Consider the following 57671-nt stretch of genomic DNA (forward strand, 5'->3'; position numbering starts at 1 on the left):
TGGTAAGAAAATTAAAGTGACGGGGGCAACTGAAAATAATTTAAAAAATGTTACAGTGGAGTTTCCTTTAGGAGAGTTTGTAGCCGTTAGTGGAGTTTCTGGGTCAGGAAAAAGTACTTTAGTGAACCAGATATTGAAAAAAGCTTTAGCACAAAAAATCAACCGTAATTCCAATAAACCAGGAAAACATAAAAGTATCACTGGATATAAAAATATTGAAAAAATCATCGATATTGATCAAAGTCCAATTGGACGCACTCCACGAAGTAATCCAGCAACATATACAAGTGTTTTTGATGATATTCGTGATTTATTTGCGAAAACAAATGAAGCTAAAGTGCGTGGATACAAAAAAGGACGATTTAGTTTTAATGTTAAAGGTGGCCGCTGTGAAGCTTGTCGTGGTGATGGAATCATTAAAATTGAAATGCACTTTTTACCTGATGTCTATGTGCCTTGTGAAGTTTGCCATGGCAAACGCTACAATTCTGAAACATTAGAAGTTCACTATAAAGGAAAGAATATTTCTGATATATTAGATTTAACTGTTGAAGATGCGGTAGAATTCTTCCAACATATTCCAAAAATCCATCGCAAATTGAAAACAATTGTTGATGTAGGCTTGGGTTATGTTACCTTAGGACAACCAGCAACCACATTATCTGGTGGAGAAGCACAGCGAATGAAATTGGCAAGTGAACTTCATAAAAATTCAAACGGTAAAAATTTCTATATTCTAGATGAGCCGACAACAGGATTGCATACAGATGATATCGCCCGTTTGCTTGTTGTATTAGAAAGACTTGTTGAAGCAGGGAATACAGTGCTTGTAATCGAACACAATCTAGACGTAATTAAATCAGCAGATCATGTAATTGATTTAGGTCCAGAAGGCGGAGACGGTGGTGGAACGATTGTTGCAACAGGAACACCTGAAGAAATAGCCAAAGTAAAAGCAAGCTATACTGGAAACTATCTGAAACGAGTTTTATAAATTGGTATACTCTATTTGGAAAGTGTTACACCACTTTTAAAGAAAGTTTGAAGGTTGAATAAAAAAATATGATTGCTATTGATTTCTCTGTGATTTTGAAGTAAAATCACAGTCAGATAGATATATTGTTCAACCTAATTGGTATATATCTATCCTTCTATAAATAATCCGTTCAAAAAAGAAAAGCACAGCCTTCATTAATTGAAAGGCTGTCTTTTTTTGTACATTTATTATATTTAATTAAAAAAATAATGAGAACTATTAAATGAATATAAATGAGAAAAAAATAATGAAATGAATGAAAATTTATATTTTTTAATCATTTAAATTTAAAAATAGTCAAAAAAAGAAAATATTTATACGCAAGTTGAACGATATTATTTTTAAAAACATGATATTCTATAGTTATGAAAACAGTATGAAAGGATGATTTTTTCTTGGAAAAGAAAGAAATACAGATTGGTGCACATTATGTTTGTCATGGATCGAATTTTTCTTGGTTTTTTGTAGGAGAGGCCATCTCCAAAAAAGAAAAAGATTTACAAGTTAGAGTGATTAAATGCCATCCAACGGATCGTATAGCTATAAATTGTGATGATCCGATTCTAAACTTGAATTATTTTAATGTAATTGAAGATGCTTGATTTTTAGAGATTCTAGCTGTGTGTTTATGAATATAAGAAGAAAAATGTTTAATAAATAGTAATATAAATTGTCAGATAAATGAACAAATAATAATAATAGACCAGAATAAACGATAAAATGTTTATTCTGTTTTTTTGTTTTCAGAAAAAAATGCACAGATGTAAACTCGAATTATTTTTTCATTATTTTTTTAAAATAATAAATATTAAAAAAATATATATGTGTTAAAATCTCGTGTAATTGAGAATAGCAGTAAATAATTTTAAATAAATCATTAAAGTCTAAGAAAGTATGAATGAATCACTAGAATTGTTTGAAAAGCTTTCTTTGATACACCCGGGATGCTATAATTAGTAAAATGATTTAAAAGGAGCGCTAAAAAATGGCTGATAATTTACAATTAGTTATAATCACTGGAATGAGCGGAGCAGGAAAGACTGTAGCTATTCAAAGTTTTGAAGATATGGGGTATTTTTGTATCGATAATATGCCGCCAAGCTTGATTCCTAAGTTTTGGGAATTGATCAAAGAATCTGGAAAAGTGACCAAGATAGCGCTAGTGATTGATTTACGCTCTCGTAATTTTTTTAGAGAAATTCAAGATATGTTAGTCGAACTTGAAAATACGAACTTGATTGATACAACAATTATGTTTTTGGATGCGACGGATGAAGAGCTTGTCTCTCGTTATAAAGAAACGCGTCGTGCTCATCCATTAGCGATGGATGGTTTGATCACAGAAGGAATTAGAAAAGAGCGAGCAATTCTTGAAGAAATCAGAGGTGATGCCCAAGTTGTGATCGATACAACTGATTTATCACCAAGACAACTGAGAGAACGAATCAATGAAGAGTTTAAAACTAGAGATACGCATGAATTTCGTGTTGAACTCGTTTCATTTGGTTTTAAATATGGTTTGCCAATTGATGCAGATATTGTTATGGATGTTCGTTTTTTACCAAATCCTCATTATATTCCAGAGCTAAAACCGTTGACAGGACAAGATCCATCTGTCTATGATTACGTGATGAGTTTCCCAGAAACTGAAAACTTTTATACTCGATTTATTGATTTGTTAAAAAATGTGATGCCTGGATATGAAAAAGAAGGGAAATCGAGTATTACGATCGCCATTGGTTGTACTGGTGGGCAGCATCGCTCCGTTGCATTGACAGAACGTGTAGGAAAAGAACTTGGACAAGATTATCATGTCAATATTACTCATCGAGATAAAGGTAAGAGGAAAGAGACGGTAAATCGATCATGAAGATGAAAACTTATCGAATTCGAAAACCCAAAATCGTTGTGGTCGGTGGAGGGACTGGCTTACCTGTTATTTTAAAAAGTTTACGGAATCAAAGTGCAGACATTACAGCGGTTGTGACTGTTGCAGATGATGGAGGAAGCAGTGGGGAGATTCGAGAATCGATGAATATGACGCCACCGGGTGATCTCCGCAATGTCTTAGTTGCGTTATCTGATATGCCGCAATTATATGAAGATATCTTTCAATATCGTTTTGACAAATCAGATAAATATTTTGCTAATCATGCCATCGGTAATTTGATTATTGCCGCCGTTTCAGAGATGCGAGGTAGTACGTATGAAGCGATTCAGTTACTTTCAAAAATGATGCATGTAGATGGACATGTTTTTCCTTCATCTGAAAGACCGTTGACTTTGCATGCTGTTTTTAAGGATGGTTCTATTGCTGTCGGTGAATCTAGTATAGCTGTAGATCGAAAAACGATTGATCATGTTTTTGTGACGAATACAAATGATGAAGAACAGCCGAAAGCTGCCCGAAAAGTAGTAAAAGCAATTGAAGAAGCCGATATGATCGTTTTAGGGCCTGGGAGTATGTTTACTAGTATTTTACCTAACCTAGTGATCAGTGAAATCGGAGATGCAATCATCAATGCCAAGGGCGAAGTGGTTTATATTTGTAATATTATGACTCAAAAAGGTGAAACCGAACATTTTACGGATGCAGACCATGTTTGCGTATTGCATGAACATCTTAAAAATAAATTCGTTGATACTGTTTTAGTTAATACGGAAAATGTACCTGAAGGTTATATGGATCCAGAAATTTATGATGAATATTTAGTTCAAGTGGAACATGACTTTAAGAAATTGAGAGACGAAGGCTGTCGTGTAATTTCCACAGACTTTTTAAAACTTCGAGATGGCGGCGTTTTTCATGATGGTGATAAGGTAGTGGATGAACTATTCCGAATTGTGTTTGGCGCAAGATATTAAAACCTATGAATAAGAGAGGGGGCGAGGAGATTGTCTTTTGCAGCAGATGTTAAAAAAGAATTAACGACGTTAGAGGTTCATCGGGAACATGCTAGAGCAGAATTAGCTGCTTTAATTCGAATGAACGGTTCACTAAGTATTGTGAATCAACAATTTGTATTGAATGTTCAAACAGAAAATGCAGCAATCGCCAGACGAATCTATTCTCTTTTAAAAGATCATTATGATGTTCGCTCAGAATTATTAGTCCGAAAAAAAATGAAATTAAAGAAGAATAACGTCTATATCGTAAGGTTAAAACAAGATACAAAAAGTGTGCTTGCTGATTTAGATATTCTAGACGGTATGATGTTTAATACTCATGTATCAGATGATATTATAGGGAATGCCCAAAAAATGAAATCTTATTTAAGGGGCGCATTTATGGCTTCTGGATCAGTCAACAATCCAGAAACAAGTCGCTATCATTTAGAAATATTTTCGATTTACGAAGAGCATAACGACGATATTTGTCAGATGCTGAATTATTATGATTTAAATGCACGAACATTGGAACGAAGGAATGGATATATTTCCTATTTAAAAGGTGCGGAACGAATCGCTGATTTTTTAACGCTGATTGGTGCGACGAATTCTATGTTGAAATTTGAAGACGTCAGAATCGTTCGTGATATGCGCAATTCTGTGAATCGTTTAGTCAACTGTGAAACGGCAAATCTTAATAAAACGATTGATGCGGCGTCAAAACAAATTGAAAATATTCAGTTCATCGAAAGTGTTGTAGGATTAACAGCTTTACCTGAAAAATTGCAAGAAATTGCTGAATTACGATTGGAATATCCAGAAGTGAGTTTAAAAGAATTAGGTGAGATGATCCCGTCAGGTGCTATTTCAAAATCAGGTATCAATCATCGCATTCGAAAAATAAATGAATTTGCAGATAAACTGAGAGAAAAAAGTGCATAACTTTTTATAGGGTGCTAATTATAAAATAACAGAGAGCTAGGTGGAAATGATGGGTGTAGAAGATAAAGATTTTATTATGAGGCAGATCAAACAACTTGGAGAAGGTCTTGGGACTTTTCTTGGAAAAGAAGATGTGGATAAGATTTTAAGTTTTGGAGAAGATGCTGAAAAAGAGATTGAAGATTCTTCAACAAACAAAAATCCGACCTCTGATGATAGTTCTAAAAAAGATGAGACAAAGCTAAAATAGCTTCGTCCCATCTTTTTTACTTACCTTCTATATAGCTGATCAATTCTTCTTTTGTAATGGATTCATCAAAAATATGTTCACCGATCACGATTGTTGGGACAAATTTAATATTTGCCGCAGCGGCTTCTTCAATCACAGCTTGGACAATCTCAGGCTCTTCTTTTTCAGGTAGTTGTAAATTATCTTCTGCAAATACTGCTACATCTTCTAAAGAAAGATTTCCCCATTGATCTTGCGTATCATACATTTGTTTCAGATCGGTCAAGCCTTTTTCAGGCAAATCATAATTGATATGGTGATGCATCACATTACCGCGTTGCAAACTTTCTTTTTCTTTATCTAAAAGTTTGATGATTCGTTGAACTTTGCCTTCTTTTACATATTCATTCAATAAATCAAATGATTCTTCAAACCACTTTTTACAATAGGGGCAGCGAACATTCATAAACTCGACCATTTTTATTGGAGCAGAATCTTTTCCAATAGCTAAACCATTTTTAGTTGTAACTTTTGTTGCATCAATAATTGAAATATCCATTTTCGTAACATCCTTTCATTCTACTATCTTTAGTGTAGCGCTTTTTGACTTTAGTTTAAATAAAAATGCCCAAAATTTTCAAAAGAAATTTTGGGCATAGGTTTTATTATGGCTCTATACTTTCTGATGTTGGTGAGAAATCACCGGCATCTTTTTTTAATGCAAAATAATAGAAAAGACATCTCGATATCCTTTAGAATTAAGTCGACTAAAACCAATTAAAAGGAGGAAATCAAGATGTCTTACACCAATCTTATCAAAAATACCTTAGATATTCTAGACTTAAACATTACTTTTACTGAAAATTCTTTAGAAAAAGAACGCATTAAGGGACGAATTTGTCAGGTATTTTCTGGTACATTAGACTATTTAGCCCACTCCTGTCTTCATTGTGGAGAGAAAGAAAAAGGAAAGATTATTCGTTGGGGCTATACGACTTGTCTTATTTTAATGAACGATGTGTCTGAGTATCAAACGTATTTACGCTTGAAGAAACGCCGTTTCTTCTGTTATTCCTGTGAAAGAACGTTCGTCGCTGAAACAAGTCTGATCCAAAAAGGGTGTTCGATTTCTAAGAAAGTGAAGCTATCTATTGCCGATCGATTAAGAAAGGTCACGTCTATGAGTGAGATTGCGCGTCAAAAGAAGGTCTCTGTTTCTTCTGTCTATCGCGTCTTGAAACAATTTTATGAACCGAAAAAAATCAATCGCCTGACCTTGCCTGAAGTCCTTTGTTTTGATGAATTTAAATCGGTTAAACAGGTCGCTGCTTCTATGAGTTTTATCATGATGGATGGTCAAACAAAGCAGTTAATTGATGTCATTGAAAACCGTCAATTGTCCTTTTTACAACGTTATTTTTCACGATTCTCTTTGTCTGTTCGTGAACGTGTAAAATATATCGTTTGTGATATGTACGCTCCTTATTTTTCTCTCGTCAAAAAATTGTTTCCTATGGCTCAGATTATTCTCGATCGCTTTCACATTGTCCAACACATTGGACGAACCTTTTTAAAACACCGCATTCAACGAATGAATCTGTTTCTCCAGAAAGGAACTGTAGAGGCAAAAAAATATCGACACTTGAAGAAGTACTGGAAACTTCTTCAAAAGAACCAATCGAAGCTCGATTTTGAAAAACGCCAATGGCGTCCTTCTTTCCGCACCTATTTAACAGAAACAGAACTCGTTGATCGACTCCTTGCATATGATGAGGAGTTAAAATCTGGTTACACCTGTTATCAGAACGTTCTTTATGCGGTACAAACACGAGACTACACAAGATTCCACTCGCTATTAGAACAAGATTGTTCTGGACTTCCCGTCTATTACCAAACAGTTTTTTCTACCTTTAAGAAAGTTCAAAATGAAATTAAGCATGCTCTAGAATTATCCTATTCCAATGGCCCATTGGAATGCTTGAACAACCATATCAAAGTGTTAAAGAGAAATGCGTATGGGTTTCGTAACTTTTATAACTTTAAATTGAGAATTGCTTTATGCTTTGGTAACGTTCTTTTTCAGCCGAATAGAAAAACCTAGAGGTATTTTCCTCTAGGCCTTACAATAATTGATTTAATTCTTTGGATTTTCTTCACCAACATTAGTTGACAAAGAGCCTTTATTATTTGCTTAAAGAACTGCTGTTTTCCATTACTTCATCAATCAAACCGTATTCTTTTGCTTGTTGAGCTGTCATAAAGTTATCACGATCTGTGTCACGTTCAATGACTTCAAGTGGTTGGCCAGTGCGTTCTGCTAAGATTTTATTCAAGCGATCACGTGTATCAAGAATGTGTTTAGCTGCAATCTCAATCTCAGTTGCTTGCCCTTGTGCGCCACCTAGTGGTTGGTGGATCATAATTTCGGCATTCGGTAATGCAAAACGTTTGCCTTTTGTACCAGCCGTTAATAAGAAACTTCCCATAGAAGCTGCCATACCAAGGACGATTGTTTGTACATCCGCTTTAACAAAATTCATTGTATCAAAAATTGCTAATCCAGCAGAAACACTTCCTCCTGGTGAGTTGATATAGATATAGATATCTTTTTCAGAGTCCTGTGCATCCAAAAATAGTAATTGGGCAATGACTGAGTTTGCTACATTATCATCGATCGGACCACTTAACATGATAATTCTATCTTTTAATAATCGTGAATAAATATCATATGCTCTTTCTCCACGAGATGATTGTTCAATGACTGTTGGTATTAAATTCATAGTATATTCCTCCTATATAAAAAACTCTTCAAATCATTTTATCACAAAGCATACCTTAATGCTTAAAAAAAGTATACTTTATTGGTCAACAAAGGTCAACTTTAATGCATTAAACTAAGCAAAAAAAAGTAATTAAAAAGCCTTAGAATATCCTAAGACTTTATTGACGATTTTTATGAAGTTACAACAATATTTCCATTTTGATCTGCAGGTTTAAGCAATGTAATAATCGTTGTGAAAAATGCTACTATTCCTGGGATTGCTGTCCAACTGAATACTAGGTACATAATTCCTTTTCCAATGAAATCAGAATAGAACTTATGTGCACCTAACCAGCCTAAGAAAAATGCTAATATAAAATAAACCCATTTATTAACGACTCTCCCATGTTGTACATAACCACCAACTGTTTGTGTATTATTATTTTCATTAACAATATTGATATTGATTTTATCTTGTAAATTTTCTGCTGCACTTACAGTCTTTTCTGTTTTATGGATGATTAATTCATCGCCATCTTCGAATACGTCAACGAGATCACCAATCTCTGGCTTAAAATTAAACCATTCATATAATGCATGTGTTGTGCTGCCATCTTCATTTGCAATGACTACATCATCAAAATCTAACTTAATAACCTTTTTCCCCATATTAAATTCTCCAACTCCCTATGTTATATTATATAATCAATTGAATGTGTAATATAGACATTTCAAGAAAGTAAATAATCAAAAAATAAAAAAAATTAAAAATAAGTAAGGACAATAAAATTTTTTCATATTTTTTTGTTCACTTGAAAGAATATGGTATACTGAAAAAACAAGAAAGAAAAGAGTGAGGGAATCCGAATGGTTGTTTTTATAGCAGGTATGACTGGTGTCTTGATTGGCGCAGTTATTGTATCGATTGGTGTTGCTTTACGCGTAACCTATGATGAACGCAAAGCGCTACGCTATCGAGAATTAGAAAATTTTGTCAAAGAGATAGAGACATTGAATCTTTTAAATAAAAAAATCAATGAGATTTTACAAAAAAGAGATATCTATGTAGACAAGTCTGTAAATTTCCTATCGATGGATGATTGTTATATCAGTATTGATGATTTTATTTATTTAGAATCATTTTCGGCACAAAATAATTTTTATTTGCCGACCTATTTGATTGAAGAATTTTTTAAGAAAATTGCCCATAGAAAAGTGATTTTAACACCAGATGAAGTGATCTCAATGGGTGGAAGTACTTACAAAGGCGGCCGAGTTATTTTAGAAAGCTTTTCTGAAGAGTTACTTTCTATTATTGAAGATAAAAAAAGACAAATGAAACGTTTAACCAATAAACCTTTGTATTATTTTCAAAGAAATTGAAAGAGGCTGGGACAGAAGCCTTTATTCGGATTTCTCAAGGCTAGGATATAACTCGTAGAGTTATGACCTAGCCTTTTTTTAGACTATTTTTATTCAGATATAAGGTTACATATGGACTATCTCTATTTGTTTGAACCTGAAAAAATGTGTCCAGTGACCAAATGTATGAAAATAGAGTAGACCAGATTGCTGATCCAGTTTATCATGATAATTTTTTGTCTTAGTTAAAATGAAAAGAAATTAAATTTTCAACTTTTTTACGTGCAATAAAAGTATCTACTTTTTCTTTGTTATCAATAGAAGAAAAATCAGCTATAAGATAAATTTTCAAAAATTATTCATTAAATTGATTTATTTTTCAAGAGAGCTCTTTTTTTTATAGTTATTTTTTGAATCAGTGTAGAAAATAGTTAGATTTTTTCAAAATTAAATAAGTTTTTATCTGTTTTTATTGAAAACTCATCTTTGTGTCTTCGAGATTGGTTTTGGCTTCATTACTTAGTAGGGTTGTCTTTTTCATTCGATTTCATTATACTTAAACATTAAGTAAGAAAGTAAAGACTAACGTTTTTAGAATTTTCTGAATCTTTTTATCAAATTATGTTGACATTCTCATTTATTAGGTTTATAGTTAACAAAAGCTTTTATTTATCACATGCTATTTTAATCTTTATAGATTTTTTAAAAGAGGAGACCATTGCCATGAACAAGACAAACAACAACCACGTATTAGTCATTATTTTATCGTGTAGGGCTTAGAACACTGAGAAATTTCGCAGTTGTTAGAGTCCTGTTTGTCTTTGGTAAATGGGGGTCTTACTAAAGCATCCCATTCAATTGATGGGATGTTTTTTTTGTCGAAAGTATTATAAAGAGGCAATCGTAATAAATAAGAAAATGAACCAGAAGAAATCAAAAATGGTGATCTTCTGTAAATAATTGAATTGGAGTGAATGAAAATGCGTAGTGATAAAATAAAAAAAGGAATCGAAGCAGCACCAGCTAGAAGCCTACTTTATGCGACCGGTCAGGTAAAAAATGCCAAAGATATGAACAAACCGTTTATCGCAATTTGCAATTCTTATATTGATATTGTTCCTGGTCATGTACATCTGAGAGAATTAGCAGATGTTGCTAAAGAAGCAATCCGCGAAGCAGGAGGAATCCCTTTCGAATTTAATACGATCGGTGTTGATGACGGGATAGCCATGGGACATATTGGTATGCGCTATTCATTGCCCAGTAGAGAAGTTATTGCAGATGCTGCCGAAACCGTGATCAATGCTCATTGGTTCGATGGTGTCTTCTACATTCCAAACTGTGACAAAATCACTCCAGGAATGCTAATGGCAAGTGTTAGAACGAATGTTCCAGCAATTTTTTGTTCAGGCGGTCCGATGAAAGCAGGTATTGATCCAAGAGGACACACAACCACACTTTCGAATATGTTTGAAGCGGTTGGTACGTTTAAAGAAGGCAAAATGACCGAAGAAGAATTCAACTTCATGGAAAAAAATGCATGTCCGACTTGCGGATCATGTGCAGGGATGTTTACAGCAAATTCGATGAATTGTTTGATGGAAGTTTTGGGAATGGCTTTACCTGGAAATGGAACAATTTTAGCTGTATCTGATGAGCGTAGAGAATTAGTTAGAAAATCGGCATTTCATTTGATGGACTTGGTCAAAAATCAAGTGAAACCAAGAGATATCATCACAAAAGAAGCAATTGACGATGCTTTTGCATTAGATATGGCGATGGGCGGCTCAACAAATACAGTTTTGCATACATTAGCGATTGCTAATGAAGCAGAGATCGATTATAACCTAGAAGAAGTCAATGCCATTGCTGAACGTGTCCCTTACTTATCTAAAATTGCTCCATCCTCAGAGTATTCTATGCATGATGTTCATGAAGCTGGTGGTGTTCCAGCTATCATGAAAGAACTCGTTGACTTAGGCGATGCAATTCATCCAGATCGTATTACAGTTACTGGAAAAACAATTCGTGAAAATGTTCAGGATGCTGTAATCAAAAATGAGAAAGTTATTCATCCAAAAGAAAATCCTTATAGCCCAGTTGGAGGTTTATCTATTTTGTATGGAAATATTGCCCCAAAAGGAAGTGTAATTAAAGTTGGCGGGGTAGATCCATCTATCAAAAAATTTGTAGGAAAAGCGATTTGTTTTAGTTCACATGATGAAGCTGTTGCAGCGATCGATGATCATACCGTGAAAAAAGGTCATGTTGTCGTTATTCGTTATGAAGGACCAAAAGGCGGTCCTGGTATGCCAGAAATGTTGGCACCGACATCTAGTATTGTTGGACGGGGATTAGGAAAAGATGTCGCGTTGATTACAGATGGTCGTTTTTCAGGAGCAACTCGTGGAATAGCTGTTGGACATATTTCTCCTGAGGCCGCGGCTGGAGGTCCGATTGCCTTGGTCCACGATGGTGATGAAATTGAAATCGACTTGATAAACCGAACACTAGAATTACATGTTTCTGATGAAGAGTTGGCGAAAAGAAATGATCAATTACCTAAATTCAAAGCAAAGGTAAAAACAGGATACCTCGCTCGCTACACAGCATTGGTAACTTCAGCTCACACGGGAGGAATCATGCAGATTCCAGAAGATTTGCTAGACTAGAGGAGGGAAGCTCATGGTTGAAAAACAGGGGAAAATGAAAAACGGCTCAAAGATTTTGATTGATGCATTGCTAAAACAAAAAGTAGAAATGATTTTTGGATATCCAGGTGGAGCGGTCCTCCCTCTGTATGACGCATTATATGATGGAGACATTCCTCATATATTAACCAGACATGAACAAGGGGCTGTCCATGCAGCCGAAGGATATGCCAAAGCAACGGGCAAACCAGGTGTGGTGATCGTAACTAGCGGACCTGGCGCAACAAATGCAATTACGGGAATTGCTGACGCAATGAGTGATTCGATCCCAATGGTTATTTTTACAGGACAGGTTGTCACTGATGGGATTGGCAAAGATGCTTTTCAAGAAGCGGATGTGATTGGACTGACAATGCCGATTACTAAAAATAATTACCAAGTTCGAGAGACCAAAGAATTGCCTAGAATCATCGAAGAAGCTTTTCATATTGCAACAACAGGAAGAAAAGGTCCTGTTGTGATCGATTTGCCAAAAGATATAACCATAATGGAAGCAGCTACAGAGGATGAGATAAAACTAAATTTACCAAGTTATCAACCGACGATAAAACCAAATAAGCTTCAAGTGAAAAAATTAATGGAAGCCTTGGCTAGTGCAAAAAAACCATTGGTATTAGTCGGTGCAGGAGTTCTCCATGCAGATGCCAGTAAAGAACTAATAGAATTTATCAATAAATATCAAGTACCTGCGCTAAGTACCTTGCTTGGTCTAGGAGCAGTTCCAACAGAAAATGAATTATTCTTAGGCATGGGTGGAATGCACGGTTCTTTTGCTGCTAATATGGCCTTGACCGATTGCGATCTGTTGATCAATATAGGCTCTCGTTTTGATGATCGGTTAGCTAGTGCTCCAAAAGAATTTGCTTCAAATGCTGTGATTGCACATATCGATGTAGATCCAGCAGAAATCGGGAAAATCATTGATACACAGATTCCAATCGTGGCGGATGCTAAAGAAACCTTAAAAGAAATGCTAAAAAACGATGTAGAGTGTACAGAACGTACAGATTGGAAAAAATTAAATCTTTCAAGAAAAAAACGACATCCATTCAAATACAATAGAGAACAAATAGCTGAAATCAAGCCACAAAAAGTGATTGAATTTATTGGTGAATTGACAAATGGCGATGCGATTGTTGCAACCGATGTAGGGCAGCATCAAATGTGGACTGCTCAGTTTTATCCATTTAAAAATGAGAAACAACTTATTACAAGTGGCGGTCTTGGAACGATGGGCTACGGTGTACCTGCGGCCATTGGCGCAAAACTAGGTTGTCCAAACAAAGAGGTCGTCCTTTTTGTAGGGGATGGCGGATTCCAGATGACGAACCAAGAATTAGCCATTTTAAATGTATACAATATTCCAATCAAAATCGTGATTTTGAATAATCAATCATTAGGAATGGTGCGTCAATGGCAAGAAAGTTTCTTTAACCAGCGCCGTTCAGAATCCGTTTTTGAAACGCAACCAGACTTTGTCAAAATGGCAGAAGCCTATCATATTAAAGGGATTCGAATAGATGATCCGGAGACCGTTGAAGCTGATTTAACAGAAGCATTTAAAGAAACTGGCCCGTTGTTGATAGAAGTCATGGTTTCGCCAACAGAACATGTATTACCAATGGTTCCCGCGGGCAAAGCAAACTATCAAATGCTGGGGGTGGACTAAAATGAGACGAATCATTACAGCTACAGTCAATAATAATTCTGGTGTCTTAAATCGCTTTAGTGGCGTTTTGACACGAAGACAGGTCAATATCGATAGTATTTCAGTGGGACCAACGGAATTAGAGGCGGTTTCAAGAATCACGATCATTGTTCAAGTAGCAGACTTAAATGAAAGCGAACAAGTGACTAAACAATTAAACAAGCAGATCGATGTGATAAAAGTTTCAGATATTACGGATGAACCTCATTTAGAAAGAGAGTTAGCGTTAGTGAAAGTCAATGCTCCAGCTGCTACACGAGCAGAATTATTTTCAGTGATCGATCCATTTAGAGCAAATGTTATCGATGTCGGTACTCGCTCAGTGGTGATTCAAGTCACAGGAACTAGTGAAAAAATCAGTGCCTTCGTCGATGTCGTGGCACCATACGGCATTAAGCAATTAGCACGAACAGGCGTCACTGGATTTACCAGAGGCAACAACTAAAAACAGGTCTTAAAGCATACGCTTATAAGCATAAAAAATTTGGAGGGTTTAACAATGGCAAAAGTATATTATGATAACTCAGTAGAAAACAATCAGTTACAAGGAAAAACAATCGCAATCATTGGCTACGGTTCACAAGGGCATGCACATGCACAAAACTTAAGAGACAATGGAAACCAAGTGATCATCGGGATTCGTGAAGGAAAATCAGCAGAAGCGGCCAAGAACGATGGCTTTGATGTATTATCAGTTGAAGAAGCATCTAAAAAAGCAGATGTAGTCATGATTTTGGCTCCGGATGAAATCCAAGGAGATCTTTATGACAAAGAGATTGCACCTAATTTAGAAGCAGGCAATGCGTTAGCATTTGGTCACGGCTTTAATATTCATTTTGATGTAATCAACCCACCAAAAGATGTGGATGTTTTCTTAGTTGCTCCTAAAGGACCAGGACATCTTGTTCGTCGTACCTTTACAGAAGGATTTGCAGTGCCAGCATTATTTGCAGTATATCAAGATGCAACAGGCAAAGCGAGTGATGTAGCATTATCTTATGCCAAAGGAATTGGCGCAACCCGTGTTGGGGTATTAGAAACAACATTTAAAGAAGAGACTGAAACAGATTTATTTGGTGAACAGGCAGTACTATGTGGTGGTTTGACTAGCTTGATTGAAGCAGGTTTTGAAACCTTAACAGAAGCTGGCTACCAACCAGAATTAGCTTACTTTGAAGTATGTCACGAATTGAAATTGATTGTTGATCTTATTTATGAGGGAGGATTTGAAAAAATGCGTAACTCAATCTCAAATACTGCTGAATATGGTGATTACGTTTCAGGTCCTCGTGTTGTGACTGCTGAAACAAAAGCGAACATGAAAGAAGTTCTTACAGATATCCAAAATGGCAAGTTTGCTAAAGGCTTTATCGATGATAATAAAAATGGCTTTAAAGAATTCAACCAAATGCGTAAAGACAATGCTGGACATCCAATTGAAAAAGTTGGAGCAGAGTTACGTAAAATGATGCCTTTCGTATCAAAAGAAGACTAAACGAAAAAAAGAGGTTGAGAAATTTTTTTCTCAACCTTTTACATAATAATAAAGGGTGAGGAAAATTTGGTAGAATTAACAAAAGAAAATATAGAGAACGCATTCGATGTGCTGAAAGACGTAGTAACCAAAACACCATTGCAGTATGATATGTACCTATCGCAAAAATACCAATGCAATGTTTATTTAAAAAGAGAAGATTTACAGAAAGTTCGTTCATTCAAATTAAGAGGGGCCTACTATGCAATTAAGCAAACGCCTCACAATATGCTGAAAAACGGAGTTGTCTGTGCCAGCGCAGGAAATCATGCTCAAGGAGTAGCGTATACTTGCCATGAAATGAAAGTGTCTGCAACAATCTTTATGCCGACAACGACACCACAACAAAAAATCTCTCAAGTAAAATTTTTTGGCGGAGATGAAGTATCGGTTCAATTAATCGGTGATACTTTCGATGCTTCAGCTAAAGCCGCTAAAGAATATGCCAGAGCCAATAATCAAGCTTTTATAGATCCTTTCAACGATTTAAATATTATGGCAGGACAAGGAACGGTAGCGGTAGAAGTATTTCAAGAAGCAAAAGAGTCTGAATTTCAAATAGATTATTTATTAGCGGCAATTGGCGGTGGAGGTTTAGTTGGTGGCGTTTCAACTTATACAAAAAGCGTTAGTCCAACTACGGCCGTCATAGGTGTGGAGCCACTTGGGGCTCAATCAATGCGTGCTGCTTTTAATGAAGGAAAACCAGTCATGCTAGATAGTGTTGAAAAATTTGTAGATGGGGCAGCAGTCAAACAAGTTGGAGACTTAACTTATGAACATGCACTTGAGTATGTAGATGAGTTGCTGGCAGTAGACGAAGGACAGGTTTGTTCAACGATTCTAGAGCTCTACACTAAACAAGCAATCGTTGTTGAGCCAGCTGGAGCCTTAAGTGTTTCTGCTTTAGAGTTAATCAAGGAAGACATAAAAGGAAAAAATGTAGTTTGCATCATCAGTGGTGGCAATAATGATATCAACCGTATGGAAGAAATCGAAGAACGTTCATTGATTTTTGAAGGATTAAAACATTATTTTGTGATTAATTTCCCGCAACGGCCAGGAGCCTTAAGAGAATTTGTAACAGATATTTTAGGACCAAATGATGATATCACTCGTTTTGAATATACTAAAAAAGTCAATCGTGGAACAGGACCAGTCGTTTTAGGAATTCTATTGAAAGACAAAAATGAATTATCGAATTTATTAAATAAAATGGCATCTTTTGATCCAAATTATATTGATCTTAGTGATAATCCATCATTATATGCATTGCTTGTTTAATCTTATTTAAATAGAGTTTTTTTGAACGATCCATCAATTTTTTCAGGCTAGGATATAACTCGTAGAGTTATGTTCTAGCTTCTTTTTTTATTAACAAGTTTAAGGAGAATCTGCATTACTATCTAGAAAAAGAATAATTGTCTTTAAAATCAAGCCCATTAAGACAAACTAAAAGTGGACTAAAATAATATAAATTTCGATGTTCGTATTGTTATGTTAGCTTTTTAAAAACTTAAAAATAGTGGTTTCATAGAAGTTAAAGAAAAGCCATCAAAACATACGTTAAAATTATCTAAAATTTACTTAAAAAAATAGAGAAACAGAGTAAGAGTTCTTGCCATTTACTAAGAAAGAACGTATATTTAATTTGCTACGTTAAATCAGTCAAAAACTACGACTGTCAAAGATCATGAGCCAGATAGAAATTGGTTTCCTTCAATTGACTACTTTTTAATTAAACATCACATATTTTTTCTATAATCAATGTTTTTAACTATCATGACATCTTTGTTAAAAATTACACGAAATAAAAAAAAAGAATACTAGTAAAGTTGGAATATAAATGAATAATAATAAAAGGACAGTAAATCGCCGTTATATTACTGGGTTCGATGGGATTCGAACAATTGCAGTTGTTGGCGTGATTCTGTATCACTTGTTCCCTAACACAATGCGTGGGGGCTATTTAGGTGTCCCTATTTTTTTTGCAGTTTCTGGCTATCTGATTACTGATTTACTTAGACAAGAATGGCTTAAAACTGAAACAATCGACGTTAAAGGTTTTTACATTCGTCGGATGAAACGACTCTATCCGGGATTGCTTGCCATGCTGATTACGTCATCAGCTTATATAGTGCTCTTTCAAAGAGATTTATTAAATAATTTACGCAGTGTAGTCGCCAGTAGTGTATTTTACTATAATAACTGGTGGCAGATTTTTAGAGGTTTTTCTTATTTTGATCGTTTTACAACGCAGTCTCCATTTACTCATATCTGGTCATTAGCTGTTGAAGCACAGAATTATTTGATTTGGCCTTTGTTATTTATTGTTCTTAAAAAGTATGTTAAAAATAGCGGCAAAATTTTTGGACTAGTTATGGGACTAGCTGTTGGATCAGGAATTTTAATGGCAGTGTTATATACTCCAGGAGCAGATCCAACGAGGGTTTATTATGGAACAGATACACGACTATTTTCGATCTTAATGGGAAGTGCATTGGCTTTTGTTTGGCCGAGCTTCCGCTTGAAAGAAGAAATCCCGATAAAAGCAAAAAAATTACTGAACGGTATAGGAATTTTTTCTTTAGTGGTCTTACTGCTTTCATTCGTATCCTTATCCGATCATCTAGCTTTTGTATATTACGGAGGCATGTTTATTGTTAGTATTTTTGCAACGGTATTAGTTGCAGTCACTGCTCATCCAGGAGCTGATCTAAACAATTGGTTGACGAATCCTGTGTTTAAATGGATAGGTAAAAGAAGTTACGGCATTTATTTGTATCAATTTCCAATTATGATTTTTTATGAAGCTAAAATCAAAAATCTCAGTGATCATGTTTATATACACTCCTTGATAGAGATTGCCTTGATTTTGGGAATCAGCGAATTATCATATCGTTTTATTGAAAAACCACTAGGCAAATTTTATTATAAATATACGTGGTTAGCCATCAAAGATTTTTTCCGAAAACCTTGGTTTACAGTTCCTAAAATGACCGCGTTGATCAGTGTTGTGTTATCTTGCTTTGCATTGTTCGCCCTAGCGATTGCCCCTTCTAATGAAGTGACCGCTGACCAGCAACAGCTGCAAAAAAATATTGAAGCGAATAAAAAGAAAGCAGAGCAGAGAAAAGAGGAAGAAAAAGCTAAAAATGAAGGGGAAACGCAAGATTCTACCAAACAACCAGCACCAAAGCCAGAAGCAAATTTTGATTTAACTGCGCAAGAAGTTAAGAAAGCACAAGAAATGGAAATAACAGCATTTGGAGATTCCGTTATTTTGGATGCGGCGGCAGGACTTCAAGAGATTTTTCCAAAGATGATTGTTGATGGTGAAGTAGGTAGACAACTTTATACGAGTGCCCCAATTATTGAAAAATTAGATAAAGAAAAATTATTAAAAAATAATGTTTTAGTTGGCCTTGGGACGAACGGATCATTCACTGAAGCTCAATTTGATGAATTTATGAAAGCAATTGGTCCACAACGCAAAGTCTTTTGGATTAATGTTCGGGTTCCAACAAGAAGATGGCAAAACGAAGTCAATACTATGCTCGAAACAATGAAAAATAAATACAAAAATTTAGTCGTTATAGATTGGTATGATTATAGTAATGAACATGAAGAGTGGTTTTATGATGACCGTGTCCACCCAAATGTGGATGGGCAAGTAAAATATTCGAGTTTTATTGCGAAACAAATTCTAAAATAAGAAAATAGTTGATTTAAGAGGAAGAACCAAAACTGATATTAAGTTTTGGTTCTTCCTCTTATTTTAAATTGATATCTTTATTAATGTAATACTAATTGATAAGCAACTCGCTCACCGTTGGAACTTGGTAATAAAATATCGCCTTGGTATGTAAAACCAGCTTTTTTTATTATCTGTAACATGGCTTTATTTTTTGGATGGGTATCAATACGGATGTCTAAATAATTATTTAGCCTAGCTGTGGTAATAAGGTGATTTATCAAAACTAATGCTAATCCTTTACCCTGATAATCAGAACCAAGAGCCACGCGGTGAATTGTTGCATAACTAAGATTGCTTTGTTGCCAATCACCATTTCTAATCTCCTCATAAGGACGTTCAATATCTGTTGAGATAATTCCCAAACCTGCAATTTTTTGATCAACAATCAATACATAACAGTATTCTTGAAGGATATCTTGCTCTAAAATCTGTTGAGTAGGTCCTTCTCCATGTTGCCACTGAGGAATATTACTATTAAAGAGGTGTTCTCTAGCAGATGAAATGATCTGCAATATATTAGGTAAATCAGTTGGTACAGCTTTTCTTAAATAGACGACCATGTTATTATCCTTCTTTTTGCTAAGTATATTGTTGTTGATTACGAATGTTCAGATTTTAGCTGATAAATTTTCGAAGGACGACCGATCCCGACAGGGCGTTCTCCAATTTCTTCAAAATGATGAAGCATCGCTTTTTTAAAATTTGAATGATCAATATTTTTATAATCAATACCAGAAAACTTAGCAAAAACCTTCCTGGCTTCTGTAATCGTAAAATCTTTTCCTAAGACTTGAAGAACCTGAGGATCATGCTCCATTTTGTTTGCCACTCGATTAAAAGCTTTCAAAATAATTTCACTATGATCAAAGGCTAAGGTATCTTTTCCAGTCGAAGATCCGGTGGTTAAATCTAAAATAATTTCTACATCAGCGTTTGTAAGAGAAAGAGTGTTATCTTCACGTTCCATTGTAAACCAGCGAACTTCTTTAGCATCATCTCCTGCAATCAAAGGCTCTTCTCCGATAAATGCCAAATAACTCACCGTTACGACCCAGCCTCGTGGATCACGGTCTGGTCGACTAAAGCTGTGAAGCTGCTCGATATTTTCTTTTGAGATAAAGACGCCTGTTTCTTCTTTCGTCTCTCGCAGCACACTTTCGCCAGTTGATTCATTTCTATTCACAAACCCACCTGGTAAGGCCCAAGAATTTCTATAAGGATGACCTTTTCTTTTAATTAAAAGTATTTTTAGTTGGTCTTCTTCCTTGTTATAACACATCAAAACAATATCTACAGTCAGAGAAGGTTTTTCGTATTCAGGAAGTTCTTGTTGATGGTACCATTTTAAAAATGTCGTTTCATCGGCTTGTTGTTCATAATATTGTCTTTCTTCTTCCTTTGAATTAAAGTGTATCAAGTTATTCATCCTCTCTAAACTAGATAAAAGTAATTTTTACTTTATTGTATCATTCTCATCAGGAAAAACAACCAAAGATACTGGAAAAAGTAATGAGTTACTAAATTTAAGCTTTTAAAATAAAAGAGTTCTATTTTTATTTAAGGAATAACTGCCTTTTGTCAACCTTTATTTATAATTGGTTGACAAAAGGCGGGAGAAATAGTATTTTTAAATAGATAAAAATAGTTTAATAGGGAGGGAAATATGAAAACAAAAGAGATCACAAAAATTGCTATTATGATCAGTATCATTATTGTTTTAGGCTTTTTTCCGCCAATTCCAATAGGGTTACTGCCGGTTCCTATTGTAATTCAAAATGCGGGCTTCATGCTCAGTGGTTTATTACTAGGAAAAAAAAATGGAACGATTTCTACAGTACTGTTTTTATTATTAGTAGCGTTAGGTTTTCCATTATTAGCTGGTGGTCGAGGTGGACTGATGGTTTTTTTCAGTGTTACGGCCGGTTATCTTATTGCCTATCCATTTGCTTCATTTTTGATTGGTTGGATGACCGAAAAATTTAATCCAAACAATAAAGGAGTCTTTGCTGCCTTTGTCATTACATTTCTTTTCGGTGTTGTATTTATAGATTTTTTGGGTGCAGTAGGGATCAGTCTGATTTCAAATGTTTCATTATCAAATAGTTTGATTGCTAGTTTGGCATTTATTCCAGGGGATATAATCAAGGCATTTATTACGGCTATTCTAGCTCGAAGAATATCAAAAACTTTGAACAAAAAGGGATGATAGTATAGAAAAAATCTTTGGTTTAACTATTGATAATTTTGGTAGATGTATTCATTATGATTTGTTAGAGGATGTTATTGCTAATAAATGTTACTGTTGTAAAAAGTATTATGCTTGTTATCGTTGTCATAATAATCAGGAAACTCATGATTTTTTACCATGGCCAACGAAAAAGAATCCAAGCGATAAAGTTGTACTTTGCGGCGTGTGTCATCATGAAATGACGTTTTTAGAGTATACAAAGTATGAAAAATGTCCAAACTGTGAACATCGATTTAATATAGCTTGTAAGAATCATGCGCATTATTATTTCAGTTAAGAAAGAATAGCCTTTGTATCAGGGAGAATTGACTATGAGTATATAAGAATTCTAGACAATTACAAATTAATACACGAAACGAGGCTAGGACGTAACTCTACGAGTTATATCCTAGCCTTAAGGAATCCGAATAAACGCTTCTGTCCCAACTTTGCTTCTTATTGATTTTATTGCGTTAATTCTAATAATTTGCTTTTTAAATCTTCTTCCATGTTACCTAATTCGATTTCAGCAGCACGACGTTTTTCTTTACCTTCTTGCTGGATTCGCAAGGTTTCTTGTATTGTTTCAACTAAATCATTTTGAGTTTTTTGTAATGTGTCGATATCCACGATTCCGCGTTCATTTTCTTTAGCAGTTTCGATTGCAGAGATTTTAAGCATTTCTGAATTTTTCTTTAATAAATCATTTGTTGTTTCAGATACTTGACGTTGTGCTGTAACAGCATCTTTTTGTCGTAATAAAGTCAAGGCGATCACGACTTGGTTTTTCCATAGTGGAATGGCTGTGTTGATTGATGCTTGAATTTTTTCTGCTAACGCCTGATTCGTATTTTGAATCAAACGGATTTGCGGTGCTTGTTGAATCGTGATTTGACGAGCTAAACGTAAGTCATGGGTTCTTTTGTCTAAGCGATCTAAAAATTGTGTATAATCATTCGCTATTTGAACATCCATTTGATCGCCAGATTCTTCGGCTTTTTTCATCGCTTCGGGGATGATAGTTGTTTGAAGTTCTTCCATCTTCAACTCTCCTGCGGCAATATAAATATTCAATGCATCAAAATAGTCTTTGTTTTTATTATATAACTGATCAAGCATTAAATTGTCTTTCAAAAGACCATTTTTTTCATGATCCAATTTTATCGAAATTTTATCGATTTGGGCACCGATTTTTTGATATTTCGCAGTGATTTCAAAAACTGATTGCTTTACTTTTCCAAGCATTTTTGAAAAGAAATTCCCTTCACCTGCTCTAAGTTGATCAGGATTCGCTTCACTTAAACGGAACATAAGGTCAGTTAATGAATCACCAACAGGACCAATATCTTGTGCTTGTACATGGTTTAACATTGATTGAGAAAATTCACTTAATTTCGTTTGGGCAGCTGAACCGTATGTAATAACAGCTTGCGAATCTTGAACATCGATCTTTGAAGCAAGTTCTCGAGCTTGTGCTTGTCTATCTGCAGGCAATTTATCCACTAAACGGTCAGCGACTTGCTTATCCTGCAAAGCAGAAATTTCACTTTTTTGTGTTGTTGTCAACGAATCGATAGGCGTTGAAAACGGGTTATTCAACAAATCATCCAGCGTGTCATTTACTGGCGTTATATCTTTTGGCTCATTTTCCATTATAATTCCTCCTAAATTTAAAAGCTGAAAGAGCTTGGTCAGCCTCGATGGGAAAATAGAAAAAAATGATTGAGGTGCTTTTTAACCTCAGTTATTTTTTATCTTTTACCCGAGAGGCTTGCTCTTGAAGCTAGATACGATTAAAAGCTGAAAGAGTTTGTTCAATTTCTATTTTACATCTATCGAGTTTATACTCTCAAGAACCGATGAGAGTAAGACGGGGTGTAATGCTCTCATCAGTTCTTTTCAACATCAGCTCATTTTAATCACTATGTTTTTAAGCAAATCTATTCCTCTTTATTTTGACTACTATCATTATCTCTTTTTAAACTATTTTTAGCAACGGATATCTCAACATCTAAATCTTCTAAATCCTCTGATACGAACTGTTCATAGTCCTTTTTGATCAATTTAGAGACTTGATCGATAATTTGAGCACTTTCTTCCAGTTTTCCATAAGTTTGTTTATTTTTGATTTCATGAGCGTCAATTTCCAAATATTTACTTGTTAGATCTACCAAGTTTGGTAAGTGCGTATAAAGAAAATGGTTAGCCAAGTGTAATTTTTTTGGATCTTTGACTAATTCTTTAAATAAAGCTTTTGATACACGCAACGTATCATTACGTAAATCGATCGCTCTTAATTTAGCAGAAGTGTTCATATTTTCTTGTAGCTGGACGATTTGTTTTTTAGCAGTGTTCATCGTATCTCGGAAAAAAATGATCTCTTGATCAGTCATGCCGATCGTTTCGTAGTGTTCCTCTTTGGACTTTGTAAGATTAGGCAGTTCTTCTTTTTTCTCAGCTTTTTTCTTTGAACCAGTGAAAATCAGGACTATAAGAATCAAAAGAACCACCGCAACTGCTGGTATATGGACACCGGTAATAAAACGCAGAACGATACCTGCTAAAATTAAGTAAGTTATTATCTTGATAAGTTTTCTTTTTCTCATTTTAAATTCCCTCCAATCATTCATTTCATCGAAAGTTACTATCTTTCGTTATATAAGTTATTTTAGCACATTCTACTCAATAAAGAATATCAGTCCAAAGGTTGATTTTGATATTTAGAGAAAATGTAAGAAATGGCAAGAGAAAATAGCGTTTTTTACTACTTAAGATGTAGAAAGAATGAAATCTTTCACAGAAAAGTCAAAAAAAATATGAGAAAAATAGACAAACGTGGGGTATAATAATAGATAATGATTACGATTAAAAGGAGAAACATTGTGAAAAAACTTAAAATCATTACTATATTATTGATTGGATTGGTGATTTCGGGCTGTTCTGGACGTAAAGTCGTGGAAGATGACGATGATAGTTATATAGAGGAAACAAGTTCTAGTATAGAAGAATCAAGTTCTTATGGGGACGATGAAGTGTTTTATGAACCTAGAGAATCGACTTCGACAAGTGAGTCAGTCGATGAAAATACAAAGGCCACTGAAGAACCAAAAGATCAAGCTAAAGGCAAGATAGAAGTAATCAAAACAAAAAATGGCAACTTTAAAGTAGAACTAACAGATGGTTGGCAGTCAGTAGAGACAAAGGAATTAAGTGATAATGCTGATGTAAGTTTGAAAAATACTGCAAATGAAGAATATTATATGGTTTTAAGTGAAGCCAAAAAAGATTTTGACAGTTTTGATGCATTCAAAAACTCAGTCGATTTATCTGACTTAGGTGAACGAACAGATGAGAAGAAAGAAACGATCAAATACAATGAACTTAAGGGTGAGCGCCGTATGTTCACTGCGACCAAAGATGATGTAGAAGTTTTCTATATCTATGATTTGATGGAAAGTAAAGATCATTATTTACAGTGCATCAGTTGGACATTGGCGGATAAAAAAGAGAATAACAAAGATGATATGATCAAAATCATGAACTCTCTGGTTGAATTACAAAAATAAGAATATACAAGTAAGCTAAATAAACTGATTTTACTTTTAGAAGGGGGAAGCAAAGCTAGTAATCTAGTGTTGCTTCTCTTTTTCCTATGTTAATATTAGATGAAACTGGTACAAATTTTATAGACTGATATAATTAATTGAGGTAGAAAAATTATGGTAATACTTAATTAATTGTTAATAAGAGCAGAAAACACCTGAATATAGCGAACAAAGGATTCACAAAAAGAATGATAAGTGATAAAATTTCAAAATTGAGGTATTATATCCATAGAAAGATTGGTGAAGGACATGATGAACTTTGAAGAGTTTGAGGAGAAGACGATTTCCAGAAAAGAAATATTTAAAGGGCAGATCATTGAGGTTGTCGTAGATGAAGTACGTTTGCCAAATGGTGAAACTAGCACACGTGAATTAGTTTTCCATTCAGGAGCTGTTGCGGTCATTCCGATTACTGCGGATAATAAAATAATTATGGTCAAGCAATTTAGAAAGCCAATGGAGAAAGTTCTTTTAGAAATTCCTGCTGGAAAAATCGATCCTGGTGAACATGACTACCCAAAAGAGACAGCAGAAAGAGAGTTAGAAGAAGAGACTGGTTTTCGAGCAAATAAATTGACCTTTGTAACTTCTATGTATGTTTCTCCTGGATTCGCTGATGAACTACTTCATGTTTATTATGCCGAAGATTTAGAAAAAGTTCCTAATCCTCGTCCTCAAGATGACGATGAAGTTTTAGAATTATATACATTAACACTAGAGGAAGCGAAGGCTGAAATCACTAGTGGATTAATTTGTGATGCAAAAACGATTTTTGCCGTGCAATTTTGGGAACTGCAGCAATTAAAAAGGCTGCTGAAGGAGGATAAACAATGAGTAAAGGTCCGCTAGTCACTCGGACAGAATTACGGAGACGAAAAGAAGAAGCTGACAAAGAAGCACAAAGATTATTTGAGCAGGAACAAAAAGAAGCTGATAAAGAGTACCGTAAAAAAGAAAAAGAAATATCTAACTTCTATCGTAAAGAGCATAAAAAGCAAAAGGAAGTTACAAAATCTCGTTCAAATGAGCAAACAAAAATCCGTGAACGCAGCAACACATTAACTAAAGCGATCATTGTTGTGGGAATTTTGCTAGCTATTGTTATATTTATAGTATTGAATTTATAGAAAAGAGGAAATCACAATGAAAATTGGAATTATCGGCGCTATGGATCAAGAAGTAAAAATTTTAAAAGAAAAATTATCGGATACTCGATCTTGGGAAAAGGCTGGGGCAGTATTTGTGTCTGGATCTTTAGGACGTCATGAAGTGATTGTTGTTCGTTCTGGTATTGGTAAAGTTTTATCAGCCGTTACGACGACTATTTTGATTCATCAATATGGTGTTAATATGGTAATTAATACAGGTTCTGCAGGCGGTATTGGCCAAGGTTTAGCTGTAGGTGATTTAGTCATCGCGGACAAATTAGCTTATTTTGATGTGGACGTTACTGGATTTGGCTATCAATTGGGACAAGTACCGGGGATGCCATTGTATTTTGAATCAAGTGACTACTTAAAAATTGAAATGAAAAAAGCAGCAGATAAAACAGGAATGTCGATTCATAACGGATTGATCGTAACAGGCGATTCTTTTGTCAACGATCAGAAAAAAGTCAAAGAAATCATTACGGAATTTCCAGAAGCATTGGCTTGTGAAATGGAAGGTGCGGCAATTGCGCAAGCAGCGGCTCAATTTAATATCCCATTTTTAGTAGTTAGAGCAATCAGTGATACAGCAGACCATGAAGCTTCTCAAACATTTGATGAATTTATTGAAGAAGCTGGAGAAAAATCTGCACAAATGGTGATTAATTTTGTAGAGCATCTGGTTTAATCTATCTTATAGTTGAAATGGAGGACCTAGAATGAGAGCGTTGATTTCAATCGATTACACAAATGATTTTGTGGAAACGAAGGCTGCTTTAACAACGGGTAGTGCGGGTCAAGCTATTGAGGAAGCGTTAGTGGAAGTCACAAAAACATTCACTGAAAATAAAGATTTTGTGGTTTACGCGATTGATTCCCATGATACAAATGATCCTTACCATCCAGAGAATGATTTATTTCCACCTCACAATATTGTGGGAACGACTGGGCGAAATCTTTACGGGAAACTTGCAGATGTTTATGAAGAAACACGTAAACAAGCTACAGTTTATTGGATCGATAAACGCCATTATTCAGCTTTTAGTGGGACTGATTTAGATATTCGTCTACGTGAAAGAGGTATTACAGAGGTGCATTTAGTAGGTGTTTGTACCGATATTTGTGTGTTACACACGGCTGTTGATGCTTACAATTTAGGTTATAAAATCATTATTTATAAACAGGCAGTTGCAAGTTTTGATCCAATCGGACATGAATGGGCGTTGAATCATTTCAAACAAAGCTTAGGTGCAGAGATAATCGAATAAAAACAGAGAGGTAAAACTATTTTAGTTTGCCTCTTTTTTAATACAAAAAAACCATGTACAGTCACTATTTTAGAAGTAAATTCAGCAATCTGTTTTTCATTTAGTTGATTGGATCATCGTTACTATTTACTTCTAAAAGATTTTTGTTTAAAAGTCGCACGATTTTATGAGCATCAGCATTCCTGAATTTTCGAATTATCAGGTCCATTCTGGAACATCCCGCTTTTTTAAATAATCGATTTTATGTTTCCTTGTTAATTTTTTAAAGGCATATTCTGCTTTTGTAGCATCACTGCGACTGCTGAATTTTTCAACATGGATCATTTTTGCAGGTAAACGTGACGGAAGTCTTGTATATTTTGCTCCAGTACCGCTGTTGTGTTCAGTTAAACGTCGTTCAGGATCTGTGGTATATCCTCCATAAAATGTATTATCTTTGCAATAAAGGACATAAAAATAATGATTAGTTTCCATACAACATCGCCTTCATTTCTGATGAATAGTTATTTTGTTCATCATAAGTGAATAAGGGGGACAATACACGAAAACCATCTTTCTTGCCTTGTTTGATTCCTTCGATCAATAACGTATTTGCTTCTTTTCCGGCTTTAGGATAAATAAAACGCACTTTCTTTGGTGCAATATTTGCTGATTCCATGGCTTGCAATATGTCTAAAAACCGATCAGGACGATGAACCATTGCTAGCCGACCATTTGTTTTTAAAAGTTTTGCTGATACTTCAATTACTTCTGGCAGCGTCGTATGAAGTTCATGCCGGGCGATTGCTAGATGTGGATTTGGATTTTTTTGACTTGTTGGTAGCTCTTTAAAGTAAGGCGGATTACATAAGACTAAATCAACCGAATCTGGTTTGATGATCGTCGTTGCTTTTTTTAGATCTAATTCAAACATGGCCATTTGATCCTCTAGCTGATTTAACTGGATGCTTCTTTTCCCCATATCAGCCAACCGCTCTTGTAATTCAATTTGTGTGATTTTAGCTTTAGTTTTTCGGCTGGCAAATAAGCCGACTGCTCCATTTCCAGCACAAAGGTCAACAATCGTGCCTTTTTTGGGGAAAATCGGAAAGTTTGCTAATAAAACAGCATCGATGGAGAAAGAAAACACTTCTTTACTTTGTATGATTTGAATATCATCTGCGTATAATTGATCGATTCGCTCATCTGGTAATAACATGTAAGATTCATTCCTTTAACTTTTTCAGTTTAAATTCGTTTTACTAAATAATACTTTGTAGTGCCGCTAAACGGGGTATCTTTTAATTGTCCAAAAACGTGATAACCGTATTTTTCATAAAATGCTTTTGCTTGATAGTCTTGAGTGTGAACGGTTATGAGTTCAGAACCCGATTCGATAGCAAATGTTTCGGCTTTTTTGAACAGTTGTGAGCCGTATCCTTTACCACGATAATTTTTAGCGACAGCTAGTAAAGAAATATGAGTTGTATTCATCCACTTATTAGCTGTGACCCCACCAATATAAAGCGTATCATCATAGAGGGCTAAAGAGAAGACGGTATTTTTTTCAGCGGGAATCTTTTTTTCTTCTATTTGATTTTGAGAAAGTAGCGTAATCAATTTCGCGTCGTTTTCTTGTTGATTCAATTCTTTAAATTCAATCATCATTATAACCTCCCATTTTCTTCAATTCTAGAGTAAAGCTCTTTTATGGAACAGAATAGTATCCTTATATTATACTACAATTAAGATTAGAAGAAACCTGTGAAAAAGACTTGTCAAAAGCAACAGTTTTCGGCATACTTATAGCAGTGAAAAGAAAGGAAGAAAAACATGTTTTTTACATTTATGCGTGGTGTTGTTCGGGTTGTTTTGTTTATTATCAACGGCAATGCACATTATGACAAGAAAGACCGTATTCCTCAAAATGAAAATTATATTTTAGTTGCGCCTCATAGAACTTGGTGGGAGCCATTATATTTAGCTGTAGGCGGATCACCAAAAAAGTTTAGTTTTATGGCAAAAAAGGAATTATTTAAGAATCCATTTCTAAGTTTCATTTTAAAGCATGCGAATGCTTTTCCTGTCGATCGTGAAAAACCAGGTCCAAGTGCTATTAAGACACCTGTTAAAACATTAAAGAATACTGATTTGAGTTTAGTGATGTTTCCAAGCGGTACGCGTCATTCTTCTGAGTTAAAAGGCGGTGTAGCGTTGATTGCTAAAATGGCAAAAGTTAAAATTGTGCCAGCTGTCTACCAAGGTCCACTAACATTAAAAGAGCTATTCAAACGTCGTCGAGTAACTGTTCGTTTTGGTGAACCGATCGATGTTAGCGATATTGCTAAAATGGATAAAGAAGGGATCGCTGAGGTTGAACGAAGACTGCAAGCCTCTTTTGACAGCTTAGATCAAGAAATCGATCCTAACTTTAAATATGAAGTGAAAGAATAATAGTTAGCCTTTTTTTATCCATTAGAGCCTAGATATGACTTGATAAGTTATATTTCAGGCTTTTTCTTGTTTTGGAAAGATTCTGCACGTTTGAACCATATATTTCTCCAAAAATTTGGTATAATAGTAAGAAGGACTTTTTTAGGTGGTGGAAAAATGCGTTTTTTACATACAGCAGATTGGCATATCGGTAAGAAATTACATGGCTACGATTTATTAGAAGAGCAAGTAGATGCATTCCAGCAGATTTTAGCAATTGCTAAAGAGGAAAAGGTGGATGCAATCGTCGTTTCTGGAGATCTATATGATCGCTCTGTTCCTTCTGTTGAAGCAATCGAGGTCTTTAATCGAATGATCGTAGAAATGAATTTAAAAGAAAGATTTCCCGTGTTGGCGATTTCTGGGAATCATGACAGCAGTATCCGTTTAGAGACGGGGGGGCCTTGGTTTGCTCAGTCAGATTTTCATTTGAACACCCGATTGGATCAAGCATTTGAACCTGTAGAGATTGGAAATACTCAATTTTTCTTATTACCTTATTTTGAACCGATCTCAGCTCGATTATATTTCGATAATGAAGAAATTCGGACGATTGAACAAGCAATCAAAGAAGTCATCAAAGAAATAGAGAAACAATTCAAATCTGATATGGCACATGTTTTAGTCAGTCATTTTTTTGTCGCTGGCAGTGAAAAATCAGATTCGGAAACAAAATTAATGGTCGGCGGTTTGGATACCGTCCCGTTGTCATTACTAAAATCATTTGACTATGTAGCGTTAGGTCATTTACATGGAAAAAATGCTTTGAAAGCTGAAAATGCCCGTTATAGTGGCTCACCATTGAAATTTTCATTATCAGAAATGAATCAAAAAAAGGGCGTTTGGATAGTAGATACTGAAGCGGGAGAGACGACATTTAGATTTGAAGAAATCATACCACTAAGAGACGTTAAACAAATAGAGGGCAGTTTTAAAGAACTGACTGCACAAGAATTTTATGAGTCGATCGACCGTGAAAGTTATTTTCATATCCAATTAACAGATCGAGCTGTGATTCCGAATATGATGAATCAATTACGACAAATTTATCCACGAATCATTGGCATAGAACGTTTATTTGGAAGAGACGTGCAGCACAAAGAAAGTAAGTCAAAAAAAGAAACAAAAGCTTTAGCTCCAACAGAATTAGTGGATCAGTTTTTTTCAGAAGTAACAGGTGAAGAGTTGACAGTACAACAACAAACTTGGATCAAAGACAATCTAGCAGCGCTTCATCAAGCAGAAAGAGGGAAATAAGTTGAAACCATTAACACTGACATTAAAAAACTTCGGTCCTTATATTGCTGAAACGATTGACTTTACTAAATTTGAAGACTCATCTTTATTTTTGATTAGTGGTAAGACTGGTTCAGGTAAAACAACTATTTTTGATGGAATGAGTTATGCTTTATTTGGTGAAAGCTCAGGGAAGTTACGACAAGGAAAAGAAATGCGTTCTACTTTTGCTGATCCATCGGAGCCGACCGAGATTCATTTGGCCTTTTCTCATGGGGACTATTTTTACGATATCACGAGAAAACCAGAACAAGAACTGTATAAAAAAAGAGGGGACGGTACTCGAACTCAAAGTGCGAAAATTTCACTGGTCGTCAAAGATCGTTCAGGAAAAGAACTTAGAGAATACACGAAACGCCGAGAAGTCGATAGTTTTATTCAGGAATTGCTACATCTTGATGCAACCCAGTTTGCTCAGATTGTTCTTTTACCTCAAGGCGAATTTAGAACTTTTTTGATTGCAAATAGTAACGATAAAGAAAAAGTATTACGAAACTTGTTTGGCACACAATTGTATCAGACGCTAAATGAACAACTTAAGACACAATTAAAGTCAGTCAATCAAGGGATTGAATTGACGCAGCAAACAATCCAAGCGAAATTGGATCAACTATACTGGCAAGAACAATTATTAGAAGAACTATCTGTAGAGCAACAATTAGCCGCGTTGGATCAACAACAAGAAGTGATGATCAAGCAACAAGCGGCAGAAGAATTGGAACTGTCTATTCTACAAAAACAAAAGCAGCGCAAAGAACAAGAAAAATTTATATTAGAAGAACTAGCGAATGAGTTTGCAAAACAAGATCAGCTAAATAAACAAAAAGAAGAACTAGATCAGGCTAGTGAAATGATCAAAAAATTGCGAACAGAAGAACAGCAACTTCAATGGGTGAAAAACCATCAAGGCCTAATTGAGAAAATCGATGAGAAGAAAAAATTACTTTCAACGTACATAAAAGAGTTGAAAGAAAATCATTCAGAACAACAATCGGAACAACAAATAATCCAACAATTAGAAAGTACCCAAAAAGAAAAATTAGACCAAGCTGCTGAAATAAGCAGTATAAACGAGATCGTCCATAAATTGCAATTTCAAATTCCTCTGTATGAAGAGAAAGAAAAAGTAAAAAGTGCCATCAAAAAAAATTCTTTAGAGCTAGAAAAAGCCAAAACAAAGCTCGCGCAAATAAAAGAAATACAATTCAAAGCGGAACAAGCTTATCAAAAAGAACTCGTTGTTATAGAAAGACAAGTTCAAATTGAAAAAGAGCAGTTAGAGTTGGAACGACATCAGGAACAATGGCAGACGTTTCTGGAAAATTGGGAAAAGCAGCAACAACTTGAAGCAAAAATAACTGCTATAAAAGAAGCGTTAAGTGGCAAAAATATAGAGCTAAAGCAGGCAGTAAAAGAGAAAGAAACGATACATGAACAAGTCGTAAAACAAAAAAGTGAATGGGCAAAAATGCAGATCAGTCGTTTAAGTTTGCTTTTAGTTGACGGTGAACCATGCCCTGTTTGCGGTTCATTAGAGCACCCAAGTCAAAAAGAACATCAAGAATTTTCATTAGAAGAAATTCAAACAATAGAAAATGAACTCAATAATAGTGAAAAACAGGCTCAAGAACAAGAAGCGATTGTTGCCAAACTACAAGCTCAAGTAAGTCAGACTAAAATGACCGAAAAAGAGCTGCAAAAAGAGTCGGAACTGCAGCATAATAAAGTCGATTCACTGTTTAAAAACCTGCAAGAAAAACAAATTGTTTTTTTAGAAAAGCCTTTGACTTCGGAAGGAATCGAACAGATTTCTACTGATTTTCAGCGTGTAACAAAAAAAATTGAACTTGAGTTGAGTCAAATAAAAGACGCTAAAAGCAGAATCATCGAGCTGGAAAAAACAGTTGAAGAGCAACAAAATAACGTGTCTGAACAAGAAAAACTCGTCATTGAACAGCAGCAAGAACAAACTGAAAATCAAACCAAACTAAAAACAATATCAGAACAATTGATTGACAAACAGCTATCTTTAGCTGAAATAACAAATCAAAAACAACAACTTGAAGATCAAATAATGCAATGGGAATCACAGAAAAAAGAAATCGATGAGCACCTTGCAAAAAGAAAAGAACGCTGTCTACTGCTAAAAAATACTGAAGAACATCTTGCCAAAGAACAAGCATTAAATCTGACAGAAAAAATGACATTAGAAAAACAATTATTGAAAGCTATAAACGAATCAAACCTTGAATTAGACGAAAAAATAGTCCGCGTTTTATTGAGTGAAGTATCGAAATTAGAAGCAATCAAAGAAGAATTAACAGTTTTTGATAAGAAAAAAGATCAATTGACATTTCAATTAAGCGAACTAGAAAAAAAACTTAAAAACAAGGAACAACCGGAAATAACGAGTTTACTAGAAGAAATTGACGTATTGACTTCTTCACTTCAAACTAAAGAGGCAAATTATTACCAACATCAAGAAAAAATAAAGGCTAATGAGAAGATTCAAAAACAAGTGAAAGAATTGATCGCGTCTATTGAACAACAGTGGGAAGAGGTAACGGCTTTGCACCAATTAGCAGCGACCGTCAATGGCGATAATCCAAGAAAAACGAGTTTGGAAAGATACGTCTTACAAACGTATTTGGAAGACGTTTTAAAAGTAGCCAATCAACGTTTAGGATTACTGACGAATAATCGTTATCAATTTGAATTAAACCAAGTTTCAGGGAGTTATAAAAATCAGACCGGGCTTGAAATCAATGTTTATGATGATAATGCAGGGAGTACCCGCAGTGCTCATACATTGTCTGGCGGTGAAAGTTTTATTGCGGCACTGGCTTTGGCCTTATCTTTGGCTGAGGTGATTCAAGAACAAGCCGGCGGTGTTTTAATTGAAGCTTTGTTCATTGATGAAGGATTTGGCTCTTTAGATGAAGAAGCCCTAGAAATGGCAATGGAGGCGTTAGAAACAATCGAAAATGAAGGAAGAATGATTGGGATTATCAGCCACGTAAGTGAATTAAAAGCAAGAATTCCACAGCAATTGCAAATCAAAACAAATGGAAATGGTCAAAGTCGGGTGACCTATCAAACGGCTTAAACAGCCTAGGAGGTGATAATATGAAGTGGAGTATTCCAGAACGAATCGTTGAACGCGGCAGGGAATATATGAAAGAAGGTAGAGTCTTGTCGGTCGTACAAGATCCAGAACAAAAAATCTGGCATGCGGAAGTTTTAGGGAATGAACTGTATCGTGTGCAGTTAGATGGAACGGCTAAAGAAAATGATATTTGTGAATGTCCTTATTGGAAAGATCATGGTTATTGTAAGCATACGGTCGCAGTTGAGTTATATTTACGTCAAAAAGGTACTTCTCGAATCATAAAAGCAGATCAACCTGTAATCTTTGAAAAACGATCTTTATCTATTTCAGAAATGTTTACTAAGGGTTTTGCAAACCTAAATCAAGTTGAGGCAAAGAGTAAAATTACGCCGCTGACAGTTGAATATATCGTCGATGTTATTGAGACGAATAGTTATTATCCAGAATTAGCTGTTCTAGGGGTTTCATTGCGTCTTGGAAATCAGGGAATCAAACCTAAAACCTATATCATTAAAAATATCGGTGAGTTTTTCCAGACCTTCCAAAAAGAAGGAAGTTTTTTGATCAATAAACAACATCATTTTGACTTAATAAAAGAAGCTTTTTCAATTGAAAATCAAGAGCTGTTAGATCAACTATCGGCCATTTATCAAACGAGTCAACTTCTTGGCGCTAATGGAATTCAAGTCAAAGGGAAAATCGATAAACGCTATCTTGTGTTGCCAATCGATCAAGGTCAAAAACTACTTGAAAAAATGAGTTTGATTCCTCATTTCCAATTAAATGACGAGGAAAAAAAATATCGTCATCTTTCATTCGTAAGAGGCACATTACCGCTCTTTTTTGATATAAGTAAACAGCCAGATAATAAGTATAAATTAAGGATCGATGACCAGATATCCACCTTTTTATCTCATTATCAGTGGGGCTTCAGCAAAGATCAAGTTTATATTTTTACACAAGAACAAGAAGCAATCTACACGACGTTATTGCAACTATTAAAACGCGTCGAAAAACCTGAGATTATGTATGAAAAACCAGAGTTGTCAGATCTATTTGGCAGTGTTATTCCCTTATTGAAAAAAATTGGTACGGTGATCGTTAGTGAAAAGGTCAAGCAAGAAGTAGTTTATCATCCCTTAGAAACCATTTTTATTTTTCGGAAAATCAAAGGAATGATCAAAGTTAGGGTCGATTTTACTTATGGTGAGGTTGTTTTTTCAACGGATAATGAGCAGTCAGTGGCCTCAGGAGCGAATCAAGAAGTGGTTCGTGATAGTAAAAAAGAACAAGAAATTATAGAACAATTAACAGCTTTCGGTTATAAAAAAGTTGTCGACGGTTATGAAAAAGCATTACCAGTAGGGGAACGTTTGTATTATTTCTTTAAAGCAGAGGTGCCAACTTTCCGTCGTTTAGGTGAAGTTCGGATGGGAAAAAAATTGCGTGAACTATATTTGGATGCGGCTCATCATCAACCGTTGATCGAAGTTTCTGACTCTGATTCTTGGTTGGATGTGCGTTTTGATATTACTGGAATAGCGGAGCAGGAAATCGATGCTGTTTTAGCAAGTTTATTAAGAAATGATCGGTTTTATACGTTGGAAACAGGTGAAGTTCTCTCGTTGGATTCAGAAGAATTTCAGCAGACAAGTGAAATTTTAACACTGTTGAGAAAAAATATGAAAAACGTTCAGGGAACGATTCAAGTACCGAGAAATCAGGGCTTGATGATCGAAAATATGTTAGAAAACAACACTAGGGCTCATTTTTCAGACTCTTTTAAAGAAATGGTGTCAAACCTGACCCATCCAGAAAAGTTTGATGCAGTTTTACCTCAAACTATTCAAGCAACGCTTAGAAACTACCAAATAGATGGCTTTAAATGGTTAAAAATGCTTAGCTATTATCAATTTGGCGGTATTTTAGCTGATGAAATGGGATTAGGGAAAACACTTCAGACGATCACCTATTTATTATCTGAAAAAGAGGAACAGAAACAAAAAGGAGCAGCATTGATCGTAGCGCCAGCTAGCTTGATTTATAACTGGGCAGCGGAACTGAAGAAATTTGCCCCTGATATACAATCAGATGTTGTTGCTGGAAATAAATCAGAGCGCGAAAAATTGGCTAATCAGGCTGAGCTAGATGTATTGATCACCTCATATGCTAGTCTTAGACAAGATATCGATATGTATCAAGAATTAAATTTAGGCTACTTGATTTTAGACGAAGCACAAATGGTGAAAAATAGTGGAACCAAAACAGCACAAGCCTTAAAAAGTTTGACAGTACCACAACGTTTTGCTTTAAGTGGAACACCGATTGAAAATAATTTAGATGAACTATGGTCTATTTTCCAAATGATCATCCCAGGATTATTCCCATCAAAAACGTTGTTTAGATCAATGAAGCCTGAAGAAATTGCTAAAATGATCCAGCCGTTTATTTTAAGACGAGATAAGAAAACGGTATTAGCAGATTTACCTGATAAGATTGAAAGTAATCTATACAGCGTCCTTACTGAAGAACAAAAAACTGTATACTTGGCTTACTTAAAACAAATGCAAGAAGATGTTAGCCAAATGGATCAGAATGCGTTCAAGAAAAATCGTTTGAGTATCTTGGCAGGGTTGACTCGTTTACGCCAAATTTGTTGTGATCCTAGCTTATTCATTGATGATTATACAGGCGGTTCAGGAAAGTTAGAGCAAGTAAAAGACTTATTGGTAGCTGCCAAAGAAAATAATCGCCGCGTGTTGCTATTTTCACAATTTACAAGTATGTTATCGATCATTGAAAAAGAATTGCACGAACTGGGGTTATCAACTTTCTATTTAAGAGGGAGTACCAAACCTAAAGAACGGATGGAAATGGCAGATGCATTTAACGCTGGTGAGAAGGATATCTTCTTGATTTCATTAAAAGCTGGAGGAACTGGATTGAACTTAACAGGTGCGGATACTGTGATTTTATATGATTTGTGGTGGAATCCTGCAGTGGAAGAGCAAGCGGCTGGACGAGCACATCGAATTGGTCAAAAAAGTGTTGTAGAAGTATGGCGAATGATTGCAGAAGGTACTGTTGAAGAAAAAATGGACTCCTTGCAACAAGAAAAACGTGAGTTATTCCAGAAAGTGATTCAAGGAAATGAAGAGCAATTAGCGAAAATGACTGAAGATGATATTCGAATGATTTTGAGTATTGGAGAATAATCAAAAAAATAGCGTAGACTTAGAGAAAAATCTAAGCTTACGCTGTTTTTTTATGAAAATAACGATTGGATCGTCGGAAATAAATCATCAAATGAAGTAACTTCTTTAATATGATAAGCTTCTTCATCAGCAGGCATTTCACGTAAACGATGATTGAACCATAAAGATTTCCACCCACCATTTTTAGCACCTGCAATATCATTTTCAAAACTATCACCGACATATAATGTACGTTCGCAGTCCATATCAAACTCTTTTGCAGCAAGGTCAAAAATTTCTCTTTCTGGTTTTTGAAAGCCAGTGCTTTGAGAAATAATAATATTATCGGTCGGAACCCAATTTTCTAATTGAAGTTGTTTTACTTTTTTGAATTGATGATCTGTGGGACCGTTTGTGATGATCCCCATCGGAATGTTTTTCTCTTTTAAGAAATCAAAAACTTTTTTTACTTCTGGATGCATGACGATATTATCTAGTTCATCCTCATACATTTTTTGGAAGAGTAGACCCTTCTCTTGTGAAACAGTTGGATAATCAAGATCTTTCAATGATTCATTGATTCGGAAAAAGCGCATATATTCTAGTGTCCATTCATTCCCCATAACCTTTGGGAACGTTTCATCACTATGAAAACGAAAACGAATATATAGTGCGTGCATGTCCGTATCTTTTACGTAAGGAAAGACTGATTTGATTGCGTTTTTAAATGGTTGTTGCTGGTCATAAATGGTATCATCAACATCAAAAACAATAGTTTTCATTAAAAAATTGCACCCCTTAATAATTTTCAGGAAATTTTTCAAAATCCTTTTTCATTGTAGCGAACTTTTTCACAAAAGGACAGAAAGAAAATTTTAATTTAGATTAGAATGCTAATTGAATAGATGGACCAAGAAGGAAAATCTTTAAAAGTCATGCAAAATGGTGTCAAAAAAAATTTAACGATTCTCATTAAAAAACAATGATTTCTTAATAAAAGATAGAATAAAAAAACATATTTTTGAGAAACGTTTCTTCAAAAAAGTATTATCGTTAGTAAAAGCTTGAAGTGGAAAAAATTCCTACATTTAGTATAATAAAATACAGAAACACCGATCAGGCCCATCTTCCCCAAGACATAAGCAACTCATCGGTGTTTTTTATGATGTACATGTATAGCTATAATTTAGCAAATTATTTTCATATTTTCAAGTGATTGATATAACAGCATTTCGATTTTTTCAAAATGTATAAAAAACTGAAGAGGATGTCTTCTACCTATTTCGAAGTTGGCTTTATCAGCTTATAAATATAGATTATTTCATAAAAAAATAGGAATCTTCAAATTTTGCATCCTATACTTTCTTTGCGTATAATAGTAACAGTGTCAAAAGAAAGGGGAGTTTATGTTAAAACGATTTTTTAGTTATTATCGACCATATAAGCATTTATTTATTTTAGATTTTGGTTGTGCTGTTTTAGCTGGTTTGTTGGAATTATCATTTCCAGTTGTTGTAAATCAAGTCATCGATAAAATCATGCCTAAGGGAAATTTCCGATTGATTGCATTAGCTTCTATCGGGCTACTTTTATTTTATATACTCAATACTTTTTTGCAGTACATCGTGGTATTTTTTGGTCATAAATTAGGGGTAGATATTGAAACAGATATGCGTAGAGAACTATACGAGCATTTACAGACGCAGCCATTTGAATATTATGATAATCAAAAAACCGGGAAATTGATGAGCCGATTGACAACCGATTTATTTGAAATTTCTGAGGTTGCCCATCATGGACCAGAAGATGTGTTTATTACCGTGATGACTGTCGTCGGGTCATTTTACTTGATGCTTAGGATACATGTGCAATTAGCTGTGGCTACGTTTATTGTCTTGCCTTTTATCACGATTGCTTTGGTTTTCTTCAATAAAAAGATGACAAAGGTCAATACAAAAATTTATGATAATCTTGGGGATTTTAATGCTGGCGTCGAAGCTTCTGTCAGTGGCATTCGCGTGACACAGTCTTTTGCCAACGAGCCATTTGAGCGTAAACGTTTTGAAGGATTGAACCAAGCTTACCGCCAATCAAAAATCACATTTTATAAAGTAATGGGAATCAGTTCCGCATACAATTACTTTTTAATTCGTCTTATTAATTTATTCGCATTGATATTTGGTGCATATTATACAATCAAAGGCGAAATTACAGATGGGCAATTTGTTGGGTTTATTTTATTATCGAATGTTTTTGTACGCCCTATCGAAAAAGTCAACAATATGATCGAAAGTTACCCTAAAGGAATTGCTGGGTTTAAACGATTCACTGAAGAAATCGATAAGAAGCCAACCATTCAAGATAAGCCTGGCGCACTATTGGTAGATCATTTACATGGTGATATCATTTATGACGATGTTTCATTTTCGTATGCTGATTCTACTAAAGTGTTGAACCATATAAATTTGCAGATTGTGCCTGGTGAAACAGTCGCTTTTGTAGGTCAAAGTGGTTCAGGAAAAACAACATTATGCAACTTACTACCAAGATTTTATGAGGTAACAGAAGGACAAATCACCATTGATGGTATCAATATTCAAGACATGACACTAGCTTCATTGAGAAGTCAAATTGGGATTGTTCAACAAGATGTTTTTTTATTTCCGGGAACCATTCGAGATAATATTGCTTATGGTAAGCTGGATGCAACTGAAGAGGAAATTCAAAAAGCTGTCATATTAGCTCATTTAGAAAAAGTAGTGGATGAAATGTCGGAAGGTTTAGATACGATGATTGGAGAGCGCGGTGTCAAACTTTCAGGTGGCCAAAAACAACGGGTGGCAATTGCTCGTATGTTTTTAAAAAATCCACCAATTTTAATCTTGGATGAAGCGACCTCAGCATTAGATACTGAGACAGAACAAGTGATCCAAGAATCACTAAATTCTTTAGCACAAGGTAGAACGACGCTTATTATTGCTCATCGTCTGGCAACGATCAAACACGCGACAAGGATCGTTGTGGTCAGCGATAAAGGCATCTTAGAAGAAGGGTCTCATGAAGAATTACTTGCAAAAGGTGGACATTATCGTCGATTGCATGATGCACAATTTAGAGATTGAAAAACATTTGAGCCAACCATTCATGAATGGTTGGCTCAAATGTTTTTATATTACTTTTTTTTGCGAGGTTTTCTTCCTAAGCCAATCGCATTTTTCATTCGTTGTAAAGTTTTATTTGCGACTAGACGAGCTTGTTCGGCACCTTGATCTAAAATATCATCTAATTCGTCAGACGCAAGTAGTGCATGGTAACGTTCTTGGATTGGGGCAAGTAAATCAACGACTGCATCACCTAAATCTGTTTTAAAGTCGCCATATCCTTTTCCATCATATTCAGTAACGATTTCATCAACTGAGCGACCAGTAACAGAAGAGAAAATACTCAGTAAATTAGAAATTCCAGGTTTATTTTCTGGATCGTATTCAATGATGCCAGTTGAATCAGTTACAGCCGATTTGATTTTTTTACGGATAATAGTTGGTTCATCTAACATTGAGATGAAACCTTTTGGATTTGAATCTGATTTACTCATTTTGCTTGTTGGATCTTGTAAGCTCATCACACGTCCACCCTGTTCAGCAATTTTCACTTCTGGAAGAACTAGGATATCTTGATTAGTTTGTCCATATCGTTTGTTGAAACGTTCCACAAAATCACGCGTTAATTCTAAATGCTGTTTTTGATCATCTCCAACAGGAACGAGGTTTGCATTGTATAAAACAATATCACCGACCATTAATGGAGGATAAGTCAAAAGACCAGCGCTTACGCCTGCACGTCCATTTTTTTGTGATTTATCTTTAAATTGAGTCATACGTTCTAATTCACCGATCGTTGTATTACATTGAATGATCCAAGCGGCCTCAGCATGAGCTGAAACTTCAGATTGAATGAAAATCGTTGCTTTATCAGGATCAAGCCCTACAGCAAGGTATAGAGCTGTTAAGCTACGCGTTTGCTGACGTAGTTTCAATGGGTCTTGGGGAACTGTGATTGCATGCTCATCTACTATGCAAAAGTAACAATCATAATGATTTTGTAATTCGATAAATTGTTTCATCGCACCAATATAATTTCCGATAGTTGGTATTCCGCTAGGCTGAATGCCTGAAAAAATTGTTTCCATAAAGTAACCACCTTAATCAATTAATAAAAAGTCATTGATATCATTATACAGCTAAAAGTAAAAAAAAACAGGATTACAGAGAAAAAATAAAATGTCAGAATTTTTAGACTGATACAGTTGTAGTAGGTTGTAATGGCTGTATCATTTTTCCAGATTTTGAAAACGCTACAATTTTATGTAAAAAAAAATCAAATTTTATTTCAATATTAAAAAAAAACACGTAAAATAACGAAAAATTATCTTTTTTCTTGGAAAAGAGCTAGTAATTTTATTGGAAATTAGGTATACTTACATTAAATAGGAAAATAGTTCAATTTCCTGTTTCAAAAAAGTGATGAAAATCGCATAAAGGAGTGATGCACATGTTGACACTTTATACTTCCCCAAGTTGTACGTCTTGCCGTAAGGCTCGTGCATGGTTACAAGAACACGAGATTCCATTCAAAGAAAGAAATATCTTCTCAGAACCATTGAATATTTCTGAATTGAAAGCAATTTTGCGAATGACAGAAGATGGAACAGAGGAGATTATTTCTACCCGTTCTAAGGTTTTCCAAAAACTTAATATGGATTTGGATGAACTTCCGTTGCAAGACTTGCTAGAGTTAGTAAAAGAGAATCCTGGATTGTTGCGTCGACCAATAATGATTGATGAAAAAAGATTACAGGTTGGTTTTAACGAAGATGAAATTCGACGCTTCTTACCAAGAGGAGTTAGACAGTTAGAATTACGTCAAGCACAATTGATGGCCGGTTTATAAAATGTAAAAGGAGAATCTTTGTCCTTGTGACAAAGGTTTTCTTTTTCTATTATTTATACATAATAATTGATTTATTACTTTTTTTTAAATAATTATAAAAAAGTACATACAAGACATATAAGTATCTAGAATAAGTTTTTAGGAATATACTAAGACAATAGTTTATTTAGGAATATTATTACTTTTCCCTTTACATTTGGCGTGATTCCGCTACAATGTACGTAAGAATAAGTTTCCTGATTAGCAAAAGTGAGGTGTAGCGACATGGAAATGGAACATATCAATGAAAATACTATACGTGTGTTGATCGGTAATGAAGATTTGGCTGATAGAGGAATCACTTTTTTAGATTTACTCGGTAATCATAAAGAGGTAGAAAATTTTTTCTATAGTATTTTAGAAGAAGTTGATGTGGAAGATGAATTTCAAGGCAGTGAAGCTGTTACTTTTCAGGTTCTGCCTAAGAGCGATGGATTGGAACTGTTTATTAGTAAGAATGCATCGATTGATGAAGTTTCTAATTTTGAAGGTTTTAACGATCTTAATTCAGAAGAAGTTAGTAATATAATTCGTAAACAAATCGAAGAAGATTTCGTTGATGAGACACAGGAATTTGCTGATAATACAGTAAAAAATCTGGTGTTTGAACTTAATGATTTTGACACAATGGTACAGCTGTCAAATGAAGTTTTCTTGCAGTCTGTGATAGCAAATTTGTATACTTTTAAAGGAACCTATTATCTCCAAGTTATTTTCTTATTAGATGAATTAGGCAAAAATGACGTCGAAAATGAATTAGCACAGTTATTGGAATTTGCTAATCTATCAATGGTTACTCCAGAGACATTGAATGAATATGGGACATGTATTATGGAACGTAATGCATTGGGATTAACAAGATACTACTTCGAATAGACGTAAAAAAGACTAAGACACAGCGATTATGCTTTGTTTTAGTCTTTTTTTGATGAATCGGCATTGTTTTTGCGTATTTTATTTATGAGGTGAATTATATGTTCAATGCATATTCAAAAGAGAAAAAAGTTGTCACATTACTGAATTTAACAAGAACAGAGATAGAACAAATGAAGGACAACAAATACTTTTGTCCAGTTTGTGATCATCCTGTTCGAATAAAAAATGGTAAGGTAAAATTACCGCATTTTTCTCATTATAATAACAGTACTTGCAGTATTTATTCAGAAGGTGAGACACTAGAGCATTTGGCGTTGAAGGCAGTTTTTGCTAAGTGGTGTGAGAAAGAGGCGATTGAATATGAGCTGGAAAAGTATCTCCCAGCATTGAATCAACGTCCAGATCTTTTGATAGGAAATATTGCACTTGAGATTCAGTGTAGTCCATTGAGCGCACAACGATTGGTTGAACGAACTCAGAACTATCAAAAACATGGCTATATTGTTATTTGGATTTGTGGTAAAAAGCTCTTTTCTAACCACCAAACCTTAAACGAATTGGCTAAAAATCTGTGTTATTATTCTGATAGAGTAGGATTTTATTTATGGTCAGCAGATTTGGATAAAGAAGAATTGACCATAGATTATCATATTGAAGAAGATTTCAAAAAGAAACTATACTCTACAAAAAAAAGTTGGTCTTTTTATAGTTATTTTTTGTTAGAAATTTTTAATTTTCCTAAGAATTCCAATGTTTATATCCAACGAAAATATAAAGTTGGACAACTTATAAATGCGTATTATTCTGAGTTGAATAGAAAATTATATAGGAGAGATGAGAAGATCAGAAAACTTCAATCTGAATTATATAACAATCGCCTACATCTGATTCAATTACCAAATTGGTTTTATTATCCAGGTCTTCCTCTTTTTTGTTGTAGAGAATCGGATATATTATTAAAAATTGGCATTTGGAATTTGGTACAGTTTTTTGATCAGAATGTTTTTAAGTATTCAGAATTGATTCAACTATTAAAAACAAATCTGGATCAATCTGCAGGATTGTTTTATGAGTTGCCTAATATTCCATCAGAGATCCTTCAAATTTATTGCTTAAATCAAATGCTTCGTCAGCTAATTGTTTGTAATCATTTGATTAGAGTTGAAAATGGATGGAAAATTGAAATAGGATTTTCTAAGTATAGCATATCGGATGTGAGAAAATGGTTGAAAAAGATTGAAAATAAGTGCTTAATCACTGCTACTCCTATAAAAAATGTGATAAGATGAGCTTATACAAGAATAGTTTGAAAAGGAGCCGATGTAATGAGTGAAACAAAGCAATTACCAGAACGTTCAAGTTTACCAATAGAGATGACTTGGGATTTGACCAAAATTTTTAAAGATAATCAAGCCTTTGATGAAGCTTTTCAAGCGTTGTCAAATGAATTAAAAGAAGTTGAACATTTTAAGGGGACATTAAAGAAAGACAGTAATGCATTTTTAGGCAGCATTGAAATGTTGTTAAGTATCTATCGTAAAATCGAAGTAATTTATGTGTATGCTCATTTAAAAAATGACCAAGACACAACGAATACTACTTATCAGGCTTTGTATGCCAGAGCAAGTTCTTTATTAGCTCAAGCGAGCGAATCTGTTGCTTGGTTTGAGCCGGAAGTATTGTCATTAAGTGATGACAAGATTTGGCACTATTTTGAGGAAGAACCAAAGTTGGAGACCTATCGTCATTTTATTGAAAATATCTTAAGTGATCGTCCCCATATTTTATCTGCTGATCAGGAAGCATTGCTAGCTGGTGCGGGTGAAATTTTCGAAGCGTCTAGTAATACTTTTTCTATTTTGAATAATGCAGATTTAAAATTTCCAGTAATTGAAAATGAACATGGAGAAAAGATTCAACTAACTCATGGTGTTTATGGTCAGTTAATGGAGAATACTCATAGAAGTGTTCGTGAAGAAGCATTTAAAGGTCTATATACTGTTTATGACCAATTTAAAAATACATTTGCTCAAACATTGAGCTCCCATGTTAAAGCACATAACTATAAAGCGAAAGTGCGTAAGTTCTCTTCTGCAAGGGAAGCTGCGTTGAGTAACAATCATATTCCAGAAAGTGTTTATGATACACTTGTAGACGTGGTAAATAAAAATCTACCGTTGTTGCATCGATATGTTTCCTTGCGAAAACGTTTATTGAAATTAGATGAGCTCCATATGTATGATATGTACACGCCTATTTTGGGTGAAGCATCAATTAAATATTCTTATGAAGAGGCTAAAGAAAAAGCAATCACTGCTTTAAATCCGATGGGAGAAGAATATTTGAATGTAGTAAAAACAGCATTCAGTGACCGTTGGATCGACGTTATCGAAAATCAAGGGAAACGAAGTGGTGCCTATTCATCTGGAGCATATGATACAGCCCCATATATCTTAATGAACTGGCATGATAGTTTAGATCAATTATACACATTGGTTCATGAAATGGGTCACAGTGTTCACAGTTATTTTACACGTAATAATCAGCCCTATGTATATGGTGACTACTCAATTTTCCTAGCTGAAATAGCATCAACGACCAATGAAAACCTTTTAACAGAATATTTGTTGGAAACCGAAACCGATCCTCGGATTCGTGCATATGTATTGAATCATTATTTAGATGGATTTAAAGGAACGATTTTCCGTCAGACTCAATTTGCTGAATTTGAACATTTTATTCATACCGAAGATGCTAAGGGGACACCTCTAACTAGTGAGTATTTGGGTGATTATTATGGAGAATTGAATCAGAAATATTATGGTCCAGAAGTGACAAAGGATCCAGAAATTTCCTTAGAATGGTCACGAATTCCTCATTTTTATTACAATTATTATGTTTATCAGTATGCTACAGGTTTTTCTGCTGCTTCAGCATTAGCAAACAAAATCTTGGCAAATGAGCCTCAAGCTTTAGATAACTTTTTGACTTATTTGAAGTCAGGAAGCAGTGATTATCCGATTGAAGTTATGAAAAAAGCTGGTGTAGATATGACAAAACCACAATATATAGAAGACGCCATGCTTGTTTTTGAAACAAGATTAGGTGAATTGGAACAACTTGTGGCGACATTCGAAAAATAAATGAAAGTAGGACAATGATCAAAATATTTTGATCATTGTCCTACTTTTTGATTATAAGAAACGAAAGGCAGTTATTTTTTTACAATTAAAGTGCCAATAAAGAAACAGGCTCGATTTGACAATGATCAAAATCGAGCCTGTTTCTTTATTTTGAATAGATCCATCATCCAAAACACACTAGTTTAAAGCAAGTGTAAATGCCCATGTGGAATTCGTGGTTCATTATAATGGTTTAATTCAAATTTCTCATGAAAATACTGAAGATTATCTTCAGATGTCTCACAAAGTCTTTTGATTTCATCCATGGATTGACAGTCTTCTACAAGTACACCGAAATCTCGATCACATGTATAATTGTATACTACCGCAGATGGATGTTTAACAATCCCCATTTCGCGAGCAATTTGTTGATCCGTTTGAAAAGATTCTTTTACAAAATCAGATTGGCGATCCGCTTTAAACATATCCAAATCACCACCAGCCTCTACTACAAATTTTTCAGTTAATTCTGAAGAATAAGGAATTTTATCTACTGCAACAGCTTGTTGTAAGCCAAGAAGCAAATAGCGTCCTTTTTTCTTGCCCTGTAGTTGTGCAGCTTTATAATCCAATGCCGCTGAATAGACATCTTCAAACAATTGATTGCGTTGTTCAATATCATGAGATGGAATATCAAATAACTTTATAAGGTGGTTTATGGTCCGCATATTAACAAACGGAATAAAACGAAATTGAATTTTTTTATTTTCAGTTTCGACCAATTTTAAAATATCCTTTTCTACGTTGAGACAAATGCCCCCCAAAGGATTAACGAACAGATAGATTTCAATCATTCATACTTCCTCCAATTTGACTCTTTTGCGACTAGACATCATTTCTCAACTAAGTGTCCCTAATTTATCAGAAAATCTGGGAAAAATGAAATGATATGTTTTCACTATAATAACTTCTTAATCTTTCTATTTTGAGCTTAAAATCATTCGTTGGATTTTGTTTGGTGATGGAGATTCTTTGATATTCAAAGTATCCAATAAGACAATAAAATCGTTCTTTCCATTGCTTGCATCATCTACTTCTAATTCCAGCTCAAAATCATGTTGCTCATTGTACCAACTTTCATCTAGCGCGAGTAAACCTTGGGGAAGTTTTATTTCTGCTCGTTTAGTTGTTAAGCTACCGATTAAACGTAAATCATCTTTGTTTATTCCTAAAATTGCTAGCTTGTTGAATACATTACCAGAATCTGGAAATGTTGCTGTTTCAACGATGTGTTGGGCTTTTTCAATAGACAAGGCATCGTTGATTTCCAATAAGCCCACTTTTTCAGGTATTTTTAAAGTGATTTCTGCATTTTTTGATAGTACACGAACTCTCAAACCGATATGTCTTTTTTTTAATTGAAAATCGGCTGAATCAAAGTAATAATTGGTTTGTGTAAAAAATTGATCTGGCTTTAGTTGAAAATAGTCAACTGTACGTGAAAACTCTTCAATAGATAATAATGTTTTAAATTCTATTTCTAAATGTTCACTCACGGTTTTTGACCTACCTTCTTTAATTTAATTCAATTTTTGCATACTTTACCCATTTACGTCAAGAAAAGTGAACTAGAAGTTAAAAAATTCACTATTGTCGAAAAAATTTAGACAATTTCTTAAATTACCCTATTTTTCACGGCTCTATGGTAAAATAAGCTGTGAATCAAATTCAAAGAAATAGAGGGATTAGGATGGAGAAAGAGTGGGAGCTTTTTCTGGCACCGTATGAACAGGCTGTTGGAGAAATGAAAGTTAAGCTGCGCGGCATCCGCAAGCAGTTTCGAGAACAAAATAAACATACACCTATTGAGTTTGTAACGGGGCGAGTGAAACCTGTAGATAGCATTTTAACGAAGGCAGCATTGCGAAATATCGCGGTTGACCGTTTGGAAGAAGAAATGCAAGATATTGCAGGGCTTAGGATTATGTGCCAGTTTGTTGAAGATATTCGGCAAGTGGTGGACATCATCCGCAATCGAAAAGATCTAAAAATCATTCAAGAACGTGATTATATTACAAATAAAAAAGATAGTGGTTATCGTTCGTATCATTTGGTGATCGAATATCCTGTCCAATTGATCACAGGTGAAAAAATGATTTTAGCTGAAATCCAAATACGGACACTAGCTATGAATTTTTGGGCAACGATCGAGCATTCATTAAACTATAAATACCAAGGCGTATTTCCAGAAGAAATGAAAGAACGACTGCAACGAGCTGCCGAAGCTGCTTATCAATTAGATGAAGAAATGTCCACGATCCGTGAAGAAATTCAAGAAGCGCAGCATCTTTTCTCACATGGTCGAGGTAAATCAAAGGATAATTATTATCAAAAATTCAACGATAATAAAGAGAAGTCAGACAAAGAATAGGAGGGGTAGGATGAAAGTTACGATCGTTCATAACCATGAACAAAAATCAAATGAAGTTACCCGTCATTTACTCCTGCTTTTAAAGAAAAATAAAATAGAAATTGATGACCAACAACCAGATCTCGTGATTTCTGTGGGTGGAGATGGTACATTATTATCAGCGTTCCATCGTTTCAGTCATCGACTAAATGAAGTTAGTTTTTTAGGTGTCCATACGGGGCACTTGGGGTTTTATACGGATTGGCGAGATTATGAATTAGAAGAATTAGTTCAAAGTCTTTTAGTTCATCAAGAAAAGAGTGTTAGTTATCCATTGTTGGATGTGAAAATAAGTTTTCATGGAAATAAACCAGATAAACATTTTTTAGCCTTAAATGAATCTACGATCAAACGTGCAAATCGTACTATGGTCGCTGATGTGTTTATCAAGGATGAGTTATTCGAACGATTCCGTGGTGATGGTCTATCTGTCTCTACACCGACAGGATCGACAGCGTATAATAAAAGTATTGGTGGAGCTGTCTTACATCCTAGTATCAATGCGTTTCAATTGGCTGAGATTGCTTCACTGAATAATCGTGTTTTTAGAACGTTAGGATCACCCATCGTGATTGCACATACTGAATGGATGGAAATCAAGTTACAAGAAAGTAATGACTATTTGATCACAGTGGATCAACTAGATATTTATCAAGAGGATATTAAGTCGATTTATTATCGTATCGCGGATGAGCGTATTCATTTTGCTTCCTATCGGCATATGCATTTTTGGCATCGAGTAAAAGATGCCTTTATTAGTGAGGATTAATAAAGTAATGGAATTTAATTGGATATTTAAAAAAAAAGAAACACAGCAAGTGAAATTTTTTTTAAAGGAGCAAGGAATCTCTAAAGGACTTTTAGCTAAAATCAAGTTTCAAGGTGGAAAAATCGAAGTGAATCAATCCGTTGAAAATGTACTTTTCAAATTATCTTTTGGAGATCAAGTGAAAATTACGATTCCAGATGAAAGAGAACACGAAACATTACTTGTTGACGATGTACCGATCGATATCATTTTTGAAGATGCCCATTATTTAGTGGTCAACAAACCAGCTGGGATTGCGTCAATTCCTGCACAATATCATCCTAATGGAACAATGGCAAATCGAGTGAAAGCCTATTTTAAAGCGCAAAACTATCAAGATCAAGTGATCCATGTAGTGACGCGATTGGATAGAGATACAACAGGTTTAATGTTGTTTGCTAAACACGGTTTTGCTCATGCAATGGTAGACCAAGAGCTGCGTAAAAAAGAAGTAGTAAAGATTTATCAGGCATTGGTCGCAGGAGAGGTATCACATTTAAAAGAGCATGATACGATAGAACGTCCAATTGGCCGTGATTTATCTTCGATATTAAAAAGAACCGTGGTCGAAACAGGTCAGCAAGCCGAGACAGAATATTGGTTGATGAAACGTAATGAGGATCAAGCATTGGTAAACATTCAACTTCACACTGGAAGAACCCATCAAATTAGAGTGCATTTTGAGGCAGTCGGGTGTCCTTTGTTAGGCGATGATATGTATGGGGGTAAAATGGATAGAGGGATCCAACGCCAAGCCTTACATTGCTGTCAATTGAGCTTTATCCATCCTTTTACGAAACAACGTTTAGAACTAACTTCTCCTTTAGAAGCAGATATGAAGAAAATTGTAGATCAACTTTAGATTGAAAGGAGCGGTTTGAGTGAACGAAGGACAAGAAATGGAAGAACATTTTGATTTGTTGTTAGAAAAATTAAAAAAACAGCAAATGGTTGAATTTCGAGAATTATTTTTAGCGCTCCACATTTATGAGCAAGGACAGTTTTACCAATCGATCAATGAAGCAGATAGAAAGCAAATTTATAGTTATTTATCTCCAAAAGAGCTAGCAGATATGTTTGATGTTATCGAAGAAGATAACGAAAATATGAAAGATTATATAGCTGAAATGCGTCCTAGTTATGCGGCTGAAATGTTGTCAGAAATGTACACGGATAATGCAGTTGATTTGTTGAATATGCTTGATAAAAGCCAAAAGGCGAAATACCTAAGCTTGATGAGCACAGAAGATGCTGGTGAGATTAAAGAGTTGTTGCATTATGAAGATGATACAGCTGGATCGATCATGACGACCGAATTCGTCTCTATCGTTGCAAATCAAACAGTTCGCTCAGCAATGTATGTGTTAAAAAACCAAGCAGATATGGCTGAGACAATTTATTATGTTTACGTAGTCGATCAGGAAAATCATTTAGTCGGGGTTATTTCTTTACGTGACTTGATTGTAAATGATGATGATACAATGATTTCAGATGTGTTGAGTGAGCGGGTAATTTCTGTTCACGTAGGCGATGACCAAGAAGATGTTGCACAAACGATTCGAGATTATGATTTCTTAGCATTACCAGTTACGGATTATGATGACCATCTTTTAGGGATCGTGACAGTTGATGATATTATTGACGTAATTGATGACGAAGCAGCTAGTGATTATTCTGGTTTGGCTGGTGTCAACATTGAAGAAGTTAGTGAAAATCCAATTAAGGCAGCTTCAAAACGGTTGCCTTGGTTGATTACGTTATTATTTTTAGGAATGTCTACAGCAACTTTGATCAGCCATTATGAAGAGTTAGTAAGCGAAGCAAGTATTTTAGCGGTATTTATTTCATTGATTACAGGAACAGCAGGAAATGCGGGGACACAATCATTAGCTGTCGCAGTCAGAAGATTAGCTATATCGGATGAAAAAGATAATAATTTTGGTCGTCTGATTATTAGTGAGGTGTTGACTGGACTTGTGACAGGCGCTGTGACAGGTGTAGCTATTTTCATCGTTGTTGGAATTTGGCAACATAATTTCCCGTTAGGATTTGTCATTGGGATGGCAATGTTGTGTGCAATTACAGTTGCGAATTTGGCAGGTAGTTTGATACCAATGTTGATGGATAGATTAGGATTCGATCCAGCTGTTGCGAGTGGACCGTTTATTACAACGTTGAGTGATTTAACCAGTGTTTTGATTTATTTTAATATTGCTAGTCTTTTTATGCAGTATTTTGTTTAACGGCAATAAAAAAAATGAAATTTTGAGTGAGATTTATGTGACGTAAAAGGTCATGTGAATCTCACTTTTTTTAATCAAAAGAGGAAATGGTTAATACTATTCATTGAGTTTACAGGCTTTAGAGCATCAAAATTTAGCTTTTTCTGCAAAATCACTAATTATGGAATCCTCGAATTATTGCTGAATTATAAGTATGGCTATAGAGGAGTGAAAAGGCGATGTGAGTAAAAAAGCGCCACATCGCCTAGCTCCTAATTTCCTATAGTTTAAGTTTAGCCTACAATTTTTGTTCCATGTACTTCACTTACCTGTAATGTTTCTATTACAGATTCAATATTTTTATCAGAAATACCGCCACCAGGTAAGACAATAATCCGATCATCAGCATATTTAATTAATTCTTTTAGATGATCAAAATTGTCTTCGATGGGTGTTCCAGAAGGCCCGCCGTGGGTTAAAATACGATGTACTTCATGATCTACAAGCCAATCAATTGCTTTAAATTGATTTTCTTTGCTTAGTACATCAAAAGCCATGTGGAAGGTAATCTGTAAACCTTCTGCCGTTTCGATCAATAATTCTAGTGCTTCTTCATCCAGCCAGCTATCATTTGTTAAGCAGCCTAGAACGACACCATCAGTTCCTATTTTTTTCGCTTCAATCAAATCTGTATGCATGATTTTAAGTTCAATATCGTTATAAATAAAATCTCCACCACGAGGTCTGATGATTGTCATAACAGGAATTGATTGTTCTCCAGCATATGAAACTACTTCTTCGATAACACCTGTACTAGGGGTTGTACCACCCACAGCAAGGTTGTCGCACAATTCGATTCGTCCGGCGCCATTGCTGATAGCATTAGGGATATTTGTAAAGTTTTCAGCGCAAAATTCTTTGATCATTCATTTCACTCCTTGTTTTTTATTCACAGGCATTGTACCATAATTTTGTCAGTTGCCAAAGTCTTCTTCTCGTTGTAAGATAAATAGCGACAGTTTATCGGTCAATGGTAGAATTTATAGTGAATAGGAAGTAATCGTATGTTGAAAAAAATCGATTTTGCCCGTAATTTTTTAGAAATACATCAAGAACAATTTCTTTGTCCAGTTTGTAAAAGTGCATTTCAGTTAAAAGAGTACAGTTTGATTTGTGCTGAAAATCATCAATTTGATTTGTCTAAAAAGGGCACTGTTTATTTTCTGTCACACAGTATTCAAACAGAATATAATAAAAAAATGTTGATCCACAGAGGCAAGATGATTCAAAACGCCATGTACCAACCCTTATTAGAGAGAATCGTTGATATAATGAATGTAACAGGAAATACTTTGGATGTTGGATGTGGTGAAGGTAGTTTTTTAACTGAGCTTTCTAATCTGGGGCTGGCAGGTTCAAAATTTGGATTTGATATTTCAAAAGACGGAATTTATTTAGCAAGCAATCAACCAATCGATGCTTTTTGGTGTGTAGCTGATTTAACAAATCTACCGTTTGCAAATGAATCGATGGATACCATTTTGAATATTTTTTCGCCCTCTCATTATCAGGAATTTCAGCGTGTTTTAAAAAAAGATGGCACAATCATCAAAATAATCCCTGAAAAAGAGTACTTAAAAGAGTTAAGGTCGGCTTTTTATCCAGATGATAAATCCAAACAAACTTATTCAAATGAGAAGGTTTTAGCAAAATTTTCTAAAGAAATGGATATTTTAGTGGATGAACGAGTAACATACACTTATAGTATACCTGAAGAAAATCGACTAGATTTATTGGAAATGTCTCCACTTGAGTGGGGCGTAGCCGCACAAGTAAAAGACAAAATTCAAAAGCAACCATTATCTGAAATCACAATTGACGTTCGTATGTTAAAAGGAAAGATGAGATAACGCTTACATTCGGCAAATTTGCTAAAAGGTCTTGCAAAGCTCCTGTAATGGTGTTATATTACATACAAGTTGTTTTTTCATTGGTTTTTATCAGGTTCCTGTTCTGATAAAAGTTAGTGAAAAGAGCTTCACTAACGTAGCGACTCGCAGTGATTGACACCGAGGCGATACGTTTTTTTTATGTTGATTTTTGTGAATAAAAAAATAATGTGTCATTATGAAAGGAAACTGTAATCATGACAAATCATATTGTATTATTTGAGCCTCAAATTCCAGCAAATACTGGAAACATTGCTCGGACATGTGCTGCAACAAATTCTCCTTTACATCTCATCGAGCCGTTAGGTTTCCAAACGGACGATAAACAGTTGAAACGAGCTGGATTAGACTATTGGAATGACGTCAATATTATGTACCATAAAGATTTAGAGACTTTTTTGACCTATTTAGGAGATCATCCACTACATTTGATCACGAAATTTGCGAATCAAACCTATAGTGAAATGGATTATACTGACAACGAAGATCATTATTTTATGTTTGGGAAAGAAACAACGGGCTTACCAGAAGCATTTATGCGGAATAATGAAGAGAAATGTTTACGAATTCCGATGAATGATGAACATGTTCGATCATTGAATTTGTCGAATACAGTCGCTTTAGTAGTTTACGAGGCATTAAGACAACAGAATTTTCCAGCGTTAGAATTGAAGCATCATTATGAGAATGATAAATTGGACTAAAAATGACATAAAAAAACTGTTCCTTTTGTAAATTTGAAGGGAACAGTTTTTGTCTATTAAATGTAAGTAAAAAATACAGATTATTCATGCAGTTCCAAAGGTAAACCATCTGGATCAAAGAAAAAAGTCATTTTCTCTCCTGTGAACGAGTCTGTTCGAACGGGTTCACATTCAATTCCTTTAGAACGTAAAAAAGAAATAACGGCTTCAATGTCGTCAACTCTAAACGCTAAGTGGCGTAAGCCTAGAGCTTCAGGATATGATGGACGTTTGGGTGCATGGGGAGAAATGAATATCTCCAATTCATAATTTCCTAATTTTAAATCAAGTTTAACGTCATTTTTCTCTTCTCTATGATTTTCTCGAATTACCTCAAAGCCAAGTTTTTCTACATAAAATTCTTTCGTCTTAGAATAGTCTGAGCTATTGATAGCGATATGATGGATATGTTCAAAAAACAAATTAGGTTCCTCCTTAATATAAAAACGATCGATTGTCATTAGAATTTTCAACCAGCTTATTATAACGCACATTTTGCTGAAATACATTCAAGCGGATTTGTTTTTTATAAAGGTTTTAGTTAAATGGAATTTTGCTAATGAAAATGATACACTAGATAGGATAAATAAGCGGGAATTTAAAAGCAGAATACCAATAAATTAGAATCAAGGGAGCAGAAACATGAAATTATATTTTACTCGTCATGGAAAAACCGAATGGAATCAGGAACTTAGATTTCAGGGAATGAGTGGGGATTCGCCACTTCTTCCAACAAGTTATGAAGAAATAAAACTACTGGGACAAGAAATTAAAAATGTGCCCTTCAAAAAAATTTTTTCGAGTACGTCCCCGCGTGCAAGAAAAACCGCTGAAGGTATCAATCAGGAATTAAAAAATCCAGTTGAAATTATCTATACAGATGAGCTAAAAGAATTAGGTCTAGGAGAATTAGAAGGCCAGTCTATTGCTGAAATGAGAAAAATATATAGTGAAGAGATGGATCATATGCGTTATCAATTAGATAAGTATAATCCAGAAATTTTTCAAGGTGAACCAATCGAGCAAGCTATTTCGCGTATTTCTGCGGTAGTCGATGCAGCAGTAAATGAAGGAAATGGTCCGTATCTTTTTGTTGGGCATGGTGCTTCGTTGACAGCGGCAATTCAGTCACTTTCAGGTAAAGCTTTAAGTGAGCTACGTAGTATGGGTGGACTTACTAACAATAGTTTGTCAATCTTAGAAACAGTAGAAGATGAGCAGTTCTATACCTTGAAATTATGGAATGATGATTCTTTTTTACAATAAACTAGTTTTTTGATAAAGCGAGGTGAAATCGATGGACACATTGTTTGGAGATGGGGAAAAAGAATATGTGGTTGGACAAGTTCAGGCAATCTTTTTCCAAAATCCCAGCAACTTTTATAAAGTTTTACTGGTGAAAATAACAGATACGAATACGGATTATTTAGAAAAAGAAATCGTAACGACTGGTAGTTTCGGTCAAATTCAGGAAGAAGAAATTTATCGCTTTTTTGGACATTTTGTTGATCACCCTCGTTATGGTAAACAATTTCAAGTTGATAGCTATCAGCAAGAACGCCCAACTTCTGCTAGTGGTGTTGTAAATTATCTTTCCAGTGAAAAGTTTCCGGGAATTGGGAAGCGAACAGCTGAGAAGATTGTCGAAATTTTAGGGGAAGATGCGATCGATCGCATTATTGAAACACCAGATGTTCTTGAAGAAGTTCCCCAGTTAAATGAAAAAAAACGCCAAACAATTATTGAGACCATTCGCTTAAATCATGGTATGGAGCAAGTAATCGTTGGTTTAAATCGGTATGGATTTGGTAGTCAGCTTTCTTTTTCGATTTATCAAACATACAAAGAAGATACTTTAGATATCATTCACGAAAATCCATATCAATTAGTTGAAGATATTGAAGGCATTGGCTTTAAACGAGCAGATAATATTGCAGAACAATTGGGGATCGAAGCAGATTCAGATAAACGAATACGAGCTGCGATCACTCATGAAATATTTCAACATTCCGTTCGTTCTGGAAATACGTATGTTGAGGCAGAAATGCTACTTAGAGAAACCGTCAATACGTTGGAAACTAGTCGTCCAGTTGAAATTTCTCTTGATCAGGTAGCTGAGCAAATTATTCATTTAGTGGAAGAGGGAAAAATCCAACAAGAAGGCACTAGACTTTTCGAAAATAGTTTGTATTTTTCTGAGTGGGGGATCGGGACCTCGATTCAACGATTGCTATCCCGAAAAAAAGAAATCAAATACGATAAAAAAGACGTTGAAAAAAATATTCGTGGGATCGAAAAACGATTAGGAATACTTTATGGAAATTCTCAACAAGAAGCGATTGAAGAAGCGATCAAAGCGCCACTTTTTATATTGACGGGTGGTCCAGGTACAGGTAAAACCACGGTTATTAACGGAATTGTTTCACTATTTGCTGAACTAAATGGACTTTCTTTAGATGTGAAGGATTATACCCAAGAGATGTTTCCAATTCTATTAGCCGCTCCAACCGGACGGGCAGCCAAACGGATGAATGAAACCACAGGACTCCCAGCAAGTACCATTCATCGTTTATTAGGCTTGACCGGAAGAGAAAAAAATCCTAGTATGACAGCGAAAGAACTTGAAGGTGGTTTATTGATCGTCGATGAGATGTCTATGGTCGATACATGGTTGGCTAATACTTTATTTAAGGCGATTCCAACAAATATGCAAGTGATTTTTGTTGGGGATAAAGATCAGCTGCCTTCTGTAGGACCTGGTCAGGTGTTACATGATTTACTCCAAATCAATGAAATCCCTAAAAGAGAATTGACCGAAATTTATCGACAAGGCGATGGATCAAGTATTATTCCTTTAGCTCATGACATCAAACAAGGGAAACTACCGCAAGATTTTACAGTGAATCAAAAGGATCGTTCCTTTTTTCCTAGTGATGTTTATCATATCGAAACTTATGTCCGTCAAATCGTAACGAAAGCCAAAGCAAAAGGCTTTTCGCCGCAAGATATTCAATTGCTTGCTCCGATGTATCGAGGTGCTGCGGGTATCGATGCATTGAATAAAATGATGCAGGAAATTTTTAATCCCAATGACGGGACAAAAAAAGAAGTAAAGTGGAATGAATCCGTTTATCGAATAGGGGATAAGGTGCTACATTTAGTCAATACACCAGAACTTAATGTGTTTAATGGTGATATGGGCGAAATCGTCGGTATTATTTTGGCAAAAGACTCAGAGGACAAA

54 protein-coding genes (2 of these 54 only partly in view) are annotated in these 57671 nt (G+C 34.9%); 38 read left to right on the forward strand and 16 right to left on the reverse strand.

All coding sequences use genetic code 11. From position 1 onward, the window contains the following. From uvrA to IGI43_RS15415, 6 genes are all read left to right on the forward strand, one after another. Positions 1-994, forward strand: the 3' end of a protein-coding gene (uvrA, locus tag IGI43_RS15390) for an excinuclease ABC subunit UvrA (RefSeq protein WP_438758660.1). The gene continues 1823 nt to the left of window position 1, outside the view; 994 of the gene's 2817 nt are visible here — the last part of the coding sequence; its start codon lies off the left edge, out of view; its stop codon occupies positions 992-994. A gap of 437 nt (positions 995-1431) precedes the next feature. Further along, entirely contained in the window at positions 1432-1638 is a 207-nt protein-coding gene (locus IGI43_RS15395) for a hypothetical protein (protein ID WP_438758661.1), read from the forward strand. Positions 1639-2021: 383 nt separating this feature from the next. Continuing rightward, positions 2022-2906 carry an RNase adapter RapZ gene (rapZ, locus tag IGI43_RS15400; RefSeq protein WP_438758662.1) on the forward strand — a complete coding sequence of 295 codons (885 nt, stop codon included), beginning with the start codon at positions 2022-2024 and terminating at the stop codon, positions 2904-2906. Next, on the forward strand, positions 2903-3901 hold the full coding sequence (locus tag IGI43_RS15405; RefSeq protein WP_438758663.1) for a gluconeogenesis factor YvcK family protein: 999 nt from the start codon (positions 2903-2905) through the stop codon (positions 3899-3901). Before rapZ ends, IGI43_RS15405 begins: the two co-directional genes overlap by 4 nt. Before the next feature lie 30 nt (positions 3902-3931). Next, positions 3932-4867 carry a DNA-binding protein WhiA gene (gene whiA / locus IGI43_RS15410; RefSeq protein ID WP_438758664.1) on the forward strand — a complete coding sequence of 312 codons (936 nt, stop codon included), beginning with the start codon at positions 3932-3934 and terminating at the stop codon, positions 4865-4867. 49 nt (positions 4868-4916) lie between these two features. Further along, the gene (locus IGI43_RS15415; protein WP_438758665.1) at positions 4917-5117 is read left to right on the forward strand and encodes a hypothetical protein; all 201 of its coding nucleotides are present in this window, start codon (positions 4917-4919) and stop codon (positions 5115-5117) included. A gap of 16 nt (positions 5118-5133) precedes the next feature. Here the strand turns inward: IGI43_RS15415 and IGI43_RS15420 are convergent, their stop codons facing one another. Continuing rightward, positions 5134-5655: a DsbA family protein gene (locus IGI43_RS15420; RefSeq protein WP_438758666.1), complete on the reverse strand. Its 522-nt coding sequence runs from the start codon at positions 5653-5655 to the stop codon at positions 5134-5136. 237 nt (positions 5656-5892) lie between these two features. Between IGI43_RS15420 and IGI43_RS15425 the strand changes: the two genes are divergently transcribed. Then, positions 5893-7197: an ISL3 family transposase gene (locus tag IGI43_RS15425; RefSeq protein WP_438755906.1), complete on the forward strand. Its 1305-nt coding sequence runs from the start codon at positions 5893-5895 to the stop codon at positions 7195-7197. 82 nt (positions 7198-7279) lie between these two features. Here the strand turns inward: IGI43_RS15425 and clpP are convergent, their stop codons facing one another. After that, positions 7280-7876, reverse strand: a complete 597-nt coding sequence (gene clpP / locus IGI43_RS15430) for an ATP-dependent Clp endopeptidase proteolytic subunit ClpP (protein WP_010760682.1) — start codon at positions 7874-7876, stop codon at positions 7280-7282. A 173-nt stretch (positions 7877-8049) separates the two neighbouring features. Beyond that, the gene (locus tag IGI43_RS15435) at positions 8050-8526 is read right to left on the reverse strand and encodes a TM2 domain-containing protein (protein ID WP_438758667.1); all 477 of its coding nucleotides are present in this window, start codon (positions 8524-8526) and stop codon (positions 8050-8052) included. A 198-nt stretch (positions 8527-8724) separates the two neighbouring features. On the opposite strand from IGI43_RS15435, the gene IGI43_RS15440 reads away from it, so the two are divergent. From IGI43_RS15440 to IGI43_RS15470, 7 genes are all read left to right on the forward strand, one after another. Continuing rightward, positions 8725-9240: a hypothetical protein gene (locus IGI43_RS15440; protein ID WP_438758668.1), complete on the forward strand. Its 516-nt coding sequence runs from the start codon at positions 8725-8727 to the stop codon at positions 9238-9240. 959 nt (positions 9241-10199) lie between these two features. Further along, on the forward strand, positions 10200-11891 hold the full coding sequence (ilvD, locus tag IGI43_RS15445) for a dihydroxy-acid dehydratase (protein ID WP_438758669.1): 1692 nt from the start codon (positions 10200-10202) through the stop codon (positions 11889-11891). A 13-nt stretch (positions 11892-11904) separates the two neighbouring features. Beyond that, positions 11905-13599 carry a biosynthetic-type acetolactate synthase large subunit gene (ilvB, locus tag IGI43_RS15450; RefSeq protein ID WP_438758670.1) on the forward strand — a complete coding sequence of 565 codons (1695 nt, stop codon included), beginning with the start codon at positions 11905-11907 and terminating at the stop codon, positions 13597-13599. 1 nt (position 13600) lies between these two features. Continuing rightward, on the forward strand, positions 13601-14083 hold the full coding sequence (gene ilvN, locus IGI43_RS15455) for an acetolactate synthase small subunit (RefSeq protein ID WP_438758671.1): 483 nt from the start codon (positions 13601-13603) through the stop codon (positions 14081-14083). 54 nt (positions 14084-14137) lie between these two features. After that, a complete protein-coding gene (ilvC, locus tag IGI43_RS15460; RefSeq protein WP_438758672.1) occupies positions 14138-15133 on the forward strand; it encodes a ketol-acid reductoisomerase in 996 nt (331 codons plus the stop codon). A gap of 66 nt (positions 15134-15199) precedes the next feature. Further along, positions 15200-16456: a threonine ammonia-lyase IlvA gene (gene ilvA, locus IGI43_RS15465; RefSeq protein WP_438758673.1), complete on the forward strand. Its 1257-nt coding sequence runs from the start codon at positions 15200-15202 to the stop codon at positions 16454-16456. A 562-nt stretch (positions 16457-17018) separates the two neighbouring features. Next, on the forward strand, positions 17019-18887 hold the full coding sequence (locus IGI43_RS15470) for an acyltransferase family protein (protein WP_438758674.1): 1869 nt from the start codon (positions 17019-17021) through the stop codon (positions 18885-18887). An 80-nt stretch (positions 18888-18967) separates the two neighbouring features. Here the strand turns inward: IGI43_RS15470 and IGI43_RS15475 are convergent, their stop codons facing one another. Both IGI43_RS15475 and IGI43_RS15480 read right to left on the reverse strand, forming a co-directional pair. Then, positions 18968-19489, reverse strand: a complete 522-nt coding sequence (locus IGI43_RS15475; RefSeq protein ID WP_438758675.1) for a GNAT family N-acetyltransferase — start codon at positions 19487-19489, stop codon at positions 18968-18970. A 38-nt stretch (positions 19490-19527) separates the two neighbouring features. Then, a complete protein-coding gene (locus IGI43_RS15480) occupies positions 19528-20346 on the reverse strand; it encodes an NUDIX domain-containing protein (protein ID WP_438758676.1) in 819 nt (272 codons plus the stop codon). 246 nt (positions 20347-20592) lie between these two features. On the opposite strand from IGI43_RS15480, the gene IGI43_RS15485 reads away from it, so the two are divergent. Both IGI43_RS15485 and IGI43_RS15490 read left to right on the forward strand, forming a co-directional pair. Beyond that, a complete protein-coding gene (locus IGI43_RS15485; protein ID WP_438758677.1) occupies positions 20593-21135 on the forward strand; it encodes a biotin transporter BioY in 543 nt (180 codons plus the stop codon). Between the two features lie 49 nt (positions 21136-21184). Then, complete coding sequence (locus tag IGI43_RS15490) at positions 21185-21454, forward strand: CHY zinc finger protein (protein WP_438758866.1); 270 nt, start codon at positions 21185-21187, stop codon at positions 21452-21454. 167 nt (positions 21455-21621) lie between these two features. Here the strand turns inward: IGI43_RS15490 and IGI43_RS15495 are convergent, their stop codons facing one another. Then, the gene (locus IGI43_RS15495) at positions 21622-22809 is read right to left on the reverse strand and encodes a toxic anion resistance protein (RefSeq protein ID WP_438758678.1); all 1188 of its coding nucleotides are present in this window, start codon (positions 22807-22809) and stop codon (positions 21622-21624) included. A 287-nt stretch (positions 22810-23096) separates the two neighbouring features. Then, on the reverse strand, positions 23097-23762 hold the full coding sequence (locus IGI43_RS15500) for a 5-bromo-4-chloroindolyl phosphate hydrolysis family protein (protein ID WP_438758679.1): 666 nt from the start codon (positions 23760-23762) through the stop codon (positions 23097-23099). Positions 23763-24038: 276 nt separating this feature from the next. Between IGI43_RS15500 and IGI43_RS15505 the strand changes: the two genes are divergently transcribed. The 5 genes from IGI43_RS15505 to IGI43_RS15525 all read left to right on the forward strand — a co-directional run bounded on the left by IGI43_RS15505 (position 24039) and on the right by IGI43_RS15525 (position 27177). After that, positions 24039-24722 (forward strand): hypothetical protein, encoded by a 684-nt coding sequence (locus IGI43_RS15505; protein WP_438758680.1) that lies wholly within the window; start codon positions 24039-24041, stop codon positions 24720-24722. 288 nt (positions 24723-25010) lie between these two features. Further along, positions 25011-25595 carry an NUDIX domain-containing protein gene (locus tag IGI43_RS15510; RefSeq protein ID WP_438758681.1) on the forward strand — a complete coding sequence of 195 codons (585 nt, stop codon included), beginning with the start codon at positions 25011-25013 and terminating at the stop codon, positions 25593-25595. Continuing rightward, positions 25592-25888: a cell wall synthase accessory phosphoprotein MacP gene (gene macP / locus IGI43_RS15515; RefSeq protein WP_438758682.1), complete on the forward strand. Its 297-nt coding sequence runs from the start codon at positions 25592-25594 to the stop codon at positions 25886-25888. Before IGI43_RS15510 ends, macP begins: the two co-directional genes overlap by 4 nt. 16 nt (positions 25889-25904) lie before the next feature. After that, positions 25905-26597: a 5'-methylthioadenosine/adenosylhomocysteine nucleosidase gene (locus tag IGI43_RS15520; RefSeq protein ID WP_438758683.1), complete on the forward strand. Its 693-nt coding sequence runs from the start codon at positions 25905-25907 to the stop codon at positions 26595-26597. 31 nt (positions 26598-26628) lie between these two features. Then, a complete protein-coding gene (locus tag IGI43_RS15525) occupies positions 26629-27177 on the forward strand; it encodes a cysteine hydrolase family protein (protein ID WP_438758684.1) in 549 nt (182 codons plus the stop codon). A gap of 198 nt (positions 27178-27375) precedes the next feature. On the opposite strand, the gene IGI43_RS15530 is transcribed toward IGI43_RS15525, so the two are convergent. Genes IGI43_RS15530 through IGI43_RS15540 form a run of 3 tightly spaced genes read right to left on the reverse strand, consistent with a single transcriptional unit; the run spans position 27376 to position 28821 of the window. After that, positions 27376-27651, reverse strand: a complete 276-nt coding sequence (locus tag IGI43_RS15530) for a GIY-YIG nuclease family protein (RefSeq protein WP_438758685.1) — start codon at positions 27649-27651, stop codon at positions 27376-27378. After that, positions 27641-28375 carry a tRNA1(Val) (adenine(37)-N6)-methyltransferase gene (locus IGI43_RS15535; protein ID WP_438758686.1) on the reverse strand — a complete coding sequence of 245 codons (735 nt, stop codon included), beginning with the start codon at positions 28373-28375 and terminating at the stop codon, positions 27641-27643. The genes IGI43_RS15530 and IGI43_RS15535 overlap by 11 nt, the downstream gene beginning before the upstream one ends. A 29-nt stretch (positions 28376-28404) precedes the next feature. Beyond that, on the reverse strand, positions 28405-28821 hold the full coding sequence (locus tag IGI43_RS15540; protein WP_438758687.1) for a GNAT family N-acetyltransferase: 417 nt from the start codon (positions 28819-28821) through the stop codon (positions 28405-28407). A gap of 168 nt (positions 28822-28989) precedes the next feature. Between IGI43_RS15540 and IGI43_RS15545 the strand changes: the two genes are divergently transcribed. From IGI43_RS15545 to IGI43_RS15560, 4 genes are all read left to right on the forward strand, one after another. Then, on the forward strand, positions 28990-29610 hold the full coding sequence (locus IGI43_RS15545; protein ID WP_438758688.1) for a lysophospholipid acyltransferase family protein: 621 nt from the start codon (positions 28990-28992) through the stop codon (positions 29608-29610). A gap of 156 nt (positions 29611-29766) precedes the next feature. Beyond that, complete coding sequence (locus IGI43_RS15550) at positions 29767-30906, forward strand: exonuclease SbcCD subunit D (RefSeq protein ID WP_438758689.1); 1140 nt, start codon at positions 29767-29769, stop codon at positions 30904-30906. A 1-nt stretch (position 30907) separates the two neighbouring features. Then, positions 30908-34051, forward strand: coding sequence for an AAA family ATPase (locus tag IGI43_RS15555; protein WP_438758690.1), 3144 nt, complete (start codon positions 30908-30910; stop codon positions 34049-34051). 20 nt (positions 34052-34071) lie between these two features. After that, positions 34072-37269, forward strand: a complete 3198-nt coding sequence (locus tag IGI43_RS15560) for a DEAD/DEAH box helicase (RefSeq protein WP_438758691.1) — start codon at positions 34072-34074, stop codon at positions 37267-37269. Between the two features lie 50 nt (positions 37270-37319). Here IGI43_RS15560 and IGI43_RS15565 read toward each other — a convergent pair whose 3' ends face one another. Then, a complete protein-coding gene (locus IGI43_RS15565) occupies positions 37320-38030 on the reverse strand; it encodes an HAD family hydrolase (protein WP_438758692.1) in 711 nt (236 codons plus the stop codon). Between the two features lie 624 nt (positions 38031-38654). Between IGI43_RS15565 and IGI43_RS15570 the strand changes: the two genes are divergently transcribed. Beyond that, positions 38655-40370, forward strand: a complete 1716-nt coding sequence (locus tag IGI43_RS15570; RefSeq protein WP_438758693.1) for an ABC transporter ATP-binding protein — start codon at positions 38655-38657, stop codon at positions 40368-40370. Between the two features lie 50 nt (positions 40371-40420). On the opposite strand, the gene trpS is transcribed toward IGI43_RS15570, so the two are convergent. Then, the gene (gene trpS, locus IGI43_RS15575; RefSeq protein WP_438758694.1) at positions 40421-41437 is read right to left on the reverse strand and encodes a tryptophan--tRNA ligase; all 1017 of its coding nucleotides are present in this window, start codon (positions 41435-41437) and stop codon (positions 40421-40423) included. Positions 41438-41799: 362 nt separating this feature from the next. Between trpS and spxA the strand changes: the two genes are divergently transcribed. The 4 genes from spxA to pepF all read left to right on the forward strand — a co-directional run bounded on the left by spxA (position 41800) and on the right by pepF (position 46256). Beyond that, complete coding sequence (gene spxA / locus IGI43_RS15580) at positions 41800-42198, forward strand: transcriptional regulator SpxA (RefSeq protein WP_010760718.1); 399 nt, start codon at positions 41800-41802, stop codon at positions 42196-42198. A 264-nt stretch (positions 42199-42462) separates the two neighbouring features. Further along, entirely contained in the window at positions 42463-43113 is a 651-nt protein-coding gene (locus tag IGI43_RS15585) for an adaptor protein MecA (RefSeq protein WP_438758695.1), read from the forward strand. Positions 43114-43211: 98 nt separating this feature from the next. Then, on the forward strand, positions 43212-44402 hold the full coding sequence (locus tag IGI43_RS15590; protein ID WP_438758696.1) for a competence protein CoiA: 1191 nt from the start codon (positions 43212-43214) through the stop codon (positions 44400-44402). Positions 44403-44438: 36 nt separating this feature from the next. Further along, a complete protein-coding gene (gene pepF / locus IGI43_RS15595; RefSeq protein WP_438758698.1) occupies positions 44439-46256 on the forward strand; it encodes an oligoendopeptidase F in 1818 nt (605 codons plus the stop codon). A gap of 182 nt (positions 46257-46438) precedes the next feature. Here the strand turns inward: pepF and IGI43_RS15600 are convergent, their stop codons facing one another. Then, on the reverse strand, positions 46439-47089 hold the full coding sequence (locus tag IGI43_RS15600; protein WP_438758699.1) for a DsbA family protein: 651 nt from the start codon (positions 47087-47089) through the stop codon (positions 46439-46441). Positions 47090-47215: 126 nt separating this feature from the next. Then, the gene (locus IGI43_RS15605) at positions 47216-47791 is read right to left on the reverse strand and encodes a CYTH domain-containing protein (RefSeq protein WP_438758700.1); all 576 of its coding nucleotides are present in this window, start codon (positions 47789-47791) and stop codon (positions 47216-47218) included. 194 nt (positions 47792-47985) lie between these two features. Between IGI43_RS15605 and IGI43_RS15610 the strand changes: the two genes are divergently transcribed. Genes IGI43_RS15610 through mgtE form a run of 4 tightly spaced genes read left to right on the forward strand, consistent with a single transcriptional unit; the run spans position 47986 to position 51756 of the window. After that, positions 47986-48666, forward strand: coding sequence for a GTP pyrophosphokinase (locus tag IGI43_RS15610; protein WP_438758701.1), 681 nt, complete (start codon positions 47986-47988; stop codon positions 48664-48666). Positions 48667-48676: 10 nt separating this feature from the next. Beyond that, on the forward strand, positions 48677-49474 hold the full coding sequence (locus IGI43_RS15615; RefSeq protein ID WP_438758702.1) for an NAD kinase: 798 nt from the start codon (positions 48677-48679) through the stop codon (positions 49472-49474). Positions 49475-49481: 7 nt separating this feature from the next. After that, positions 49482-50375, forward strand: coding sequence for an RluA family pseudouridine synthase (locus IGI43_RS15620; protein WP_438758703.1), 894 nt, complete (start codon positions 49482-49484; stop codon positions 50373-50375). A 19-nt stretch (positions 50376-50394) separates the two neighbouring features. Further along, complete coding sequence (mgtE, locus tag IGI43_RS15625) at positions 50395-51756, forward strand: magnesium transporter (RefSeq protein ID WP_438758704.1); 1362 nt, start codon at positions 50395-50397, stop codon at positions 51754-51756. 272 nt (positions 51757-52028) lie between these two features. Here the strand turns inward: mgtE and IGI43_RS15630 are convergent, their stop codons facing one another. Next, positions 52029-52661 carry a copper homeostasis protein CutC gene (locus IGI43_RS15630; protein WP_438758705.1) on the reverse strand — a complete coding sequence of 211 codons (633 nt, stop codon included), beginning with the start codon at positions 52659-52661 and terminating at the stop codon, positions 52029-52031. Positions 52662-52799: 138 nt separating this feature from the next. Between IGI43_RS15630 and IGI43_RS15635 the strand changes: the two genes are divergently transcribed. After that, positions 52800-53645: a methyltransferase domain-containing protein gene (locus IGI43_RS15635; protein WP_438758706.1), complete on the forward strand. Its 846-nt coding sequence runs from the start codon at positions 52800-52802 to the stop codon at positions 53643-53645. Positions 53646-53881: 236 nt separating this feature from the next. Continuing rightward, complete coding sequence (trmL, locus tag IGI43_RS15640; RefSeq protein WP_438758707.1) at positions 53882-54388, forward strand: tRNA (uridine(34)/cytosine(34)/5-carboxymethylaminomethyluridine(34)-2'-O)-methyltransferase TrmL; 507 nt, start codon at positions 53882-53884, stop codon at positions 54386-54388. Positions 54389-54468: 80 nt separating this feature from the next. Here trmL and gloA2 read toward each other — a convergent pair whose 3' ends face one another. Then, the gene (gene gloA2 / locus IGI43_RS15645; RefSeq protein WP_438758708.1) at positions 54469-54849 is read right to left on the reverse strand and encodes an SMU1112c/YaeR family gloxylase I-like metalloprotein; all 381 of its coding nucleotides are present in this window, start codon (positions 54847-54849) and stop codon (positions 54469-54471) included. Between the two features lie 220 nt (positions 54850-55069). Here gloA2 and IGI43_RS15650 point away from each other — a divergent pair, with 220 nt between their 5' ends. Next, positions 55070-55693: a histidine phosphatase family protein gene (locus tag IGI43_RS15650; RefSeq protein WP_438758709.1), complete on the forward strand. Its 624-nt coding sequence runs from the start codon at positions 55070-55072 to the stop codon at positions 55691-55693. Positions 55694-55724: 31 nt separating this feature from the next. Next, positions 55725-57671, forward strand: the 5' portion of a protein-coding gene (gene recD2, locus IGI43_RS15655) for an SF1B family DNA helicase RecD2 (RefSeq protein ID WP_438758710.1). Its footprint extends 636 nt past the window's final position; 1947 of the gene's 2583 nt are visible here — the first part of the coding sequence; it begins with the start codon at positions 55725-55727; its stop codon lies beyond the right edge, outside the window.

Origin of the sequence: Enterococcus sp. AZ126, from assembly GCF_051714545.1 — a bacterium.
Lineage (GTDB): Bacteria > Bacillota > Bacilli > Lactobacillales > Enterococcaceae > Enterococcus_L.

Coding starts and splice junctions, on each gene's coding strand:
- trmL (WP_438758707.1), top strand. CDS start 53,882: ATGACAAATCATATTGTATTATTTGAGCCTCAAATTCCAGCAAATACT.
- IGI43_RS15530 (WP_438758685.1), bottom strand. CDS start 27,651: ATGGAAACTAATCATTATTTTTATGTCCTTTATTGCAAAGATAATACA.
- IGI43_RS15540 (WP_438758687.1), bottom strand. CDS start 28,821: ATGATTGAATTTAAAGAATTGAATCAACAAGAAAACGACGCGAAATTG.
- IGI43_RS15600 (WP_438758699.1), bottom strand. CDS start 47,089: ATGATTGAAATCTATCTGTTCGTTAATCCTTTGGGGGGCATTTGTCTC.
- clpP (WP_010760682.1), bottom strand. CDS start 7,876: ATGAATTTAATACCAACAGTCATTGAACAATCATCTCGTGGAGAAAGA.
- IGI43_RS15570 (WP_438758693.1), top strand. CDS start 38,655: ATGTTAAAACGATTTTTTAGTTATTATCGACCATATAAGCATTTATTT.
- IGI43_RS15620 (WP_438758703.1), top strand. CDS start 49,482: ATGGAATTTAATTGGATATTTAAAAAAAAAGAAACACAGCAAGTGAAA.
- IGI43_RS15475 (WP_438758675.1), bottom strand. CDS start 19,489: ATGGTCGTCTATTTAAGAAAAGCTGTACCAACTGATTTACCTAATATA.
- IGI43_RS15650 (WP_438758709.1), top strand. CDS start 55,070: ATGAAATTATATTTTACTCGTCATGGAAAAACCGAATGGAATCAGGAA.
- IGI43_RS15485 (WP_438758677.1), top strand. CDS start 20,593: ATGAAAACAAAAGAGATCACAAAAATTGCTATTATGATCAGTATCATT.
- rapZ (WP_438758662.1), top strand. CDS start 2,022: ATGGCTGATAATTTACAATTAGTTATAATCACTGGAATGAGCGGAGCA.
- ilvB (WP_438758670.1), top strand. CDS start 11,905: ATGGTTGAAAAACAGGGGAAAATGAAAAACGGCTCAAAGATTTTGATT.
- IGI43_RS15440 (WP_438758668.1), top strand. CDS start 8,725: ATGGTTGTTTTTATAGCAGGTATGACTGGTGTCTTGATTGGCGCAGTT.
- IGI43_RS15470 (WP_438758674.1), top strand. CDS start 17,019: ATGAATAATAATAAAAGGACAGTAAATCGCCGTTATATTACTGGGTTC.
- IGI43_RS15435 (WP_438758667.1), bottom strand. CDS start 8,526: ATGGGGAAAAAGGTTATTAAGTTAGATTTTGATGATGTAGTCATTGCA.
- IGI43_RS15500 (WP_438758679.1), bottom strand. CDS start 23,762: ATGAGAAAAAGAAAACTTATCAAGATAATAACTTACTTAATTTTAGCA.
- macP (WP_438758682.1), top strand. CDS start 25,592: ATGAGTAAAGGTCCGCTAGTCACTCGGACAGAATTACGGAGACGAAAA.
- IGI43_RS15420 (WP_438758666.1), bottom strand. CDS start 5,655: ATGGATATTTCAATTATTGATGCAACAAAAGTTACAACTAAAAATGGT.
- ilvD (WP_438758669.1), top strand. CDS start 10,200: ATGCGTAGTGATAAAATAAAAAAAGGAATCGAAGCAGCACCAGCTAGA.
- IGI43_RS15615 (WP_438758702.1), top strand. CDS start 48,677: ATGAAAGTTACGATCGTTCATAACCATGAACAAAAATCAAATGAAGTT.
- IGI43_RS15510 (WP_438758681.1), top strand. CDS start 25,011: ATGATGAACTTTGAAGAGTTTGAGGAGAAGACGATTTCCAGAAAAGAA.
- IGI43_RS15550 (WP_438758689.1), top strand. CDS start 29,767: ATGCGTTTTTTACATACAGCAGATTGGCATATCGGTAAGAAATTACAT.
- IGI43_RS15560 (WP_438758691.1), top strand. CDS start 34,072: ATGAAGTGGAGTATTCCAGAACGAATCGTTGAACGCGGCAGGGAATAT.
- IGI43_RS15635 (WP_438758706.1), top strand. CDS start 52,800: ATGTTGAAAAAAATCGATTTTGCCCGTAATTTTTTAGAAATACATCAA.
- ilvC (WP_438758672.1), top strand. CDS start 14,138: ATGGCAAAAGTATATTATGATAACTCAGTAGAAAACAATCAGTTACAA.
- IGI43_RS15590 (WP_438758696.1), top strand. CDS start 43,212: ATGTTCAATGCATATTCAAAAGAGAAAAAAGTTGTCACATTACTGAAT.
- IGI43_RS15565 (WP_438758692.1), bottom strand. CDS start 38,030: ATGAAAACTATTGTTTTTGATGTTGATGATACCATTTATGACCAGCAA.
- spxA (WP_010760718.1), top strand. CDS start 41,800: ATGTTGACACTTTATACTTCCCCAAGTTGTACGTCTTGCCGTAAGGCT.
- trpS (WP_438758694.1), bottom strand. CDS start 41,437: ATGGAAACAATTTTTTCAGGCATTCAGCCTAGCGGAATACCAACTATC.
- IGI43_RS15520 (WP_438758683.1), top strand. CDS start 25,905: ATGAAAATTGGAATTATCGGCGCTATGGATCAAGAAGTAAAAATTTTA.
- IGI43_RS15610 (WP_438758701.1), top strand. CDS start 47,986: ATGGAGAAAGAGTGGGAGCTTTTTCTGGCACCGTATGAACAGGCTGTT.
- IGI43_RS15405 (WP_438758663.1), top strand. CDS start 2,903: ATGAAGATGAAAACTTATCGAATTCGAAAACCCAAAATCGTTGTGGTC.
- IGI43_RS15630 (WP_438758705.1), bottom strand. CDS start 52,661: ATGATCAAAGAATTTTGCGCTGAAAACTTTACAAATATCCCTAATGCT.
- IGI43_RS15415 (WP_438758665.1), top strand. CDS start 4,917: ATGGGTGTAGAAGATAAAGATTTTATTATGAGGCAGATCAAACAACTT.
- IGI43_RS15495 (WP_438758678.1), bottom strand. CDS start 22,809: ATGGAAAATGAGCCAAAAGATATAACGCCAGTAAATGACACGCTGGAT.
- IGI43_RS15525 (WP_438758684.1), top strand. CDS start 26,629: ATGAGAGCGTTGATTTCAATCGATTACACAAATGATTTTGTGGAAACG.
- IGI43_RS15585 (WP_438758695.1), top strand. CDS start 42,463: ATGGAAATGGAACATATCAATGAAAATACTATACGTGTGTTGATCGGT.
- IGI43_RS15535 (WP_438758686.1), bottom strand. CDS start 28,375: ATGTTATTACCAGATGAGCGAATCGATCAATTATACGCAGATGATATT.
- ilvN (WP_438758671.1), top strand. CDS start 13,601: ATGAGACGAATCATTACAGCTACAGTCAATAATAATTCTGGTGTCTTA.
- IGI43_RS15425 (WP_438755906.1), top strand. CDS start 5,893: ATGTCTTACACCAATCTTATCAAAAATACCTTAGATATTCTAGACTTA.
- pepF (WP_438758698.1), top strand. CDS start 44,439: ATGAGTGAAACAAAGCAATTACCAGAACGTTCAAGTTTACCAATAGAG.
- IGI43_RS15545 (WP_438758688.1), top strand. CDS start 28,990: ATGTTTTTTACATTTATGCGTGGTGTTGTTCGGGTTGTTTTGTTTATT.